A 57,671-nucleotide genomic window follows, 5' to 3' on the forward strand; every position below is an offset into this window, starting at 1 on the left:
CCGGGCTGATCCTTGGGCTTGAACCGGAAGGCTGGCCCCGAGACGCTGATGCTGGCGACGACCTTCCCCGCATGGTCGAACACCGGCACCGCCACGGCGCTGAGGCCGATCTCGTACTCCTCCTCGGTGAAGGCCAGCCCGTCGTGGGCCACCTCCAGCAGTTCCTCCTCCAGGCGCGGGCGCGAGGTGACGGTCCTGGACGTGAACGCCTCCAGACCCGTCTCCTTCAGGATCCGCTGCCGCTCCTCGGTGGGGAGGGCGGCCAGCAGGACCTTTCCGCTCGCGGTCGCATGCAGGGGCGTCAGGCCCCCCACCCAGTCCTGGGTGGCCAGCGTCGCCGGCCCCATCGCCTGGTCCACATTCACGGCGTAGTTCGAGCGCAGGACGGCGAGGTTGACGGTTTCCTTGAATTCCGCGGCCAGGTCCTGAAGGACGGGCCCGGCCTCCTGGACCAGGCTCAACCGCCCCGGAATCGACGCGGCCAGCCGCAGGATCCCGAACCCCAAACGGTACTTGCCCCGCTCCCGATCCTGCTGCACGATTTCCCGCGTCACCAGCGCCCCCAGGAGGCGCGACGCCGTCGACTTGTGGATCCCCATCTCGGAGGCGATGTCGCTCACGCCGGCGCTGCCCTCCCGCGAGAGGATCTCCAGCACGGTAATGGCACGATCCACCGACTGCACCCCACCGGGCTGGTTGTTCTCGGCGGAATCCTCGCCGAGAGCCTCCAGATTCGCACTTTCCGCACCAGCCACAGCACCCGCCCCCTCGTCGTCGCCCAATCCTGACCCCATCCTGCCCCATCCGGGCCGGACGCCTCACGGAATGTGACGGGGTTTCATCCCAGGACCCTCATTCCCGGCCCCCTTAAGCAATAGGGGAGCGGCGGGCGTTCGGTACCGAACACCCGCCGCTCCCCATTCGCTATGCCAGCGGGAAGGCCCAGGCTGCTACTTCGCCAGCTGCGGGTAATGGATCGCCGCGGTCTGCGGGTGGGCGCGCAGCCAGCCCTTCAGCACGTTGGCCCCGTAGGAGGAGAGCATCGGGTTGGTCGGGTCGTCGGAGACGCCGCGGGCGTCGGCGGCGAGGTGCTCCGGCAGCGGCACGACGTCGATCATCGCGTCCAGGCGCGGGGACCAGAAGAACGGCACGGAATAGCGGTCGACGCCGGCCGGCGGCGCGGTGACGCGGTGGATGGTCGCCTGCAGGTAGCCGTTGGTCGCGACCTCCAGCATCTCGCCGAGGTTGACCACCAGCGCGCCCGGGATCGGCGGCACGTCGATCCACTCGTCCTGGCCGTAGGGCTTGACCTCCAGGCCGCCCACCTGGTCCTGCAGCAGCAGGGTGACGAACCCGTAGTCGGCGTGGGAGCCCACGCCCTGGTCGCCGGCCTCCGGCACCAGGCCGCCGCCGACGTAGTGCACCAGCTTGCCCATCCAGGCCGGGGTGCCGGCGAACGGCTCGTCGAAGTAGTCGGCCGGCAGTTCCAGCGACACGGCGATCGCGGAGAGCAGCTCCGCGCCGATCCTGGACATCAGGGCGGCCCACTCCATGGCGGCCTGCTCCAGCTCCGGGAAGGACTCCGGCCACTGGTTGCGGCCCTGGAGGTTCAGGTAGGGGCGGTCGGCCGGGACGTTGGCCAGCGGCTCGCGGTCCGGTCCGTAGTCGATCTGCTCGCGGGAGTCGGCACGGCCCTGCGTCATCTCGGTACCCAGGCGGGTGTAGCCGCGGAACTGGGGCGAGTTGCGGTTGTCCAGCTTGAGGCGGTCCTCCAGCGGCAGCTTGAAGAAGCGGGCGAGCGTGTCCAGCAGCTCCTCCGGCTGGCTCGGCGTGGCGCCGTAGCCAGTGATCTGGAAGAAACCGACGTTGTGGGTGGCGTCCCGCAGCGCGTCGATGAACGCGGGGTTGAACGTACCGTCGGCCAAGCGGGCGCTGGACATGTCCAGAACAGGAACGGAGGTGCGGACTGTGCTCATGCAAGCAAGGTAGCAATCCTGTTACGCGTGGGGGTAGTGAATGTTACGGACGGTTCAGCGCTGTGTCGCAGTGTGACTTAACCCTTGACTTTGGGCTTTTGGAGGGAGGCGGCCTGCAGTCTACGGCGCCGGTTCCTCGGGGCGCGCGCCCGTGCCAAAGGGGACCTTCCCGGAGGCGGAAAAAGCCGGTCATTCCCAGTATTGGGGGGAGTACCTAAGCTGGTGCCGTGATCTTCAAAGCGGTTGGCGACTCGCGCCCGTATCCGGAGCACAGCTGCGTGTCCCCGCGCGACTGGGCCAAGGTCCCTCCGCGCCAGGTCCGGCTCGACGAGCTGGTGACCACGAAGCGAACGCTGGACCTCGAGGCGCTGCTCGCCGAGGACTCGACCTTCTTCGGGGACCTGTTCCCGCACGTGGTCGAGTGGCGCGGCACCAAGTACCTCGAGGACGGACTGCACCGGGCCGTCCGCACCGCACTGCACCAGCGCTCCGTGATGCATGCCCGGGTTCTGGTGTTGGACGACTAGCCAAGGAGCACTGGGTGGACGCAAAAGAAGCAGGCCGGCAGGATCCGCTCGAATGGCATGGCCACCGCATTGTCACGGAAGACGATCTGGCCTATAGCTTCCCCGGCCCCACGGACAAGTCCTCCCGGCGCCGGCGCAAGTGGCGGCACGCGATCCATGGGGTGGTGCTGGGGTTCCTGCTCCTGCTGGTGACCGCTTCGGTCGCGGGCGCCTACCTGCTCATGACCGGATACATGGTGATCCCGGCTTGGGAGCACAAGCCAGACCCGGCCGCCTCCGCGGAGATCTCCGGCTGCCCGCGGGACGTCCTGGACTACGCCAAGCCGGACAGCGCCACCGTCAACGTCTACAACGGCACCCGCATCCCCGGCCTGGCCAAGAAGGTCGCCGAGGACCTGCAGCGGCGCGGCTTCAAGATCGGCGAGGTCGGCAACCGGACACTCAGCAACACCAGCATCATCGCGGCCGTGGTGTCCGGAACCGAGGGACGAACGGCCGCGCTGACGGTCCAGCGCCACATCAAGGACACCGAGTACGTGTCCGACGGGCGGATCGAAGGCTCGGCCGTGGACCTGGTGGTGGGCCGCAAGTACGTGGGGCTGGTGGACAAGGAAAGGATCTCCACCGAGGAGGGCCGGCTCAGCTGCCCGCGCGACGACTAGCGGGGCAGCCCGGCGGGGCGGCCGCGGAGGCCGCCCGCCGCCAGGCGTTCAGTGGCTAGGGGTTCTGTGACCTTGCGTTCTGGGGGTTAGGCGCAGCCGTCGGGGCCGCAGGCCGCTCCGTCAGCGCCGTGTCCAGCGGTGCCGTGTCCTTCAACCCCGTGCGCGCCGATCAGCGTCAGGCCGGACCCGCCGATCTCCTCCCACACCTGCGTCAGCGCCTGCTCGAACAGCTCGGACGGCTGGGCGCCGGAAATCCCGTACTTGTTCTCCAGCACGAAGAACGGAACGCCGCTGATGCCCAGGGCGCGGGCCTGGGCGACGTCGGCGCGCACCGCGTCCGCGTAGGCGTCGGACTCCAGGACGCGCACGACGTCGGCGGCCGGCAGCCCGGCCTCCTCGCCGAGGGCGCGCAGCACCTCCCGGTCCCCGGTGTCCAGGCCCTTCTCGAAGTGCGCGGAGAGCAGCGCCTCCTTCACCTGGTTGCCCAGGCCGTGCTCCTTGGCCAGCGCCAGCAGGCGCAGGGCGGTGAAGGAGTTGGCCGGACGCAGCGCGGCGAAGTCGTAGGCCATGCCCTCTCCGGCGGCCTGCCCGGTGACGTGGGCGAGCATCTGGCGCACCTGCTCCGGAGCCAGGCCCTTGACCTGGGCCAGGTACTCCTCCTCGGTGCCGTCGTAGTGGTCCGGCAGCGAGGGATCCAGCTGGTAGGCATGCCAGGTGACGTCCACCTGCTCCCTGAAGGGGAGGGCGTCCAGCGCCTTCTCGAAGCGGCGCTTGCCGATGAAGCACCAGGGGCAGGCGATGTCGGACCAGATGTCGACGCTCAGGCGGGGATTGTTCACGCTTTGTCCAACCGGGCACCCGGCGGCGGTATTCCCGGGGCTAGCGGGCGGGGATGGGGTGCTGCCGGTGGGTGGCGTCCATGGCGGTGCGAAGGACGTGCGCCAGGCCGCCCTGCCGGTATGCCTCGCGCTGCCGGCGGGCGCCGGTGCCGTGGCGCAGGATGTCCCCGATCGCCGCCGCTACGGTTTGTTCTTCCCCGTACTCGCCCAGAACGGGCCGGACAAGGTCCAGGAGCCGGGCCACAACGTCCCCGGCGGGCGCGGGAACGCCGCGCCACGGGTCCACGAGGTGCCCGTCGACGCCGGACCGGCTGGCGCTCCAGGTCCAGGCCCGCAGCACGTTGACACCGACGGCCAGAGGCGGGGCGCCGCGGTGCCAGGCGCGGGCCGCGGCTTCGACCAGGGCGCGAACGAGGGTCGCGAGGACCGCCGCGTGCCTGGCGTCCAGGCAGACGTCGGCGACGCGAACCTCGACGGTGGACAGGTGGGGGCTGAGCCGGGCGTCGAAGTACAGCATGCGCGCGTCCACCGGCACCCCTGAGGACAGCAGTTGGCGGCAGTGCTCGTCGTACGCCGCGGCCGACCCGAAGACCTCGTTGGGCCCGGTGGTCGGCCACCGGCTCCAGAGCTGGTTCCGGTAGCTGTGGTAGCCGGTGTCGGTTCCGCTCCAGAAGGGGGAGTTGCTGCTCAGCGCGAGCAGGACAGGCATCCAGATGCGGATCCGGTCCAGGACCGCGACGCCTTCTTCCCGCGACCCGATCGCCACGTGCACGTGGAAACCGCAGGTCAATTGCTCTCTGGCGGTCAGGCCGAAACGCTCGCGGAGGAGCAGGGGACGGGGAGCGGGCACCGTGTGCGGCACCACCGGGAACGGGGAAACCGCAAGGGCGATGGGCCACGCGCCGGCACGGGAGGCGACCTCGCGGGCCAGCGCCCTACCCTCCTGGATGGCTTCGAGCTGGCCTGCCAGCGTCGTGCGCGGCGGGCACACGACCTCGATCTGCTCCTGCTGCAACTCCAAGGTGACCTCGTGGCCCGCGTCGGTTCTCCGGTGGCCCGCTTCCACCGTCGACTTCGCCACCGGGGACGGCTGGAGGGTATCGGCATCCACCAGCAGGAGTTCTTCCTCCACGCCGTAGCTCCTCACGTACATCCTTTCCGTTGCGCCGCACGGTGGCCGGGGAGGAGCATCAGCGCACCCTACGGGCCCAGCGCGAGGGCGAACTCGCCGAGGAGGAAAAAGGACACCAGGGCGGCCGGCAGCAGCGTCCCGGCAAGGACCAGGGCGGAGCGGTCGTGCCGGGCGGTGACCGAGAACAGCCCCGCGGCGATGGCCAAGAGCCCCAAGCCCAGCCCGACCACCGCGAAGCGGGTGCCCAGCAGGACGGCGGCGGCCACGAACAAGGCCAGGGTCAGGTATCCGGCGGGTGTGGACGGGGCGAACGTCAGGGCCTCGTGCCGGTCATGGTGGTCGGCCAGGATGCCTATGCCGGCACCCGCGACGAGCATCAACAGGGCGGCGTTGCAGGCCACCAGACGCAGGGGCTCCGTGGGGAGCAGGAAGGCCACCGGCAGGGCCGCGAGGCCTGCCGCAACCAGCGACAGCGACACCCTGCCTGCCGTGCCCGCCGCAAAAATCCTCATTGCCATCACCTTCGACGGACCGGACCCGATTGATCAAACCTGACCGCAAAATCTGACCGAACAACCCCACCGAAAAACCCAACCGGTCAGCCCCGCCGAAAACTCGACGGGGCAACCCTCATGGCCTTGGCACCGCGCCTGGCCGCGCCCCACGTTTGGACGGGCCGAAAGCGGGCTATATCTCGGGAGGGTCCGGGGCCTCGTCCTCTTCGGGTGCGTCCTCCGGGTCGTCCTCGGGAATCACGGGACGTTCGGCGTCGAGCCCGGGATCGTCGTCGTCCGGCGGACCGACCCGGCGGGCATCCTCCGCGTCGATCATCCCGTCGGCGAGCGCGTCGCTGTCGGCGGGGTCCGGGGGGTCCACATTCGTGCCCATGGCGGGTCTCCGTTCGTCGGGGCACCAACGCTAGGCGAGGCCCCGCCGCACCTCAAGGGTTCGCAGGTCCCGCCCGCCGGACCGCCGGCCCTTGATGGCGTCCGTGGGCCAAATGGTAGACGCCGATCGCCGCGACGGCCAGCACGGAACAGGCCGCATACATGCCCTGGAAGCCGGCGGCCGGGACCAGGGCGCCGAGCAACACCGGGCCCAGACCGGCGCCGACGTCGAGCACCAGGTAGAACGTGGAGACCGCGGTGCCGATGTGCGCTGGCGGCACCCGGGAGATGGCGATCGCCTGCAGCCCCGACATCAGCGTGCTGTAGCCGAAGCCGGCCAGCACGGCGGCCGCGGCAACCGTCGCGGGGGCCAGCTGGAACGCCAGCAGGCCAACGCCCACGGCGAAGGCGGCCAGTGCTGGGTAGATGACGATGTTGTCCCCGCGCCGGTCCTGGATCCGCCCCATGAACAGCCGGGCCACCGCCACGGCCACCGCGTAAATCAGGAAGAACCAGCTCGCCAGGTTCGCCATCCCCTGGGAGCTGGTGTAGGAGGCCAGGAACGCGACGACGCCGGAATACCCCACCCCGGCGAGCAGGATGACGGCGGTGACCGGCAGTACGGCGGGCTCCACCAGCGAGGCCAGGAAGCCGCGCTTTCGCGCCCCCGGCTGGCCGGCGTGGCGCGGCGGCTCCGGCAGGCGCAGCAGCAGCGCGATCGCGAACGCCGCCGCGGAGAAGGCGGAGCTGGCGTGGAAGATGGCCTCGTAGTTGCCGCTGCCGGAGAGGGAGACGGCCAGGAACGGGCCGATGGCGGTGGCCAGCGTGGCGGAAAGGCCGTAGTAGCCCGTGCCTTCGCTGCGCCGGGCCGGGGGAATGATGGCCTGGACCGAGGCTCCCAGCGCCGTGTTGCCGGCCCCGAAGGCCACGCCGTGCAGGAACCGCAGGCCGATCAGCACCGGGAGCGTGTCGGCGAGGACGTATAGGAGGGAGAACGCCACGAAGGCGGCCAGCGAGACCAGCAGCATGCGCTTGCGGCCCACCACGTCCAGCAGCCGCCCGGAGAACAGCCGGGCCAGGACCGAGCCGATGATGTATGCGCTTGAGGCCAGTCCCGCGGCGCTGTCCGAGGCCTGGAAGCGCTCGGCCGCGTAGAGGGCCATCGAGGTCAGCAGCAGGTAGAACACCATCATGGAGAAGGTGTTGGCGCTGAAGGCCAGGACGAAGTCCCGGCTCCACAGCCGTGCGGGCGGGCTGCTGTCCCCGGTCACCTGGTTCCTCGATTCCGTGCATCGCGCAGGCGTCGGCCGCCGGGCGCACGGATCCCATTATGGTCGGTGGGCCGCGCTGACCTGCGCCGCCCCGCTCGGTTCTAAGGCCCCGGCAGGAAACGCTGCTTGGGAAGTGCACCCCAAAAGCCGCGGATGGGGTGCACTTCCCAAACAGCGTTGCGGACGTTCCGCCCCGGGGGCCCGGGCGAGGAACAGTCACCCGGGTTGCCGCCGTCGTGCGCGGACCCCACGCACGCCAAACGGCGGGTTCCCTGGCGCCATTGCCGGGAAACCCGCCGTCGTTCTGGTGCGCCGCCGTGGCGGCCGGAGCGCTACGCGGCGCTCATGACCTTCAGCGGCGACTCCTCGCACAGGAAGCGCGAGTACGCCGGCAGGGTCAGGAAGGCCGGGAACTCCTCGGCGAGCGCGCACTCGGAGAAGATCTCGCGGGCGTCCTCGAAGCGGTCGTCCTCGAAGCGCGGCAGCTTCGCGAACTCCTCCTCCAGCAGCTCCTCGACCCAGTGGCGGGAGATGATCTCGCCCTCGTCGGTGACGGCGGACTGGTGGATCCACTGCCAGATCTGGGAGCGGGAGATCTCCGCGGTGGCGGCGTCCTCCATCAGGTTGTGGATGGCCACCGCGCCGTTGCCGCGCAGCCAGGACTCGATGTAGCGCAGGCCCACCTCGATGTTGTTGCGCAGCCCCGCCTCGGTGATGCGCCCCTCGGTGCCGGCGACGTTCAGCAGCTCGCGGTCATCCGGGATGACGTCCTCGCGCTGGCGGTCGCGCTGGTTGGGGCGCTCGCCCAGCACCGAGTCGAAGACCTCCCGGGCCACCGGGACCAGGTCCGGGTGCGCCACCCAGGAGCCGTCGAAGCCGTCATTGGCCTCGCGGGTCTTGTCCGCGCGGACCTTCTCGAACGCGATCGCGTTGGCCTCCGGGTCGCGGCGGTTGGGCACGAACGCCGCCATCCCGCCGATCGCCATGGCCCCGCGGCGGTGGCAGGCCCGCACCAGCTGCTCGGTGTAGGAGCGCATGAACGGGGCGGTCATGGTGACCTGGTTGCGGTCAGGGAGCACGAAGCGCGGCCCGCGGTTCCGGAAGTTTTTGATCACCGAGAAGATGTAGTCCCAGCGGCCGGCGTTCAGGCCCGCGGCGTGGTCGCGCAGTTCGTAGAGGATCTCCTCCATCTCGAACGCGGCGGTGATGGTCTCGATCAGCACTGTGGCGCGGATGGTGCCCTGCGGGATGTCCAGCAGGTCCTGGGCCAGCACGAAGACGTCGTTCCAGAGGCGGGCCTCCAGGTGGGTCTCGGTCTTGGGGAGGTAGAAGTACGGGCCGCGGCCCTGGGCGATCAGCCGCTGGGCGTTGTGGAAGAAGTACAGCCCGAAGTCCACCAGGGCCCCGGCCACCGGCTCGCCGCCGACCAGCAGGTTCTTCTCCGGCAGGTGCCAGCCGCGCGGGCGGACCACGATGGTCGGCAGGTCGGTCAGCGTCTCGCCGGTGAGCTTGTACTGCTTGCCCTCCGCGGAGGTGAAGTCGATCTTGCGGTCCAGCACGTCGCGCAGGTTCAGCTGCCCGTTGACCACGTTGGACCACGTGGGGGTGGAGGAATCCTCGAAGTCGGCGAGCCAGACCTTCGCGCCGGAGTTCAGCGCGTTGATGGTCATCTTCCGGTCCACCGGGCCGGTGATCTCCACGCGGCGGTCCTCCAGGCCCGGGGCGGGGGAGGCGACGCGCCAGGAGGAGTCCTCGCGGATCTGGCGGGTGCCGGGCAGGAAGCGCGGATCCGCGCCGCGGGCGATCTGGTTGCGGCGGGCCTTGCGCGCCTGGAGCAGCTCCCGGCGGCGGGCGTCGAAGGCGCGGTGCAGCGTGGCCAGGAAATCCAGCGCCTGGGGCGTGAGGACTTCCTCCTGCCGGCGAACCGGCGGCGCGATCAGGGTGATGCCGTTGAGGGTGATCGGATCGTTCATGGTTCTGGCTCCTGCCTGGAAAAATTCTGCGGGGTGTACGACGGCGGTGGTTGGGTCCGGTGCTGCGCGGGGGTCCGACGCGGGCAAAGATTTCCCGCGGCCGCGGGCGGCCTTGGAAATCCGCTGCCCGCTTTCCGGACCCCCGCTTCGCACCTTGTGCCTGGCCCGCCGGCTCCGGTGCTCGTGCTTTTCGCACCGGAGCCAGCACAGCCATCGAACGGGGTGGGGTTTTAGTGGAACTGGCCCTCTTCGGTGGATCCCACCAGGGCGAGGGTGGAGGCGTTCGGGTTGAGCGCCGTGGAGATGGCGTCGAAGTAGCCGGTGCCGACTTCGCGCTGGTGCTTGGTGGCGGTGTAGCCGCGGGACTCGGAGGCGAACTCGCGCTCCTGGAGCTCGACGTAGGCGCTCATCCCGGACTCTGCGTAGCCCTGGGCGAGGTCGAACATCGAGTGGTTCAGGGCGTGGAAGCCGGCCAGGGTGATGAACTGGAAGGTGAAGCCCATGGCGCCGAGCTCGCGCTGGAACTTGGCGATGGTGGAGTCGTCCAGGTGCTTCTTCCAGTTGAAGGACGGCGAGCAGTTGTAGGAGAGCATCTGGTCCGGGAACTCGGACTTGACGGCCTCGGCGAACTTGCGGGCCAGCTCCAGGTCCGGGGTGCCCGTCTCCATCCAGATCAGGTCCGAGTACGGGGCGTAGGCCTTGGCGCGGGCGATGCACGGCTCGATCCCGTTGCGGACCTTGTAGAAGCCCTCCGGGGTGCGCTCGCCGGTGATGAATTCCTGGTCCCGCTCGTCGACGTCGGAGGTGATGAGGGTGGCGGCCTCGGCGTCGGTGCGGGCGATGACCACGGACGGGACGTTGGCGACGTCCGCGGCCAGGCGAGCGGCGTTCAGCGTGCGGATGTGCTGCTGGGTCGGGATGAGGACCTTGCCACCGAGGTGGCCGCACTTCTTCTCCGAGGCGAGCTGGTCCTCCCAGTGCACGCCCGCGGCGCCGGCGCCGATCATGGACTTCATCAGCTCGTAGGCGTTCAGCGGGCCGCCGAAGCCGGCCTCGGCGTCGGCGACGATCGGGACCAGCCAGTCCTCGACGGACTGGATGCCCTCGGAGTGCTCGATCTGGTCGGCGCGCAGCAGGGCGTTGTTGATGCGGCGGACCACCTGCGGGACCGAGTTCGCCGGGTAGAGGGACTGGTCCGGGTAGGTGTGGCCGGAAAGGTTGGCGTCGGCGGCGACCTGCCAGCCGGAGAGGTAGATGGCGCGCAGGCCGGCCTTGACCTGCTGCACGGCCTGGTTGCCGGTGAGGGCGCCGAGGGCGTTGGTGTAGCCGCCGGTGGGGGCCTCGGTGGTGAGCTGGTTCCACAGCTTCTCCGCGCCGCGACGGGCGAGGGTGTGCTCCTCCTGGACACGTCCGCGGAGACGGACAACGTCAGCGGCCGAGTAGTCCCGAGTGATGCCGTCCCAGCGCGGGTTGGCCTTCCACTCGAGCTCCAGGGCCTCTTCGCTGGAAGCGTGGGTGTTCTGGTTCTCAGTCATTGCGGTCTCCTTGGCGGTGTTCCTGGTGTGCCGGCGTCGTTGCCGGTTCCCGTGTTCTTTCCTGTGACCACTACTTTTCCGCGGATCTTCCGAGTCATCTAGGGGTTTTATCTGGAAAGAAACGCACTTCTTTGCGTATCCTCAAGAAGTGACGCAATCGACCTGGAACCGCTCCCCGAAGTCCTCCGCGCGCGGCGCCGCCGGCGCCCCGGATGCCGCGAACGACGCCGGCACGGACGTGATCGCGCTCGGCCGCCGCGTGCGCCACCTGCGCAAGGCGAAGGGGCTCACCCTGGACGCGCTGGGGGAGCTGGTCGGGACCGCTCCGAGCCAGCTCTCGTTGATCGAAAACGGCAAGCGCGAGCCCCGGCTGGGGATGCTCACCGCACTCGCCTCGGCCCTCGGCGTGGGCGTGGACGAGCTGCTCGGGACCGAGCCGCCGAGCCGCCGCGCGGCCCTGGAGATCGCGCTCGAACGGGCCCAGCGCGGACCCCTCTACGGGTCGCTCGGACTGCCGAAAGTCCGCGTCAGCTCGCGGTTGCCGATGGACGTGCTGGAGGCCCTGGTGGGGCTGCAGCACGAGCTGGAGCGACGGCTGGACGAGCAGGCCGCCACCCCGGAGGAGGCCCGCCGGGCCAACACCGAGCTGCGCGTGGAGATGCGCGACAGGAACAACTACTACGGCGAGATCGAGAAGCAGGCCCAGGAGCTGCTGTCCGCCGTCGGGCACTCCTCGGGACCGCTGTCCCACAACGTGGCCGCGGACCTGGCCGAGCACCTCGGATTCGCGGTGCGGTTCGTGGGCGGCCTGCCGCATTCGACGCGGTCCCTGACGGACCTGAAGAACCGCAGGATTTACCTTTCGCAGGGCCGGTCCGTCGATTCGGACCCGCGCACGGTGCTGCTGCAGGCGCTGGGGCACTACGTGCTGGGGCACCAGACGCCGGTGGACTACTCGGACTTCCTGCGCCAGCGCGTCTACACCAACTACTTCGCCGGGGCGCTGCTGATGCCCGAGCAGGCGACCGTGGAGTTCCTGCGCCAAGGCAAGGCCGCCAAGGAACTCGCGGTGGACGACCTGCGCGATGCGTTCGCGGTCTCCTACGAGTCCGCCGCGCACCGCTTCACCAACCTGGCCACCGAGCACCTGGGGATCACCTGCCACTTCCAGAAGGTCCACGAGTCGGGCATCATCCACAAGGCCTACGAGAACGACGGGGTGAATTTCCCGGCCGACCACACCGGCGCCATCGAGGGGCAGAGCGTGTGCCGGTACTGGACGTCCCGTGCGGTGTTCGAGGTGCCGGACAAGTTCCGCTCCTACGAGCAATACACGGACACGGCGACCGGGACGTATTGGTGCACCGCGCGGACCGAGCGGCACTCGTCAGGGACGTACTCGCTCTCCATCGGGGTGCCGTTCCAGCACGTGAAGTGGTTCCGGGGACGGGACACGGTGGAGCGCTCGAAGTCGAAGTGCCCGGAGGAGTCGTGCTGCCGGCGCCCGCCGTCGGCGCTGTCCGAGTTGTGGGCCGGGCAGGCCTGGCCGGCGGCGCGCGCGAACACGCACCTGCTGGCGGCGATGCCGTCCGGGGCGTTCCCCGGAGTGGACGAGACTGAGGTGTATTCGTTCCTGCAGGCGCACGAGGGGCGATAGGGCGGCGCTCTAATGGCATGCAGCCTTAGGCTTACGCGGTTCTGCCTGTCATACACGCCCTTGCCGTTGCCAGCGGTCCAAAGAGTGCTGAAGCGAGAACGCAGCGCCGGGAAACGGGCGTCACCGGCCTCCTGACGGCGACATTGTCGGCGTGGATCGACAGGCTTCATGTCCCCTGTCTGCTGGCCAATGCACGTGTCCACGCAGCAGCAGCCTTCCCCGCTATGGCCCGTAACGGCCGGTTAGTCGTTCCCAGCTGTCGAGGTCGGAGTATCCGCTCTCGGAGACGGCAAGGGTTCTTCTGCCCCTTTGGTCGCCCCGATGGCGCCGAGCCTATGGCGCCTCCGTGGGCAATCCCTTACCGCCGGTAAGGGCATTTACCGGCGGTAGGGTGGGGGCAGCCCCTTTTAAGGTGCGGAATCCCCGAACCGCCCCCAACTGAGTGAACGGAGCTTGCGGGACCGTTTCCTCGGCCCCTGCTCAGGCCGCTGTTCCTGCCGCCGGGAGCCGCCGGCCGCGCCGGGGCCGAACAGGGGGGGGCCGGTCCCGGTCGGCCCGTTGCGATTCTTAAGGAGTGAGGGGCCATCCTTGGGGGCGGTTTCTAACGCGTTTGCGAAGGGTCCCGGATCCTTGAGAAATCAAGGATCCGGGACCCTTCTACTTTGGCAGCGCAGGTCCCTCGGTAACGCAGCGGTATCAGGAATCTTCGACGGGCTTCTCGCGGGAGGGCCAATGACCGAGCATCTAAGGGGTGCGCACTCGGCGACTCGCTGCGGCTTCAAGTAGGCTGCGGATGGCCGAAGCCCGGTTCTCAGCGCCCGACGTCCGCTTATAGCCGTAAAGATCTAACCCTATCGTGGCCAACTGTGCGGGCTGACCGTTAAATCCTTGGACGTCGTAGATCTTCGGTGGCTCGCTTCCTGGATAAACCAATACCGCGATCGGCGAGTGGAGTGCGGCGGCTGTTGCGAGAGCCTGGTAGCGATGCGAGTGGCTCGGATCCGTGCCGGGCAACGTGTACTTCGCCTCGAACGTCGCGGCCACGCCGCCGGTGCCGAAGCGTAGGATGCCGTCCGGCTCCACCTCGCCCGCGACAGAATCGCCCATCTTGAGTAGCGGGTACTTCTTCTTCTCACCAAAGACCATGCCGACAGAAGCGCGCTCGACGCCCCGGAGACTGCGCTCGAGCAAAGTTTCGAGCAGTGGCCACGGTTCGACGGCAACCTCGAGCCCGATCGAATGTCCAGGGTCATTGATGATGGAGCGGTTCCGGAGCACAGCGGCAGCGATGTCCCACGCAGGCCGATAATTCGCCCACTGCGCCGGCATCCGACGAGAAGCGGCCGACGGATTGATGTGCCCCGGCAGGGGGTGCCCCGGCATCACTTTGCTCTCGAGTCGAAGCAGCCTTGCGGACAGGGCGCTGTCCACCACAGACCGGCGGAACGCATGCGAGACCAGAGAGAGGCCACGAGCGAAGTCATTGGCAACCGTAAGTTCGTCTCGCTGGACAGGAAAGAGGATCGGATCGCGCCATGCGTTGCGTGTGTAGGCCCCGACATCGAGTCGACCGTTGAGTCGACGAGAGAGGTGCCGCTGTCGCTCGAAGACCTGCAGCGGACCATCCTTCGACAGCGCGCGTTCCAGACGGCGGGCATACTCGAAAGCGATAACCCCCGTCAGGTCGCGACGTGGGGTTCCCTGCCGTGACCGTTGGGCTCCGGTCACGGAAATGCGGGAGTTCTCACTGAGCAACTCGACGACAGCGTGCGGCCAGGTAGAGGCTGCGGGTACCTTCGGCTCGACTTCAAGCACGGACCCATCCGCCATCCGGACCGACCCGATCAAGTTCTTGACCTGGACCACGCCGTCGGCATAGGAAACCTGCGAGATGCGCGGTCGCAGATGGGGATCCAGGCCCCGGACTGCGGCGACCACCATCTTCGCCGTCTCTTGTGGCAGGTCGTCCCGTTTGTCGTGCTCGCGAAGCTCCAGCCTCGTCGTCACGTCAGACTCCTGCGAGGCGCTTGAGCTCGACGTGCAGGACGTCCGGGGACAACCCCGAGAGCAGATTGAAGCTCAGACGGGGGCTGGCGAACTGTTCGTGGGCCGCGTCAGATTTCTTCCACCACACCGCTTGCGGGGACGCCTCCGTCGCGTCGCTGGACTTGCCAGCGCCGAGGATGAACGCCAGTGTGTCGTCGTCGTCTTGCAGCGCAAGACGCATCGTTTGAACGATTCGCAGATCCCACGCCGCTGCCAGCGCTTGGAGCGCGGTTTCGTGCGTGTCGCTGTGGACGTGCCAAAGGTTCGAATGGCCGAGCAAGAAATCGCGGCCGAGCGATGCCTCGATGCGCATGTTGATTCCGCGCAGGAGCTTGACCGCGAGGCTCGCCACCAGACCGGGCGTCCATTCGTCCCACTGGACACTGAAATCCGCATCTCCCTCTGCGGCGAGGTGGTCGCCGAGGAGCTCGTAATCCGGGCCGATCTCAACGATCGAGAACCGCCGACGGAGCGCTGCGTCCAGAGGCGCGACACTGCGGTCACTCGAGTTCATAGCGGCAACGATCCACAGGCTACGAGGCAGACTAAACCTTGACGCAACCCGAGTATCCCCGTCGACAGCGAACTCCTTGGGAACATCCATTGGCAGCCCATACGCGGGAAGGTCGACATGTGCCACATCGCGCTTGTCCTTGTCGAGCAGAGCGAGGGTGTCGCCAAGGATAGCGGCGGCGTTGCCACGATTGAACTCATCCAGCACTAGGAGTGCTCGATCTCCGTTCGAGGCGAAGTGGGCGAGGTTGACTAGAGGCCCAGTCGTGACGCCGACTTGAACTTCCTTGCCCTTTACCTTGGGGAGTAGCCCAACGACCAAGTTGTCGTAGGAATAGCTCGGGTGCAGCACCACAGTCGATGCTTTAGCAAGACCTCGCTCCTCCTCGGGTTCGCTCCAGGCAGCGTAGATCTCTTCCGGATCGAAAGTGATCCCGAGGTCGGGTGTGGTCACGTGCTGGACAAGCTTGTCGAGCAATACCGACTTACCCGTGCCAGGCGGCCCGATAAGCAAAAGGTTTGGGTTCTCTTCCAACCTGGCGACTGCGTCGGCTACGTCCTTGTCTGCGTCCCGCCCTCCGAGGATCCGCGACGTGCATGACGGCCGTTCAGGATCGAGGGACTCTACGAGCGCCTGCACTGCTCGAGGCAGGAGAGCAGTACTGGCGAACTCAAGGTCAGCGTCAGGCTCCTTGAGGTATGCGCGCACATGCAGGTTGTCCGCATCGTCCTTGAGCTTTATCGCGACCAGGTATGCCCGGTTTCCTGCGTCATTGAAAGCCTCGATGGCTTTCAATGCGTCACCTTTGTTTTCTGCGTCCCCCTTGCCGCGGAGGGGACTCACCGACTGCTTGTCCGGATTGGTAACCATCCGCCACGGTTCTGGAGCGCTCCATGGGTTCTTTTCCTGATCAGCAGGCCGATCCCATCGAAGGACGAAACGCCCGGCCGAATACATGAATCTGCCGTTGCGGCTGCCTCCGTTCGGCCACCTCAACTGCAAGTCGTGCTTCTGGTTCGCTAAAGCAGCCAGCCCATAGATGGACTGAATCGGCTGTGCGGCATCGGCGTTGATCTGAAGGTGATCCTTGGTGAACACGCCCTGCGTCCCAAAGCGCCCGTAGGTCCATTTCTGATTCGTACCGCCGTAATACCAGACCCACACTGCTTCGACGGGAGACGCGACCACGTTGTTTTTACCTTCCGATGATGATGGCTTCCGGCGACTGGCCGGCTTCGACCTGTCGCCGGCTCTGTGCTGCGACAGCGCGACGTGTCGTGAAACCAATAATGTCAGCATTTGGAAAAAGCTCCCGAACGCCGGGAGTGTCGCGATTGGACATCACCCACTTGACACCACGATCGGTTAGGTCATCGCAAAGCGCGGCCAGGCTCATCAAGTCCGACTCTCCGAAAACCTTCGCCGTGTACTTGTTAAATTTCGAAGTGGGCTCTTTCTCCACATCCGATTTGGTAAACACGGGAAGGTACGGCGGGTCAAGGTAGACAAAGTCACCTTCTCGCGCGTCCGCGAGGACTTCCCGGAAGTCAGCCGCGCGAACATCGGCAACCTGCAGTGATGCCTTAATGCTCTCGAGGGTGGCTTCGTCAAAGCTCTTGAAGGACCTATCTCCCCAGGGCGCATTCATTGCTCCCGTCTTGGAGTTCTCACGCCAGAGGTGATTCCACGAGACACCGTTCAGGTAGAGGAAACGCGCCGCCCGAGGGACGAGTCCTTGCGGGGCAGCCGCTCGCACCTCGTAGTAGAACTCCTTGCTGTCCCGCTCGCGGTGCCACTCAAGCAGAGGCTTCAGCTCTTCCTGGTGGTCACGCATCGCGACCCACGCGGCAACAAGATGATGGTTTAGGTCAGCGAGCTGTGCTCGATTTTCAATGCGATCCTGTACTGCGAAAAACATCGCCCCACCACCCAGAAACGGCTCGAAGTAGTTCTCAAAGCGATCCGGAATGTGAGGGAGGATGTGCGGGAGAAGGCGCGTCTTGCCACCTGCCCATCGGACGAAGGGCTTCGTGGCTCGAGGTCCCGCCAGTACCTTCGCTGATGCCGTGAAGGCGCTGGGATTCATGAAGGTCCTCGTGTCGGCTAGGCGCTGTTGTACAGTCATGAGATCCTACTAGAGCGGAGACCTCTGACAGTTGGTGGTCACCGTGCTATTGGAACTGAGGCGGAGATGACGGACGTACAGCTTGTGTGGCCCAACAAGGAACTGATGCTCCGCGCATCGGGCCTGACCGGTTACGAGTGGGTGGACCCCACGGATCGACGTCTCGAGAACCCCCCGAAGTTCACGCAGTTGAGCGATGGGCAGATCACCAGCGCGTCAAACATTGTCGCCGTTGGCGACGGTCTGGACGTGCTCGAGGCCCTGAGCACGAACACCCCTGCATTGTCGGGCGGCATCAGGCTGGTCTACATCGACCCACCCTTCAACACCCAGATAAACTTCCGGCAATATAACGACTCGATGGTCCGGTCGATGTGGCTCAGCATGATGCGCGATCGCCTCGCCGCACTCAAGCCGCTGCTGTCGGCCGACGCCAGCATCTGGGTCCACTTGGATGACGCAGAGGTCCACCGAGCTCGAGCCATCATGGACGAAGTGTTCGGTGAGCAGGCCTTCGTGGCTTCTGTCATCTGGCAGAAGAAGATGACGCGCGACTCACGGGCAGCATTCTCCTCGAATCACGACACAATCCTCGTGTATGCCCCCAGCGGCCCAAAGCGCTGGAAGACTTCGCGGAACCTTCTCGTCAAAGATGAGGCGAACCTGCGGAACCGGGACGACGACCCCCGAGGACCGTGGGCGGACGCGCCGTTCACAGCTCCCGGGTACCGCAAAGCGCAGCAGTACGACATCGTGACTCCGACTGGGGTAGTACTTCGCCCCCCGCGTGGCCGCTCCTGGTACGCAACCGAGCAGACGTATCGCGACTTGCTGGCAGAAGACCGGATTTGGTTCCCCAAAGGCGGAGGCGGATCACCGCGGCTCAAGCTCTTCGCGCACCAGCTTCGCGGTCTCGTTCCGTTCACTGTGTGGGGCTCCGCCGATACCGGCACTAACGACGAGGCTAAGCGCCATCTTCTGGCATTGTTCCCAGACCAGGAAGTCTTTGACACCCCCAAGCCGGAAACTCTGCTCGAGCGAATCATCCACATCGCAACTAACCCCGACGAACTCGTCGTCGACATCTTCGGCGGCAGCGGGACGACTGCCGCGGCCGCGCACAAGATGCGCCGACGCTGGATCCTGGCGGAGCGCAACACGCAGACCGTGTTGGACTTCATCGCGCCGCGCCTTGATCGCGTGATTGCGGGCACCGATGAGGGAGGTATCACCTCCACGGTTTCGTGGAGGGGTGGCGGAAACTACGAGATGGTCCATGTCTCACCGCGTTTCGGCACTCTCACTGCACCACACCGCGCTGATGCGGTGCAGAAGAAGCTCGCCGCTCGCCGCGGAGCTTCCCAATCTCGGATCATCGCGTAACCATGAATCGCCCGGGTCATGGGGCCAACCCTTCACTGTTGTGAAGATCGGAATCAGACCCAGGGCGATTCACAAAGAAGCTTCACGTGGCTGGCAAAGCAGGCTAATGGACATGCTGCCCGGCAAGGCCGGGCCTGGAGCGGCCTCGACGAGCGAAACAGGCTCGGAGAGGAGCACCCGAATGTCCACAATTACAACCACTGGCTCAGCGGCAACGCCGCGCGTCTAGGTTGGTTGTCTCGCTTGCTACAACGACGGTCGACTTGTTGGTGACTGGTTCGACGCAGCCACCGCCGACGAGGTCGGAACATACGGCGTCCACGGCGCTCATGCCCGCACTGACCTACACGATGAATTGTGGTGCTTCGACACCGATTTATTGCCTGGTCTTTCCGGCGAGATGAGCCCGCATGAGGCAGCCAGCCGGGCGCAGCGTCTCTGGAGGCCCCTGAGCACCGCCGCGCTGCTTTTAGGCCTGGTGGGCCTCTGGCGACCACGTCGAGGACATTGAGGGGCTACCGACCTACAAGGACTTCGAGGAGCGATACTGCGGCACCTGGGATTCGTTCCGCGAGTATGCCGAGCAATGAAGTCCTGAGACCATACACATCAAGCCCCGCGATCCGCGCATCCTGACGCACAACGTGAGCATTCAACCGGGCAATCTTCTGAGCCTGCTAGACCACCAGCTCGGTGAGCTGCCTATAGGTTGGCCGGAACATAAAAGCTACCCTCCTGCAACCCCGATGATGTCGAAGAGCGACACGCCGTCAAAGAAACTGACCGGTTACATTGCTTGCGTGACGGAGGGAAATGAGAGTATGGATGACAAAAGTATCATCGCTTCGAAAAGGGTTACCCAAAAACAACCCCTAGAAGCGGGCCAAGACCAGCTAGGAACTTCGCATGAAAGCAAGCCCCACGTATTTGCTCGATTCACTCTCAAACAATGATGTTACGTTTTTCATCCCGCCGTATCAAAGGAATTACGAGTGGTCGACAGACAACTGCAAGGTCTTATTCTCCGATGTTAGCAAGGTGAGCGAAGCGAACCTGTCTGACGTAAAGACAGAACACTTCTTTGGTAGCATTGTCTATGTTGCAGAGGAAGCAGGTTTTGGGGTTCCAGCTAAGTATGTTCTTACCGATGGACAGCAGCGCATAACAACGACGATGCTCTTGCTAATGGCTTTACGGGACAGTATCGATGACCGCAACTACAAGAAGGAAATTCAGAGACGTTATCTCGAGAATGATCGAGCTGACGAAAGCGTCGAGTACAAGATCAAACTCAAGCAGGTAGAAACCGACTGGGAAGCCTATAAGCTCCTAGTTCTCGGACATGACGTGCCCGAGAGTTTGAAGAACTCCTCTGTATATCAGAATTACCTTTTCTTCCTTAAGCTGCTTGAGCCTTTAGTCGATGAAGATAAGAAGAATCTTCTCGAAAAGGGCTTGATGAAGTTCAGTATCATCTCGATACAACTCGAACCAGACCGGAACCCTTGGGAGAACCCTCAGGAAATATTCGAGTCAATGAACTCTTTAGGTAAGCCACTCTCACTTGCTGACCTGGTTCGCAATTACCTGTTGATGGGGAAGAATACGCGGCAGCAATCTGAGCTTTACAACGACTTTTGGCTCACTTTAGAGAAGCGACTACCCGGAAAGCTATCTGAATTCATCCGCGACTGGATGCAAGCAGACCAGCATAGGAGCTTCAAGGTTGCCCGCGAGAGCAACTACAAAGAGCTATACGGTGCCTTTAAGGAGATCGCTCGCGGGCGAAGCGTAGAAGAACTGTTTGAGAGCTTTGTAAGATTCTCCCACCCGTACTCAATCGTTTGTGGACTTGTACAGACAGAGCTTCGGGCTCTTGACCAGGTGATTTTTGACCTCAACGTAATTGGAGTCGCGCCTGCCTACTCCTACTTGGCGGAAGTGCTAGCCGCTTGGGAGGCGCGAACTCTGTCAGAGGGAGATGTTATCGAGGTATTGACCGGCTTCAGAACATATTTGTTGCGACGACGCGTTCTTGGCGTCGCTGTAGCTGAGAACAAATTCTATCCAATTCTGGGTAAGCGTCTGAACGAGCTTTCTAGCTCTGAAAACAAAATGGAAAGTTTGTTCCGCCAGCTTTCTTCTCAAGAGTATGCGCTGCGACTACCCAACGATGATGAAATGACATCACGGCTTCGGGGGCTGAACTTCTACAACCTGGGGCGCTCTCGGAGCTACCCTAGGCTGCTTCTCTCTATGGCCGAGGAGCAACTTACGAAGTCTCGGCCGGCCTGGGATGATTCTCGTCTACAGCTGGAGCACATCATGCCTCGGAAATTGAACGCGGATTGGCGTCAGATGCTGGGGGAAGATTCTGAGTCAGTGCATCAGGAGTTTGTGAACAACATTGGAAATATTACGCTGATTCGCCATAACCAGGAGCTTGGTAACAAGTCTTTTAGTGACAAGAAAGAGACTTACTCCGGGCAGTCGGGTCTGCAAGTCACTCAAAATCGTATCCTAGACCGAGAGATTTGGGACGCCGAGTCCATAAGGAGACGACAAGACTATTTAATCGAATTGATCACCCAGAAGATCCTAGGCGTCCCCGCCAGCTTTAAACACGCGAGCAATTGGAATCAGAGCGATCGCGATTCTACTTCATTCGATCAACGAGCGAAGTTGAATCCGCTGATTGGAGAGACAATCGAGTTCGTCTCAAATCCGGCTATGGTTGCACAAGTGGTCAGCGATTCCAGAGTCTTGTTTGAAGGCGAGGAGTGGGCTCTCGGGCCGCTAACGAAGGTTTTGAAGGAACGGAGTGGAGCGAAGATTAGCAAGACTAGCGCTTTTCACGGTGCTTCAAACTGGAGTTGGGATGGCGTCAAGTTGGTTGACCTCGATATCTAACGCTCACGCGGCGAGGTCGAGGCTTTCGCAGAAGTGCGTCACTCAGCTCAGCGTGCTGGACTCGGGGCTGGGGGCCAAGTCCTGATTGCGGCCTGCATCTCGCTCGTAACAACTTGTGCAGCCCAGGCCTGACTTTCCAGCCCGCAAAATCGAGCCGCCATGACAGTCACCGGTTGGGGTTAAATGGCTCTTCACAATCCGGGGTGTAGCCGGCGGCTTCAGGCCCCTGCTACACCCCGGATTGCGAAGAGCCCCTATACAAGTTGGAGCTTGGGCCGTTGGTCCGTGTAGCCAAGGAGCGCTCTTACCCGGGCGGGTTTCCAAGCGAGTTCATCCGCCAGCTCGCTCAAGGTCAGACCATGGTCTTGTGCGAGTCGATAGGCGCTTTGGAGCATGGCCGGCACCTCGCCGGGGTGCTGTTCGACGGGGCTGCGGACGAAAAGCTCGACTTTTCGGAGCTGATTCAGCCGTTGGAAGGCGCGCCGGTAGACAGCTTCAGAAATTATGCCGAGTTCCCGGCAGCGGTAGATCAGGCTTTCAATGGAGACGCCCCATTCTTTGCTCAGCTTGTCCAAGGCCTGGAGGTTGAGCCGCGCCGGGAGTCGGGGTGTGATCTCGATGGCCGGGGTGAGGAATTCGGCAGCAAACTCGTCCGCTTCTTTCTCGAGCTTCACATCGCCGTGGGACGCTTCCCCGTGCAGGACCAGATGTCCTAGTTCATGGGCGGCTGTGAATCGATGGCGGAAGACGTCGCACGCGCGTTCAGGGGTGAGGATGGCAACCGGACGTGGCAGACGGGATGTGGAAAAGGCATCAATCGTGGCGGTGGCATCGCCAGCGAACGGTATCAACGTGACGACGATCCCGTGCTTTTCCATGGTTCGGACAACGCGGGGTATCGGTCCGGGACCGATACCCCACGCACGGCGAACCATTCGAGCGGCCCCGGCTGGATCAAGGTCGACAGGAGTGGCTTCCCCGTCGATGAATCCGGGCATATCCACTTCGGGAAGCTGAACGCGTTTTTCCAGGGCATGGGTCAACTCCCACATCTGTTCGACAAAGGTGGTTGCCTTTTTCCGCTCGCGCGCTGGGGTCCGCCGCAGGCTGCGGAAATGTGCATCCGCTTCGGAAACATGGGTGTAGGGCCGGCCGGTGGCAAAGAAGGCAACCGGCATATCCAAGATCGACGCCAGTGCGGCGACATGGTCGGCCTTAGGCAGGTTGGATCCTGTCTCCCAGTGGCCCACGGCCATCGGGGAAACGTTCAGCTCCTTGGCCAAGGCCGTCTTGTTTAGTCCGCTCAGGCGACGCGCCTGAATGAGCCTGCGGGGATCAAATGCCCGAGAAACGTCCGCAGGCGATGGGGATATGCGCGCACCGGACGAGTTGCCGATCAATTTCACGAGTTGGAGGCTTCGCTTTCCGATGCGGCGGTGTCCGATTCTTCGCCTGAACCAGCGATCGTGCGGCGGGGAAAGATATTGAGCTCGTCGGCCTCATCCGTCTGATCAAAGTAGGTCAGTTCGGGTTCCTCGGACACGGTTCGGAGAGCCGGGCGATGCGTAATCCCTTCATGAGTGGACGCATTCTCCGGCAGGGCTTCCCAGGTTTCCCAAACCGCCTTGCCGTTCTCCTCGTCCACACGGAGGTCGCCCCATCCGAGCCCCCACAGGCCGGACGCCGGATTGCTGCCAAAGCCAATGGTTACGACCTGTCCGAAAGCAGCCAGTTGTTCATCCAGCTCACGCAGCTGTTCGTAATGGGCCTCGACGTCGAGGTCTTCTTCCAGAGCATCTTCAATCGTCCATTGGTGAGCCTTCGCAGGGTTTGGGCTCACCAGCGCGAGAAGGGAACGCCGCAACTCAGATAGGTCGATCTTGGCGTCCTCACGGGTTACGCGCCGGTCGGTGCTGTAGCGAAGGGGCAGGAGGGCAATCGAGGTTTCCTCCACCACGGGGAGCTCGAACCTGCCGCCGGCAGGCTTTCGCAGTACCACGCCCGGTACTTCGCCCAACAGCTCCACCAGAACCTCGTGCATCTTCACCTTCAGCGTGTGGCCGTAGGTGTCCCGTTGAACCATCTCGGCAGAAAGGTGCGCCTTGAGCGCAAGGTCATGCGCCGTGTGCATGGCTCGACTCGCTGCAACCGCGAGTTCGGCGGCGAGGCCGCCAAAACGGGATTCCGCCCATCCACTTACCGGAATGTTGTCCAATACTCCCCCTTGATTCTTCAGCACCTCCATGGCGCCATAACTTTAGATTAGTTCACCAAATGAGATGTTGAGGGTAAGGGGTCGTCCGTGTTGAAGATCTCTGGGGCACGGGCAGCTCTGGCCCAGGAGTCGTTACCGGCGGTGATGCCCAGCAACTAACAGTCACGGGCTGCAGGTCAAAAAATTAACCGTGAAGACGCTTGTCGGACGTCGATTGGCAGGTCCCTAAACGGTCTGGGGACTGTGTCGTCTACATTGTGTGGGTACCCGTCGAGTTGAGATTCCGGCCGTGAGCAGTGAGCTCATTGGGTCCGTGGAAGGAAAGGTCCGCGATGACTACTGAGCTACCTGATCTTGGTGCGCTGTACCTGAGGCACCGTGCAGCCATGTATCGGATGGCAGCTGTGATGTTGCGCGGGACCGGGCACGAGGATTCCGCAGAGGACGTCGTGCAGGCAGTGGTCACGAAACTGGTTGGTGCGATGCCCGCCGAACCTCCGCAGAACTGGGAAGCCTGGCTGATTCAGTGTGTGAAGAACCAGGTCAAAGACCTGCTGAAACTGGCCTCTACCCGCAGAGAGGTGAGCAAAGAACCCGAAGTCACTCCGGAATGGGGAATGGAAGATGATTTTGCGGAACAGGTTGCGGAGCGGGTCGTCGCCGAAGATGCCGGGGTCAAGGTCCGAGAAGCACTGGGATGTCTAACAGCCAAGGAACGCGAAGTGGTGTGGTCCGTCTGCGGCAAAGAGCAAAGCCAGACGGACGTTGCGCGGCGGCTGGGGATCAGCCCGGGGCGTGTATCCCAATTGAAGAAATCGGGGCTGAACAAGCTGCATCAGCAGATGCAGCAGCAGGGAGTGCATGATGTCGTTTGATTCGGACAGGGAAGAACTGATGTGGGACATCCTTTCCCAGCCACCTCAAGAACGAGCTCGGAGTCTTGAGCATTCGATTCTGACACCCGCCGAACGCGAGGAAGTCCGGCGACTCGGCGACGTGGCGGATGCTGTCTGGCTGGAGGCGCAGGAAGCTCCGCCGTTGGAGCAGGACCCTGCAGCCCGCCTCTTGGGACTAGTCCCTTCTACTGAAGAATCACTTGACCATAGGCAGCTGACCAAGCTTCGCAGGAGCGCCGGAGTGAATGTCGAGGACTTGGCTAGCCGACTGCGCAGTAGAGGATGGGACGTCGAATATCGGAACGTCATTGCATGGGAGAGCGCACGAGGAGCAGCTGAAGTTCCCCCCGCCATCATCGAAGCCATCGCACAGATCTTGAGGATACCGATTGAACGACTTGTTCGACCCCTTCCTGCTCCACAAGATTCTCCTCTGCAGCAACTCCGCCAGCATGCGGCCTTCGGGGAACTGGCGCGTCGCTGGTCTGACCTGAAACAGATTTCCATAGACGCCGCAGAGCGGGCGCTAGCCGTTCGGACCCTCACAACGGTGCACCGCGGTGAGACACCGGATCTTGATCAAAGCGTGGCATCTTTGGAGACGTTGGTTGCCGCTATGGAAGATCGGGCGGAGGAGGATCGACAGTGAACATGGAGGAATGCGTCTCGTTGGTGCTCGGCCAGATCTCCAGCGACGATCGGCAGGCACTTTCCCGCGACCCAGCGAACAGCGTAAGGGATATTTTCGGGCTGACGGTCCGGCCGGCCGAACATCTAGGAGAAGGACGGGGGATCGACGGAGCCTGCGATGGGATGTCCTTCCTGGACGATGACGTTCTTCTTTACTCGCCCACGCCCAACAGCCGGCGGGAGAACTTCACCATCCTGCACGAATTGGCGCACTGGCTTATCGATAAAGAACAAGACGTCATGGTCTGGTGGGCAGACCAAGACGGGCGCGACCAACTCTTGGAAACCATGTGCGACCACGTCGCTCAGCAACTCCTGCTGAGCGATGAGTCCGTCAGCGCCATTGTTGGGGACGGGCCGGTTAGGGCCTCGCACTTCTTGCAGCTTCTGGAAGATTCTGAGGCGAGCCGGCAGGTCTGTGCGATTGCCCTGACTAAGAAGCTCGGGGGAGCAGGCGCCGTCGTGGTGATCGACAAGATCGATAAGCGGGTCGAATTTGCCAGCGTCCGTCCGCACCCACGAAATGGTTGGCCGAAGGTCTACCCATGGCGTTCTCAACAGATTGCCGACGGGCACCCCCTGGTCCAGTTGTCCAACCAAGCGAACAGAACCGATCGTACGGAGTGGTCCACCCCATGGGGAGAACGGGGCCACTACTACGTCGACGCGCTGGCGGACGACCGGAGAGTCTACGCCGTGTTCTCCGAAACCGACCTTTGGGAGGCCCTGAGCTATCACTCGAGGCAAGCCTTCGAGTACGACCGACGACTCGAACTTCAGGGCTATTGCTGCGGAGAGTCCTTCACCAGGCCTGGGTACCCGTGTCCGGATTGCAGCCGCCCTTACTGCCCGCGATGCAACCAATGTAAGTGTCAGCGCGACCAAGAACGGGAAGAGGTGTGCAGCGAGTGCTTCCTCCGTCGGCCCGCGCACCGCGTGGTCAACGGCGTCTGTGTCGATTGCCGGTGACAAGGACCGGGCACCCCGGCACCGCGCTCTAAACATTCCACGGGCTATCTCGTCTTCTTTCTGAGGGCGCCTGAAGGTCAGGCCCCTCAGAAAGTCTGAGATGCCAACAAAGAGTGCATTCGCCCCGTCAACTGTCCACGTCCACAACACCGCTTGCGAGGAGGCCGCTCACGCCAACTGCCAGTGTTTCTGCCACGGCGCGGGACACCAGTTCAACCTGATACAACGCGCCGCCTCCTGCGAGACGGACGCTGAACTGCGCAACCTCGAGGACCTTCTCCACGCCATCTACGGCGGTTTCCACACCGGCTTCCGTGATGGAACGACGCCAATACGGCGGGGGAGGACGCAGCTTACCCCCTTCCGACTCGCGCGCGAGAAGTTCCGAGTCCGCGGAGGGGCAACCTGGGCAGAAACCCTGGTTCTCGATGAGGCCGTTCACACCTACTTCGTCCAAGTCGCATGCGCGAGCCGAGCAACAACTGACGCGGCCAGGAAAGCGCGGAAGGACTTCGTCACCCGTATCACGACCAAGGCGATCAACATCGTCGGCTCATCTGAGGCAGCCGTCGGAACTGCCGGATCCCACGTTTGGTGCAGCATCGTCGCTGAATTCCTGGCAGGGAAGGATCCTCTGATCGGGACACCGCCGCGGCGCTTCGACAGAATCTGCTACCCGCGAGAACGGCAGGCGCAAATCCCCGCACACCTCGCGTCCGTCCGGGAAGGCGGCCTGCAGCACCTGGAGGCGGAATTCAACGCGCCAAGCGGCCTTTCCAATGAGGAGAAGATCGAACTCCTGCGTTTGGCTGGCATGGCCTCGTGCGCCGATCCTTGGCACCACCCAGCCGTGGTCCGCAGTTGCATTGAACCCACCATGGCAGCCAAGACGTGGCCCCTCGCCAACACCACGAAAATCGCCACCCGCAACAACTTGAAGGCCATCGTCAAGCGCCGCTGGATCAAGAACGGCAACTGGTGAGGGCCCTCCGTCAAGGGCGGTGAGTGGGTTCAGGATCCAATGCATCGAGCGTCAGTCGGTTTCCGAGTCTAGGACGTCAGTTTGGGGTATACCCCAACCTGACGTCAGGCGTACGGCCTCAGAGCGTCAGATTAGAGTCCTCATCCGCCTTTATGAACGCATGCTCCGCGAAGTCTCAGAGCTGTCCTGACACTCTCGGATCACATCTGCGGTTGGCCGTGTGGGAGATCGCGCTAGTGGGTCAGGGTCGGCGCTCTCTCCGGGCGCGTTTCCTGATGCCCCAGAAGTGGAGGACCACCGCGCTGGCCATGAGCACCACGTAAAGACGCGAGACCTCCTTCAACGCGGTTCCGAAGGTCGGCGTTAGGCCAAGGAGGGGACCCAGCACGAAAGCGGTTAATAGGGCTGCCACGATGAAGGTCAGCACGATGGCGCCGGCGGCAATGGCCTTGTCCTTCATCCTGATGCCGTCCACGAAAGCCGCCCCATGCGCTAATCCTAAGCGGATAGATCATGGGTGGAAGTCTCGAGGGGATGCGCGGGACGGTGCGGGGGCGAGGGCCTGGTGGACCCTGTGCGACGTCGGAGGCCGCCCGCCGGGTCATGGACTGCCTGCCTGTAAGACTGGGGACATGGAAAATGCGGAGGGTGGGGGACGCCTGGGGAATGACCCCGAAGGGGCGGACTGGATGGAAGAGTTCGGGTTCACCGTGGAGCCCGGCAGCTACTTTGAAGGCCCCGAGGAGGGCGTCGACGTTGACGAGTGGCTTGCCGCCTACGGGGAACGCTTGGGCATGCCCAATCCGTTGTGGGTCAGGGACGGTGTGTTGCCTCCGGATGCGCGGGAGCACCTGCTGTCCAACGAGGATGGACGGGTGATCATCGATTACCCGCCGGATGACCAGCCGGGGCTGGAAGTCCTGGAGCCGGTGTTCGACGTTGTTCGCAGCGTCCAAGCCACCTATGGCGTCACCGACTTCTCCCTGTTGGACCGGATTCCGCACCTGGAGGAGCTGTGCATCCACGACAAGATCAAGGTCGCTGCTACCCGGCATGAATGGTCCGAGCTGCGCTCCTACGACGGGCCGTGGCAGCGTGGGGCCGTGCCCTTCGTGTCGGCGCCGCGCCTGGACTCCCTACTGCTCAGGGGCGCCACCCAGGAAGCGCTGGACCTGATCCAGGGACCGCTTTCCTCGCTCCACCTCCCACGGCTGAAGCTCGCTGACGGCTCGCCCGGCTGGGCCCATCCGGCCGGCTACGTCTCCATCCACACCACGCGGCGGGTCGACGTGAGCAACCTGCGCCAGTTGGCCTCGGCCGAGAAGGTCGCCTTCGACGGCATCGGCGAAGTCACCGGTCTGGATACTCTCACCGCCGACTACCCCCTGCAGGAACTGGTCCTGGAAAACGTGCGCAGCCTCGGTGCCATCAGCCCGTGGAAGATCCGGGCCGAGAAGATCTACGTCATGGGCCGGCCGAACGTGATGAAGTGGGTCAACGAGGCCCTGCTGCACCGGCCCGATGACTGGGAGGAGCGCTGGGTGTTCGACCACGGCTGGGTCCCCGGGAACCCGGCCACGTAGATTGAACACGCGGGAACTAACCTCAGCCGGCTCAGCGTCGAAGCCGCTACCTCGTACTACACCGAATATCCCCCGAAACGAGAGCTCCCGGTGCAGTTCCTCGACTTCCTGGTGGATGGCCGGCCGTTGCGGGACCTGCTGGAGGTCCCGGACGATACGAAACAGCCGACCCAGGAAACCACGGCCCTGCGCGATGACCATAACTGGCCAAGCGCTGCGGTGGAGCAGTTGGACCGCCTGCTGGGAGTTCTGCCCGGCGACTTCGACGACGGGCGCATCGCGCTTCTGATGTGCACAGCCTGCGGCGACCTGGCCTGCGGCGCGGTGAGCATGGAGCTGGTGCAGACGCCCCAGACGATCACCTGGCAGCGGTTCGGCTGGCAGGACGGCGTCACGGACGAGCCGCAACCCTGGTTGTTCCCCGAGCAGTCCTTCACCTTTGACCAGACCGACTACGAGCATCTCCTGCGCAGCCTGCAGGACCGCTACCGGAGTCTCCCGCCGCAAGAACCTTCCGCCCCCAACCGTCGGTCTTTGGAAGATTGCTCCGCCTTTTCGGACGCTGAGCCAGCCGGGAGTAGTGGGGGGAGCCCGCCACCAGTCGGCTCCCCTTCCCGCCCGTGGTCAGCTTCCGGGATCCCGCACGGGTAATCACACCGCCAGTGGCCGGGGAGCACGCCGTGGCCATTGCTGAGACGAGATCACTCACGCGGTTTCGACTGGACGTTTTGCCCTTGCCGCTCCCGTCCCGCCGCCACGCCGAGGGGCAGCGTAACGAGCAATGAGACAAGCGCGAGACCGCCCATGGTGATCCAAGGGCTGAGTCCCAAGAGCTCAGCGATAAGGCCACCGATAAACACGGATACGATCAGGGCAGCCCTGCTGATCCAGTTGTATCGCTTAGATGCTGGCCCAATCGACCCCGGCTTCCCCATGCGCTAAGCATATTGCTCCTTGTCAACCGTCCCATCGGACACAGGGGCACCCCGCCGCGTGTAGGCCTCCACGGCACCGTGACGAGTACGCCGGAGCACATCGCATCAAATGAGCGTCTTGTGAGATTCTCCCGGTAGCGGAAAGGTGGATTCGTGAGATCCCTGCCGCTCGCCTGGAATTCAACAAACCGAGCGCCCATGATTCTCCGTGTGCCGCGCTATTCTGCAGGTGACGCCTATCCGAGGAACCCATGCTCGAATTCTTCATCGACTACTCTGACGATTACCCCCGCTGGAAGCGGATCGTCTCGTATGTACTAGTCAGTCTTTGGGCATGCTCTCTCGTCACCGTGCTCGTCATGGGTTTCGTCTTGGACATCACCTCGCCGAGCACCCTCGAAACGTGGGCCTACGTCGGTACGGCCGTCTTCTTCGCCTGCATCCCTCTCTGGTCCTTCATTTCACACATTGAAATCGTGCGGGATGAAGAAAGCCACTGAAGCCGCTTCTGTCCTTCAGCTATGAATGCCGGGTGCCACTGGAGTGGCTCACTCTGTCGGCCCGGCGATGAGTGGAGCAGGCCGATAACTGCGTCCCATTTAACGTTTGATTAGTGAGACGCCCGGCCGCACATCCCTACCTGAGCAGGCGCCCCCTTACTGTCGTTCTGCATTCGAGGCATTTCCCTGGTCGCTTCATGTATGGAGTCTTGCCAAGGCAGCAAATCGTCACGACGGCGGCAGCGCCACCCCGTGACCCATCTGGAATGGGCTGGCTCCCGGGCGTTCCGGTTCGAGCAGGTCAGTAGCGGGACATTCGAGAGGCGGTGAATCTGCGCGAGGTGTGCCAGGAAGACCGGCGCCGTTTGTCGGGTGCCAGCGGCAGTTCATCCACCTTGGCCCCGGGAACTACGCTTGCCGATGAGCTGCTCGATTAGTACCTCAAGCAACTTTGCCGATATCAGGCTGCAGGGAATGTTTGGCCTACGCTGGGGACTACCAGGCTTGAGCGTGACGACCCTGATGTAAAGCGCCAAGTACAAGAACTGAAACGTTACTGCGAAAGACCCTAATTGCTAGTCGGACAAACGCCAACTGTGACACAGATCCTAAACTAAATGAGGCATTGGCGGTAAACCTTCGCGCTCAAGGATTTCATTAAAACGTCGACACCAGCTCAGCGCAACTACTTTATCGACTCCAAGTGCGAAGGCAAGCCAGCCGGCAAGATGGTCGACAAATGCAAAAACTGAGTCAAACTTTCGATGGGCGGCGTGATTAGCAAGCCCGAATTTCTCGCATCCACGAAGATGCACTTCGATACGTCTGCGATGCTCCGGCATCAAACGCACAGAATCATCAACCAAAAGCCCAAGAACAACTTTTCGTGAACCAGGCGGAACAATGCGCGTCTTAGTCCGGTGTGTAACGAAACCAGCTTTCCGAACCAAACCCGATACTTCCTGGACGACCGCTTCTGCGGTAGGGCGATCGAAGGCGTCAAGGCTCGAGAATGTCAAATCGTCAGAATAGCGAGTGTAATTCAGACTGCGTTGAAGTGAGAATTTCTGCAGGAGTTGGTCGAGGCGAGTTGCGGCAGCATTTGCAAGAGAGCCGCTCGTCGGTCCGCCTTGCGGAAGGACTCCCATCCCGGCTACAGCATAGCTACCGATCACAGTGTTCGCAGCGAGCCAAGGGGCGCGTTCGAGATCTTCTGTCCGCGTCGTGATCCGTGCAAGTTCGAAGGACACAAGTTTGTTGTAACCCAATTTTCGAAAAACCCGATACACCGATTGTTCACCTACCGTGCCGAAGAAATCGTGTAGATCCATCTTCACCAACCAACGAGCACCCATATGTTGCGATGCACATTGCACAATGGAGGTCTTCGAACGATAAGCGTAGCTTGCTGGGTGCATGGGCAATTTGTCGAGGATATTGCGCAAGATCCATCGTTGTACGTCCATGAGGATTGGCTCGGGCGCCGAGATGGGCCGTGTGCCCCCGGTTGCTTTAGGTATCGCGATCGAACGATATGGGTCCCGGGATCTGCTGACGATTTCCCGTAGGTAGCTGTACGAAGCACCTGTCTCGCTGGCGAGGTGCCCTAGCGAGAGAATCGGATACGCACCTTGAGCCCGTAATCGAGCTCTTTCCGCCGATGCGCGCTTAAGTGCAGATGGCTCAACCCCAAGATCGACCCCCTGCTGATGATAGAGGTGAGGAGAAATCACGTCGGCTTACCTTTCGACCCGTAGGGTTCCGTAGGACTGGATGGAGAATCCCCGAGTCGCCGATGGAAGGATGTCTCCATCCAGCCCCACGCGCAGACTCAGATCGTCCTATGATCACAGTTAGCCACGATCCTTGAGTGTGGCTTAACGCCACACTCCAGCGAGCTGCAACGATGCTGCAGCTTCATCACTAAGCAAGTGATCCCTCCTCACCTCTTGTAGCGAGGATAGTACGGAGAAGGGTCGGGGGTGAGCAACGCCGGAGCCCGGCGAGGCTTCCGGCGGTGGGATGCTAGCGCTTCGTATCCAGCCGACGTGAGCCTACCTTTGGTATCAATCAACTGCAGACGTTCGAGAGAAACCAAAATTGCTCTTACGGCTGGTAGGTGTAAGCCGAGAGCCAGGGCTAGTTGCTCCTCAGCGCGAGGCAGAAGGCCGAGCATAATCATATGCATTTGCCATGGACGATCGATGTGCCCGTCTCGATGACGTGCTGCAAGCCGAACTTGTCCCGCATCGAGAAGTTGCTGCGAAATATTGACGCCCGGAACATGGCTCCCAATTTCGTCTGAGAGACTCGTTGATACTGAACGACCATCGAAGAAGGGTTCCCATCTTTTAGATCTTTTAATAAGAATGGCCGGAAGGTTGTTGGGTACTGAGAATGAACTTGCAAATAATCCCGCGCTACCACGGTATCCAAGTGCGGGCCATACCTTTCCGTGCTTCGCATAGATGCGGCACACTTCCTTGACCTTTGCTCCAAGATAGGAGTTTTCTATTTCTCTAATGCCCGGGGCGATCTCCGTAACTTTAAGAAAATCTATATGCGGGCTAGTCTCGACTGCACTTTTCCCAGCGGATGTTGCAGCGTATGCGATGACGCCGATTTGAAGCCACTTAAACGATCGCCAACTCCTAATGGTTCGGTTGCGGCACCACGTTTCGACGTAATCTAAAACTTGTTGACCCGATCCGATATAGTCAGTTACGCATAAAAGGGTGTGGACCTTAGATGTCCTCATTTCCTCAAGGGTTAATGGCGCGGAGAAAATAGACGTGGACGGAGATGCCTTGCGGACTTCGCGTATGAGCTGCGCCATCAAGGCTTCACTGCCAGGGTTATTTGCGATTGGCTGCGCGGGGTTGAACCCACAGAAGGTAGTTAGTTCTGCATCATCGTCAATATCGTCTTCGCGGATCATGTCTTCTGAAGAGATAATTGGAACGAGAGCTACGGGAAAGCGTTCTTGACGGTCCGCGAGTAATTCTTCGATCGAACGTCGAATGCCGGTGATTACTTCGCCACCTTGTAAAAATCGCACGCTATCTAATAGCGTCATGGCTGCTGCTTGATCATCTACCTCGAATTGCTTCAACCATTCTGCAGCACGGCGGGTTTTAGATAATTCCATAGGTGCTCCTACTTCGGCAAAAGATAATTACCTTGGTATCCTTCCATAGGCTAGCTGAAACTGACTATCGCAGTTTGATTCAGGACCGGTGCGACGGCATGAATCAGGACCACTTCAGTGTTGTTTTCATCTGTTGAAAGCAATCATTTTGGAGGTCCCGGATGAGGGTGCGCATGGAGCTGTATGCCAAGATCCGCCGAGATGCCCGCGTGGAGGGCGTGTCGATCCGCGGACCGGCCAAGCGGTATCAGATCGGCAGGGACACTGTCCGGCAGGCCTTGTCGGATCCTGTCCCGCTGGCTCCGGGGGAAACAACCAATGCTTTCGAAAGCCCAAGAGGCCCACCTCGTTACCCTCCACCAGGGCGGGTGCACACCACGAGCGAGATTGCGGAGCTATTCGGCGTCGCTCGATCCATTGCCTACCGCGCGATCAAGCGAGGAACAACAGCGTCGCCCAAGTGACAAATAGCGCCGCCAGAACGCCGCCATTTATCGTCGCGAGTCACACGTGTGGAACGAACCGCCCGGCTGCGGTGGTCCAGGATGATGGCGGTTAATCGAGTTCCAGGACGCATGAGGAACGCCTGAATGAGGTCAGGATTCGGGGCAGCCCGGATGCGTGCAACGACCTCAGGGTTCACGCTTTGCGAAGCCCGCAGCGCATGTTTGTGCTGGCTTTGGGACAGGTGGAAGAAACGGTCCCACACCGTCCTTGTCAGTGCAGTCACATCACCGGGCCCGGATCTGTGCAGTGCCATGTCCCGGGCGTCGCCGTACTCGTATTCGTACCTCTCACCGGCCAGGTCCATGACCAGGTCGATTTCCCCATGGACGAACAGTTCCTCTACCTCGGCAAGGGCCGGGGGGTCAGCGAGAAAATGGACACGCCCATCCTCTTCGATGGCCACTAGCGGAAAATTCACGACGTGATCCATGGTCACCTTTCCTGACAAGAACCTTTTCATCCCTACGCTCGATCGTCTTCCCGGCAGGGGGTCACTTCTGCTGGGTTCCGAGCCATTGTTTGGCGTCGAGGTCGGCGATGCGGCGGTAGAGGGTGGCACGGGACATGCCGAGGTCTCGGGCGACGTGGGTGGCGGGTTGGCCGGCGTCGATGAGGCGGCGGGCGTTTTCGATCTGGCTGTGGGAGAAGGCCGGGCGCCTGCCTCCGAGGTCGCCTCCGGCGGCCCTTCTTTTGGCGACGGAGTCGGTGACGCGTTCGCGCTTGATGTCCAGTTCCATTTGGGCCAGGGCTGCCATGACGGTGAAGACCATGGACCCCATGAGGGTTCCGGTGTCCACATTCCCGCCTCCCAGGTTGAGCACGCGCAGGTTGACGCCCCTGCTCCTGAGCTGTTCGGCGAGGCCGAGCAGGTTCACGGTAGAGCGTCCCAGGCGGTCCAGGGTGGTGATGACCAGGGTGTCGCCCTCCTGCAAAGCATCCAGGGCCCGGTCGAAGGCCGGCCGGGTAGCGCGGGCTCCGCTGACGCCGTGGTCGACATGGAGGTCATCGCGCCGGACCCCGGCCCCTAGCAGGTCCTTGATCTGCCGGTCCGCGTCCTGCGCCCTCGTCGAAACGCGCGCGTAGCCGATCACCTTGCCCACTGGGCCCCCGAGAGTGTCTTGCAGCCGATGTTCATGACAAGAATCCTACGCTTGGGTTGCGAGGCATGGTGGCAAGACATTCGACCCTGCGGACTTCCTTGAACTTCCGCGGACTTTTCAGACCGGGCTTGTGTCTCGACCGATTGTCTTGCATCCCGTCCGTTGCAAGACGGCAGGCCCAGGTTGAGGCCGGAGCTTGGGACGGGGTAAGTAGACCCGGGGTGTCGATCACCCGCTTTGTCTCCGCGCCGGTAGAGTGCCGAATGGTGCGCCTCGGTCTCAAGCGGGCGAACGGTTTCATGGGGGAAATATGGAAGCACTCATCCACGCGTTCGAGCGCGACGTCAGGCTGATCCCGGAGGACCGGTTTGCGGTCTATCAGAAGGGCTGGGAGGGCCGGATCGGGATGGCCCTGATTGACGCGGTCTACTCCAAGCAGACGCGCTACAAGACGAAGCGGGGCAAAGGCCTGCTGGCGCGGCTGCTGGCCTTCCAAGACGAGCACGCCGAGGCCGGCCGCGACCTGCGCAATCTGCTCGAACTGCCCGAGTCAGCGCTGCGCCGTATCCTCGGCAACGGGGTAACGAACCGCCGTTCCAAGGCCTCGGCGGTTCTCGAGGCGGCACGGAACCTTGGCCAGTTGGGCGTCTACACGCACCAGGAGTACGACCACTGCAACCAGGCCCACCGGGATGCTTACCTTGGCGTTCACGGGCTGGGGCCGGTCACACACAACTACTTCGGGATGCTGCTTGGCTACCCGGACACGAAACCGGACACCTGGATCATCCGTGCCGTGCAACGCGTGGCCGATGCCGAGGGCATCCGGGTCAAGGTGGATTCCAAGCTCGCCCGGACGGTCCTGACCGCCGCGCACGAGCGCACCGGGCTGGGTAAGACGGTCACCCATATGGACCACGCCGTCTGGCTGACAGAGCGCGAGCGGACCGCATGAGCGCGAACCCTAAACTCGGCGCGGTACTGGTGCTGGCTGCGCTTTGCATGGTGCTGGGCGCCTGCGGCGGGCAGCCTCCGGCAGGGGCCGCCGGTCCAAGCCCGGGGGAAACTGCCGTTGCTTCCCCAGCGGCCGTCGAAGACGACCCGGAATTGCAGGCCATGGAGGATGCGCAGTTCTGGGACATCATCGACCGCTCCCTGGAAGCCTCGGACGGAAGCACCGCGCGGCAAGCGGACGAGCTGGAGGGGCTTCTGGCGGCGCTGCCTCCGGAGCAGGTCGCGTCCTTCAACGCCGCGTTCGTCTCGAAAAATCTTGCCCTCTACACATGGGAGCTGTGGGGTGCGGCCTACGTGCTCACCGAAGGATGTGCGGACGACTGCTTCGAATACTTCCGCAACTGGGTGGTCGGTCAGGGTCGCGCCTACTACGAAGCCGTGCAGCGGGATCCACAGGCATTGGCCGACGGACGGCTCGAAAGCGGGGACGCGGTCTATGACGCGGAGCTGCTGGCCTATGTCGGCGCAGAAGCGTACCTGGCGGCCAGCGGCGGCCGTGACATGTACGAGGACTATCCGGAAAGTCCGTCTACCATCGCCGATGGGGAACCCTCAGGCACGCCATGGGACGAGGAAGAAGTCGAGAGCCTTTATCCTGGCCTTGCGCCTCTTCCGTACGACCTGGGCAGGGAGCAAAGCCAGGCTTAAGCGCGGAAGTGCCTCGACAAGGGAGTCTTGCTATCCATCGGATACAGGACGTGAGGACCTTTGCAGTTGGGGCGCCTTCGTTGGGCATCAGCAAGCTAGCCGGTCTCGCCGGGCCAGCGAGCAACAGAGTCATTCAGCTACTAATAACGGTCTCCTACGCACCATTTCACGTCCCTGAGCGACGTTAGTCGTCAGAGTTCTCCCGCGACGTGATGCTGAAGCTCGGGGACTGCAGGTCCGTGAAGTTTCCGACGCTGGCGCGCAGGGTGCATTGGGGGGTGATCTGGAGGGCCGTTACCGTCAGCCCGGAACTGTCCACCGCCAGGGCGCCGCCGCAGCCGTCGGAGAAGCGCAGGCCCTCCTCGCCGCCGGTCACCGCGGTGAGCATCTGCGAGGGCTTTCCCGACGCGGGGCTGACGTAGAGCGGGTTCAGCTCGTCCGCGCCGCCGGCCCACACCGGGACCAGGGTGATCTTCAGCGGGCTGGGCGTTACCACCCGCGCCGGCGTGCGCACCTCAACGCCCTGGAGGCGCTGGACCGGATAGGCGGTGCCCTTCGTGGCCGGGTCCTGCAGCGCCGCCGCGGTGGCCTGGGATCCGGCGCGCAGCCACGCATCGAGCGCCTGCTGGTCCGCGGGCTGCACCGACACCTTGGCCGTCACCTGCACGGACCCTCCCGCCGGGACCTGCACCCCGGAGAGCTTCCAGCCGCACTCGACGTCAAGGCCGGTGATCGAGGCCTGGTTCCGGCTCGCCGACGCGTCCTCCCACGTGGCCGCCGGGCACGCGTCCCCCTCCGCCAGGCCGGGAATCACTTCCAGGAAGTCACCGGACAACGGCGCCTTCTGCGCCGCGTAGGTCACCGACAGGCGCGTCTGGCCCGAGGACGGCTCGTAGGAGGCGGTGCGGGAGACCGTCAGGCCGGTGGGAAGGGCCGGATCCTGCAGCTGCGCGGACACCTGCCCGCCGGCACCCGCCGTCGGGCCCGTCCGCCGGTCCGCAGGGGCGAGGACCACGAAGCCAACCACCATCGCGACCAGCAGGGCGGCCGCGGCGCCGGCCAGGAGCAGCGCCTTGCGGGTGCGCCAAAACGGGGTGGCGTCCTTCTCCTCGGACCGGGCCTCCGCCCGGGCCGGCACGTCGCGGCGGGGGAGCGGACGGACGATGGTGGCGCTGCCGGCCTCCCCGAGTTCGGGAACCGCGCCACCGTCGGCCGGCGAGAGGACGGTGAGGGCTGAAAGCTCCTCCTCCGTCAGGCCGCCGCGGACCACGGTGGCGGGGCGTTCGACGGCGTCGAAATCCGCGGGCGCCTCGGCTCGCGCCAGTGGGGCACTGCCTGCCAGGCCGGGCGCGAGGCGCCGGAGTGTGGACGCGGCCTCGCGGGCGGTTGGCCGCAGGGCGGGATCCTTGGAAAGCAGCGCCTCAAGGACGTCCCAGACGGCGTCCTCCACCGGAATCCTGGGTGGGCGCGAGGAGACATGGCGGTAGGCGACAGTGAAGTCGGTCCCCGGCCCGGCGAAGGGAGTCCGTCCGGCGAGGAGCTCGTAGAGCAGGACGCCCGCGGAGTACACGTCGCCTTCCGGGCCGGACCGGCCCTGGCTGATGAGCTCGGGCGGCATGTACTGCGGGGTGCCGACCAGGCCGGTGGTCTGGCGGACCTTCTCGCCCACCACGTCGGAGATCCCGAAATCGGAAACCAGCACGTCGCCCGGGCCGCACTCGGAGAAGGGGCGGGCCAGGAGCACGTTGTCCGGCTTGACGTCGCGGTGCGTCACCCCGCGTGAATGGGCGAAGGCCAGGGCGTCGAAGACTTCGGCGGCGGCGGTGAGCGCTGCCGCGGGAGGCAGGGGACCGAGGTCCTTCACCGCGTCCCGCAGCGAGCCCCCCGCGACGTAGTCCATAACGATCGCCAGCCGCGCGCCCTCCACCACCATGTCCCGCACCGGGACAATACGGGGATCCTGCAGCCCCAACAGTACGGAGCGTTCGCGAACGAACCGTTCCACGAGCGAGGGGTCCTCGGCGTGCTCCGGGCGCAGGACCTTGGCGGCAAGCAGCCGGCCATCGGCCGAGGTGACGGTCCAGACCTCGCCGACGGCGCCGGAACCCACCCGCTCGCCGAAGCGGTAGGACGCTCCCAGCGCCTCACCCGTCTGTGCCAAGTGCATGCCGTGTTCTCCAACGATGTCGATCTGGTTGTTCGATCTGTTTGTTCAGGACCGGCTCATTTTAGGCCGGGCGCGCCGGCCCCTCCGTGCGCCGCGGGCGCCCGCCGTCAGGCGCCGCCTTCGGGACTCATCGACTGGATCAGCCCCACCTGGCCGCCCACGCCGAGGTATCCGCGCCCGGCGGTCAGCGCCACGGGCGCCTTGCGCGGGAGCGTGACGCCCAGCAGTTCGCCGTCGTAATTGATGTCGGGCTGCAGGAGCACGCCCAGGCGGGACTTGCGGACCGTCTTGGTCCAGTGGCTGTACAGCCCGCGCAGGTCCGCGGCCCGCCCCGCGGCGATGATGCACAACCCCGGCTGCCCGGAGGCCACCACGCCCGCGATGGACTGGTCGGTGTCCTCGAAGCGCTCGGCGTCATCGATGAGCAGGAACACCGTACCGCGCTCCAGGCGCAGGGAGGCCAGCAGGGCCGGCACGTCGTCCGTGCCCACCGCCACGCGATCCAGGACGGTATTGGCCAGGTCGGCATTGGCCAGCGGCGAGCGGCGGTCGCAGATGCCCCACACCTGGGCCGGTCCGCGGGAGGTGGGGGCGCCGCGCAGCGCGGCGGCCAGGGCCAGCAGCAGGGTGGACTTGCCCGAACGGGAGGGCCCGGAAATCAGCGCGTGCTCGCCCTCGTACACCTCCAGGAACGCCGGGGCCAGATCGGCCTCCCGCAGTCCCACCGGGATCAGCCACGGCTCCTCCGTCAGCCGCGGCTGAACGCCCAGTTCCGGCAGCGTGACCGTCGAGGGCAGGCGCCTGATGGCGGGGGTCTTCGCGGGGGCGTGCGCCCAGTCCTGGCGCACCCGGTCGACGGCGGCTTCCAGGCCGATGTGGGGTGTGGCCACGTGCATCTGGAGCGAGGTGCGCGGATCCACGCAGCGGCCGGGAAGCGGAGCGGGAACCGCCTTGCCCTTCACGCCGAGGGAGGAGTAGTCGTAGGTGTCCGCCAGCCGGAAGATCCACCGTTGCAGGGTGACCTCGTTCATGGCCGAGGGCACCGCCTTGGCGCGGGTGGTGGAGACCGCGAAGGACAGTCCCAGCGCCGGGCCGTCAGCGTAGGCCCGGTACAGCAGGGCCAGCAGTTCCTGCCCCTCGAAATCCTGGAACTCGTCCCGCAGCGAGGCCAGCCCGTCCAGCAGCACCACGGTGTGGCGGCGTCCCCGCGGCTCGGCGCGGCGGCTCTCCAGCTCGGTGTTCAGGTGCCGCAGGAAGCGGGCCTGCTGCTCCTTGGCGCCGGCGCCGGTTCCCACGTAGGCCACGGTGTGCGGCAGGGCCTTGAGCGGCTCGAGCTCACCGGATCCCAGGTCCAGGACCATCAGGTCCAGCTCGGCCGGATCGGCGTCCTTGGCCAGGGCCAGCGCGATCGAGGCCAGCGTGGTGCTGGTGCCGGAGCCGGCCACGCCCATAAGCAGCAGGTTCCCCGTTGACATGTCCCACCCGTCCGCCGACTGGCGTTGCAGATCGGGCTCGTCCACCAGGGTCACCAGGACGGTCGAACCGCGGAGGCCGCCCACCGTCGGCAGGAGCGGGGGTGCCGGGGTGGTGGGGGAGGGGTCGGCCAGGGCGCCGCCGTCGCCGTCGCCATCGTAGGAGGGGATAGAGCCGGGAAGGAAGCCCTCCAACTCCACCCGCTCGCCGAGGGCCTCCGGCCAGACCTGGCGCGGCGGCGCGTACCCGGCCTCGGCGTTGGCGGCCACCACCGCGTCGATGAGCAGGTCCAGGTCGTTCTCGTCCGGCAGCGCGGACCGGGGCGGCGCCGCCGGGGGCACGGGGATGCCGAACTGGCGGACTTCGCGGACGTCGACGGCGGGGCCGCCGCCAAGCTGCGCCTGTCCGGTCACCAGCGCTGTCTGCACGGGAGTGATGTCGTCCTGGCCCAGCTTCACGAAGGCGCGGCCCATCTGGGCCCGGCCGATCGCCGAGGCGGCGGGCACGCCGATGACGTTGGTGGAGTCCTCGCGGCTCTGCACGCGCAGCGCCACCCGGAGGTTCGTGTTCGCGAGGATGTCGTCACTGACCACGCCCGCCGGGCGCTGCGTGGCCAGGATCATGTGCACGCCCAGGGTCCGGCCCACCGCGCCGACGCTGACCAGCGCCTTGAGCACGTCCGGGAAGTCCTTGGCCAGCATGGCGAACTCGTCGATCACCAGCAGCAGCCGGGGCATGGGCTCGGCCGGGTTGGTGGCCAGGTAGGCGTTCAGGTTGTCGATGCCCTCGCCGGCTTCCGCGAAGACCCGCTGCCGGCGCTCCATCTCCGCCTCCAGGGCGCGCAGGGCACGGTCGGCCAGCTGCTCGTCCAGGTTGGAGATGGTGCCGATGGTGTGCGGGAGGCGTTCGCACGCCTTGAACGCGGCCCCGCCCTTGAAGTCCACCAGGATGAAGTTCAGGCGGGTCGGATCGTTGCGCGCGGCGAGGCCGGCAACCAGCGAGCGGAGGAACTCGGACTTGCCCGAGCCCGTGGTCCCGCCCACCAGGCCGTGCGGGCCGTCCTTGACCAGGTCCAGGGTCAGCTGACCGTTTTCCCCCGTGCCGATCGGTGTGGAGATTCCCGTGGGGGCCTGCCACAGACGCCGGATCGTGCTGGCGTCCGGGCGTTCGTAGCCGAGGAGCCCCGGCAGCCGCACCAGGGAGGGCAGCGAGGCCCCGGCCACGTTCAGCTCCGGATCGTCGAAGCGCGCCAGGCGCATGGCGCAACGCAGGGCCTCGTCCCGGTCAAGGCCCGCCAGGATGACGTCCTCCACGCGCGTCAGGTCCTCCGGCTGGTCCACGGTGGCCGCGGCGTCCGCGCCCACCCTGATGATCGTGGTGCAGGAGGCCGGCAGCTGCTCCTCCGAGGCGGCGATGACGATGCCCGCCACGCGGGGAGGGCGCTGCTGCGGGTTGACGTGGACCCCGGGCAGGGAGCGGCCCATGCCGAGCAGCGCGCGCGCCGGGGCGTCCCGGCCCTCCGTGAGGACCTCGGAGTCCAGGACCACCAGGAGCGCCTGAGTCGGGAGTTCCTGGACGGAGTCCTTGAGCGTGCGCAGCATGGCCAGGCTCGTCTCGCGGTGCGCGGACATCCACTGCTGGCCCGTGCTGCTGCCGGCCTGGCGGGTGTGCGGCAGCCACGACGCCCACTCCCACTCGTCCGCGCGTCCGGCGTCGCAGAACACGCCGACGGTCAGGTCCGCGGGGCCCACGTGCACGGCGGCCTGGGCCAGGAGGGAGCGCGCGAGCGCCAGGGCTCCCTCCCGGGATCCCACCAAACCCACCACTCCGGCGTCGGTCAGGTCCACGAGCACGGGTGCGGCCTGCAGGCGTGCGGCCGCGAGGGAGTCCTTCACCTGTTCGTCCGGCCGTGAGCCCGCGGTTCGGTCCACGTCCGGCGTCCACGGGACGTCCCCCGTGCCGGCATGCAGGGCCAGGAAGTCGTCAGCGTCCGCCCGGCGCTGCCACAGGGACGTGGCGGGCAGGGCCGGGCGGCGCACCACCGTCGCGGGGTCGGGAATGGTCAGGTGGCGGCGGGCGGTTTCCGCCTCGGCGGCCGTGCGGATCTCCTGCTCGAAGTCCTCGAGCGCCCCGCTGAACCGCTCGTCCTCTTCCTTGAGGCCCTTGGCGTGGCGGCGCTTCTGTTCGAACCACATGCCCACCGCCATCACCGGACTGAGCATGGCGAACATCGCGAAGCGCAGATCCCGCAGGATCAGCACCATCGCCACGGCCATGACCAGGGGCGCCAGCACGGTGATGTAGCTGAACTTGTTGGCCGGCGGCACGTCCTTGCGGGACGGCGGGACCAGGGAGTCGCCCGCCGGGGCCCGCCCGGGACGGGGCGGCCGGTTGAAGGGCGCCGTTGCCGCCGGGGTGAGGTTGTGGAGGCTGCCGGGGGCCGGGGCGGGCGTCTCCTCCAGCGACGGGCGCACCAGGAGCACCGTGCCGCCGGCCGTGACCGTGGCCGTTTCGGTGACCAGGACGCCGTCGTCCCCGATCCTGTAGCCGTTGACCAGGGTGCCGTTCGTGGACCCGGCATCGACCACCCGCAGTCCGTCGTCCTCGCGGCGCAGGCGGAAATGGTTCCAGGACGCGCTTTCGGTGGGAAGGCTGAGGTCCGCGTGCGGAGACCGGCCGATGAGCATCTCGCGCCCCTGCGGGACCTCAATGACGACGCCGACGCGCTCGCCGCCGGCGAGCGTCACGCTCCAGCCGTGGACGCGCTGCGGAGTCCGCCAGGGCGCCCGCGAGATGCGGCTGCCCTCCAAAAGGACCAGCTCGGAGACCGGGGTGGAACCGCGCACCTCGGCCTCGTCCACGAACACGGCCTCGTCGGGCGCAAGGCGGGGCCCGCCGGCGGCCTCCACCAGGTCCGCCAGCGTGGTGGCCGGTGCGGCGTGGGCCACCTCGCACTCAAGGCGATGCCCGTCCAGGTCGATCAGCACGCGCACCGTGGCGCTCCTTCCGGGGTGGGATGTTGCGGGGTGGGGTGGTCAGGGACTGGCCGGCGCGGGCACCCAGACCAGCCGCGGAGCGTCCTCGTCCGCCGGGCGCAGGCCCAGGTCCTGGGGGGAAGCGTAGACCGGGCGGACTTGAGCGGTCAGCGCGGCGGGGCGTGAAAAGTCCAGCGCGGGACCAGCGGCGCCCTCGCCCGGCCCGATGGCCAGGGTGCGCAGGGTCGCGCCGACCTCGGACGGATCCCCGCTTCCGGCCACCGCGGCGGCCCGCACCAGGGCGACGACGGCGTCGTGGCTGCGCGAGTCCGCGGCCCACGCGTCTGCGGCAAACGGGGCATCGCCCGTCAGGTTGGTGATGTCCGGGTCGCCGGCAGCCAGCCGAACGGCCGAGAGGTAGGCGGACATGCCGCGCCCCTGGGCGTCCTGCTGGAGGGCGGTGGCATCGCCTTCAGCCGGGGCAACGCTGACCAACTGCCCGGAAGCGGTCCCGTCCAGGTCGGCGAGGGTGGAGGCGAAGGCCGGGGAGCCGGCACCGTCCGGAAGGACCAGGGGAACGGAGACGTCGCGGGCCTGCAGGGCCTGGACCAGCCGGGCCAGCCGCTGCGGGGTGGCGGCCGAGACGATCACGGCGTCCGCGGGTTTCGCAACGCGCGTGGGCTTGGCGCCCGCGGGAGCGTCCTCGGCCGGCTGGCGCAGCTGGTCGCCGGTTTGGACGGCGGCCTCCTGGGCCAGGGCCGTCAGATCCTCAAAGCCGTTGAGATTCAGGGTCTTCGCAATCTGGACTGAGGCGGGGACCTGGCCACCGTCGTTGACGAGGAGCACCCGGCCCTTCCCGTCCAACGCGGTTTCAAGGGCGGCCTCGACGGACGCGCCCGAGGGTCCCGTGGTCCAGGTGGTGTCCGCCGGCTCAGACGGCTCGGCGTACGGCAGGATCGCCGGGAGGCCGAGCTCCTGCGCGGTTTGCGCCGCGGCCCGGGCCTGCGCTCCCGTGGTCGTGACCACGATGCCGGACGCGCCCTGCTCGGCAAGCTTGCGGACGGCCGCGCGCGCGCCGTCCGCCGTGCCGCCGTCGTTCTCGGCCGAAAGGGCGACGGCGGCGCCACCCTGGGTGAAGCGCTGCGCGGCGACGCGCGCGCCCTGCGCCGCGCGGTTGTACTCGGAGCCGGGCTCGCCGGTCTGGCCCAGGGTGAGGACGATGCCCACCGTGAAGTCCTGGGGCAGGCCCTGGGCGTTCAGCGCCACGGGAACCGTCGCGGCCACCGGATCGGGCCGGGGGGCCGTCTGGGGTCGGGTCAGCGTCACCGACACGGTGGTAACCGCCGCGACGACGATGGCAATCCCCGCGCCGATCAGGGCGATGAGCCGATTGCGCGAGCTCATACGGCACCGCCGATCTTCAGCGTGTACAGGGTCTGTGACGTCGCACCGGCCGGCACCTGCAGCTGGAACGGCGGCAGTTCGTCCGCCGCGGTGAGGGAGGCCTTGAACTGGGCCTGGCGCAGCAGCAGCCCGGCCACGTCCCGGGAGCGGATGTTGGCGTACCCCTCGGCGTTCTGGGACGCCAGGGCCAGCTGGTAATCGGCGGTGCCGGCCTTGGCGGCGCTGGTGGCCATGGAGCCGAGCAGTCCGGATCCGTCCACCGACCGGTCGCCCAGGTCAAGCATCACCTTGCTGAGGCTCGAGGACAGGAGGGCGTTGGCGCCCTCCACGTCACGGGTGGAGCCGGAGGTGCTGGTGGCGATGGTCGCGAGCGAGGACTGGGTGCTCTTGTCCAGGGACGCGGCCAGGGCATCGCTCTGTCCGAGCAGTTCGTCCCGCTGCTTGTCCACGGTGCCGGTGGCGTCCTTCACCACTTCGTCCGAGGTGGACGTCAGGCCGGAGATGGAGCGGTTGAAGGCCGTGATCACGGCGTCGGACCCGGCGTCGCCGATTTCGGCGACCTGGCGCACCTGCCCGTCCACGGTCTCGTAGACCTCCGCCGCGGTCTCCGCCGAGACGTCGCCGAGGGCCTGCTTGATCTTCTCGCCCAGCCCGTCCTGCTGCACCTTCAGCTTCGCGAGCGTCGTGCCGACCCGGCCCGAGGAGTCGCTCGCGTCGCGGAGGACGGCGTCGAGGGCCACGATCTCGCCCTTGGTGGTTGTGGCCTTGCCGGTTGCGGCGCGGTCGAGTTCCTTCGTGGCGTCCTTGATGGCATCCAGCTTGGCGTCGATGTCATCGATGGCCTGATCCAGGGTGGCCAAGGCCTGGCTGATCGCCTGGTCCGGGGCGGTGGTGTCGGTGGCCGCGAGGACCTCGTCCCAGGCGGCCGCCTGGGCCTGCAGCCGCGCGTCCAGGGGGTCCTTGAACCCGAACGGCGGGTTCAGCTCCGGAGCCGGGTTGCCGTCATCGTCCGTGGCCGCGCAGGGAGTGGACGTCAGGTAGGACCGCAGCTCCTCCGCGTCCTGGTCGGACAGCCGGCCGTCGCGGGGATCGTCGCCGTCGGCCAACTCGCACAGCTCGTCGGCAAGGCGCTGGGTTTGCTGCGTCATCGAGCGGTTCAGCAGTTGGCCGTCACCCAACTCGCCCTTGGCACCCTGGGCCGTCTCTTCGATGTCGGTCAGCTGCTGCCGCAGGCCGCCGATGCTGCCGCGGACCGCATCGGCCGCGTCGCGGGTCGCGGTGACGGAGGCCCGGGCGGATTTCATCGCCGCGTCCAGGGTGGCGAGGGCCGTTTTGTAATCCTCGGCGTTGTCCGCGCCTTCGAGGATTGCGGCGACGTCGGTGCGCGCCTGCTCCAGCGTGGCGGCCGCGGCGTCGTGGTCCTTGATGGCACCCTCGACCACCTGCGGCTGGAGGCCGGTCACGATCTCGTCGCCCTTCTCCACCAGGCCCAGGAGCGCCCCGGTGATCGTCACCGCGGAGCCGTAGAGGGAGCAGGTCATGGAGCCCTGTTCCGCGCACTCCTCCGCGGTGGGGTTCTCGGGTCCCATGGTGGCTTGGATCGCGCCCGCCACGGTGTCCCGGCAGCTTGCGCTGACCTTCGCGTAGGCATCAAGCTGCGAAGCCATGGTCAGGACGCTGGAGTAGACGGTGGCCGACGTTCCCGATTTGGGAACCTCGGCGGTGCAGCCCTCACCCTTGATCGGAGCCGTGGCGGGCTTGGTGGTGGTGTCGCCGAGCATGGAGTCGACGGCGGCGACGGTCTGCTTGAGCTGGGAGGCGGTGGTGGACTGCGTCGTCGTCGTTGCCGCCTCGAGGTCGGCGCCGAGGGTCCCCAGCTGGTCCTTCAGGCCGGCCATGGTGGCGGCCAGGGCCTGGGAGTTGTCGCGCAACTCCCCGGCGGTCTTCACGCCCAGGGTCTGGGAGGTCTCCTGCAGGTTCTGCCGAACTTCGGTGATGGTGGATCCGGCCTTGGCCAGCACTGTATTGACGTCGGTCACCAGCGAAATGGTCCGGCGCTGCAGTTCCATTTCGGAGTCCGGGCCGGAGGAGAACGCTCCGGCAAGCACGCCGTCCGCACTGAGGTCGGTGTTGAGGCCGGGCTGTACCGCGACGTCGATGGTGGGGACCTGGAAATCCTTGACGTCGGCCACGAGGCGCAGCGTGGTGCTCGCGCCGGAACGCGGCGGAGCCAGCACGGTGGCCCACTGCACGATCGCGGCGCCGTCCTCGGTGCTGCTCAGGACGCCGTTGGTGCCGGTTGCGCCGTCCGCGGAGCCCGCGGTGATGTCGTCAGCGCTGACGCCGGTGAGCTTCGTGGACGCGGCGATGGTCAGTGGAGCGCCGACGAGGGCGGTGTCGGTACGGGCCTGCCCGGCGGCGTCGTAGTCGATGGCTTGGGGCCTGACCGTGAGGTTCTCCAGCGTCAGGTTGATCTCGACGGGCCCGGTGTGGCCCTGCAGTTCGGCCAGGTCAGAACCCGACTTCTCCCCGGCCCGGTACTGCAGGCTCAGCCGGACCGGCAGTTCGCCCACGACCTGGGCGGGATCGTACGTCGTGTCCTGTGCGGCGGAGTCCCCGGCCGCGGACACGGAGACGGTGGTGCCTTCGATCGTCTCCACCGCGGCGGCGGGGGACAGCCCCACGCGAACGCTTTGAAGGAGCTTGACTGGGCCGGACACCGCTTCCGGCTTGGCAGCCGGGGCGCAGGAGGTCGTTGCAACCAACCCCAGGGTGACCAAGAGGGCGCCCAGCACCCGGCCCGGCGCGCTGCGGAGCCCGGAGATGTGCTGTTGGGGGGTGGTCAATCTGGGCATGGTTGTCCCTCTTCCGTTCACGGTGCCCTCAGCATGCTACTGGGTTGTACTGTCGACTGGACTAATCAGGCATTAACAGGTAACGCGGTGTGACAGGTATTGTGGAATTGCTCATAATCGTATTTCTTTTTGTTGGAAGTACTAGCGGGCGTTGGTAGCCTCGGCACCGTGTGATCGCCGGGGGCGATGTGCCCGGCGGTAAATTGGTTGTTTTTCGGGGAAGGAATTTCTATGTCTCGCGTTTTGTCCACCGAGCAAGCAAAGGCTGCGATCTCGCAGGTCCAGTCGATCATCAACGGCGGGTTCACCGACCAGATCTCCGCGCTGGATGCCCAGGGCCGGGTTCTGTCCGATCCGAACGTGTGGGACGGCCCGCTGGCGGCGCAGTTCCGCGGCTCCACCTGGCCGGAGACCAAGGCCGCGCTGGACAAGGCCAAGAACGAGCTGGAGGAGCTGCGCGGACAGCTTCAGAAGATCTCGCAGGACATCTTCTCCGCCGGTGGCGGCGCCTGAGCCTGCCTTTTGCGTGAGGGCCGGGTGGGCGTGACGCTCTGACGAGCGCGCCTTGCCCGGCCGCTGCGCGTTGTTCTTTAGCTGCGCGTTGTTCTTTGTTGTTCCTGTTTTTTCATGGGGGGCTTTGGCCGTGACCGAGTTCGTTGAGATGCCGTTGTTGCCGCATTCGGATGCCTCCGATGGCGGCCGGTTCGACTACGCCGTGGCCGGGCAGGTGAAGTCCGCGTTCGAGTCGGCGGCCTCACGGCTTGAGGAGCACGCGGGCTCGCGAACCTCCCATGTTTCCTCGGCGAAGGAGGACTTCAAAGGGCACTTCTCCGAGGTCTTCCAGGCCAACGCCGCCACGGCCAGGAACGACGCGGACGCTCTGGCGTCCGCGCTGCGGACGGTGGCCGGTTACGTCGGGCAAATGATTAGTGAGGGGCACGAAGAGGACACCCGGCGGGAGCGGAACAACGAGTGGGTCCGCGAGCACAACGACCGGAACTTTTTTGAGCAGGCCGGCGATTGGTTGTTCGGCGAGGAAGCACGGCCGAACGCCCAGCCGGGGAAGGCCCCCGCTTTTGCCCCGGCCCATGCCCACACGGGCTCCCGGGAGACCCCGCCGCCCGGCGGAGGATACGGGGGAGGGACCTCCTCGGCCCGGCCGGCCAACCTGCGCTCCTTCGCGGCGAACTCCCGCGGCCTGGATGACGGGTTGGCCTCGGCCCCGGGCACGCTGGAGGGGCACCTGTCCTCGTTCGAGTCCCGCTGCTACTGGGGATCGATCGACGCTTCGGGAGTGATCGCCGCCTACCGGGCGTACCTGCGGGCCAACGAGAACGACGCCAAGTGGGCCGTGACCGTCGCTGACGCGTTTGCCGCAGCCGGCGGCGAGGGAAACGTCTCCACCCTCTCCGACGCGGCCGTGAATGAGGCCTTGGCGGCGGCAGGGGTCAGCGCCAGCCGCTCCTCCCTGGTCATCGACCCGCCAACGGCGGCGGGCGCGATGCCCACCAGCGGGTACGCCAATGACCCGGTGAACACGGCCACCGGCAACTTCATCGAGCCGGAAACGGATCTGGGGTTCGCCGGGGCCTGTTCGAACCTGGTGCTGTCGCGGATGTACAACTCGCTGGCGTCGGGCCTGGAGGTGCCGGGGGTGTTTGGCCCGGGGTGGGCCTCGGTCCTGGACCAGTGCCTGACGGTCTCGGACGAGGGCGTCCGCTGGATCATGGCCGACGGCCGCGCGGTCGACTTCCCCCGCGAGGGGGACCGTTGGGCCCGCGGCGTGGGAGAGAACTACTGGCTCACCCGCGAGCCCGCAACCGCGGCAGGCCTTGCGGAGTTGGGCTCCCTGCCGGACGGCACGGCCGAGGTTTTGGTGGTTCGGGACAACCAGGGCGCCTGGTGGGCCTACAGCCTTGCCGGGACGTGGCTCGGTGCGGGGGCGGGACCCGGCCGGACGGTGTCCGTCCTGCGGGAGAACGGGGCCAACGGGGACAACGGGGCCGACGGCGGCAGCGCGGTTCCGGTGGCGCGGCTGGCCCACGTGCGGGGCCGGTTCCTCGACGTCGAGTACGTGGACGGCCGGGTCGCGGTGGTCAGGGCCTCCGACGGGCGCCGGGTGGAGTACGGGTACGACGACGCCGGCAGGCTCACCAGCGTGGCGACCGAACTGGGGGCGCGAACCTACCGGTGGAACGAGCAGGGGCTGATCGAAGCCGTAGTTTCGGCCGCGGGAGTCCTCGAGGCGGAGAACACCTACGACGAACACGGCAGGGTTGTCCTGCAGGTGACCCAACACGGGCGCAGGACCCGGTTCGCGTATCTGCCCGGCCGCGTCACCGTCGTCTCCGACGAGGACGGCACCCGCTCCAACTCCTGGATCGCCGATGCCAAGGGGCGCCTGGTCGGCGTCCTGGACAGCCATGACCTGCGCCAGTCGATGGCCTACGACGCGCACGGCAACCTGGTCTCCTTCACCGAGCGCGACGGGGCGGTCACGGTGCACGCCTACGACGGGCGGGGCCGGAAGACCCGGACCGTGACCCCGGAAGGTGCTGACCTGACCTACGGCTGGGACGGGCAGGACCGCATCACCACTCTGGTGACGGAGTCCGGCTCGGTGGTCTCCTACGAGTACGCCGATGACGTCTCGAGGGACCCCTCGGCCATCCGGGATCCGCTGGGCGGGCTCACCGAACTGCAATGGCGGAACGGCCTGCTGACCCGGGTCGTGGACCCCGCCGGCGTGGCCGTCGACTTCACCTATGACGGGTTCGGCGACCTGGTCGCCACCCGGAACGCCGCAGGCGATGCCACACGGATCGTCCGGGACAACGCGGGCCGCCCCGTCGCGGCGATCAGCCCGTCCGGGGCCGAGACCCGCTTCAGCTACGATGCCGCCGGGCTGCTGGTGCGGCGTGAGGACCCGGACGGCGCCGTCTGGGCCTTCGAGCACGATTCCGCGGGGCGGACCACGGCGTTCATCGCCCCGGACGGCGGCCGGACCGAAGTGGAATACGCCGCCAACGGCGAACTCGTCCGAACCGTCGACCCGCTGGGCCGCAGCGTCGAGCGATCCTTCGACGAACTCGGCAACGTCACCGCCGCGGTGCTGCCGGACGGTGCCCGGTGGTGCTTCGCCCACGACACGCTCTCCCGGCTGGTCGGCATCACGGACCCCGCGGGCCACGACTGGGTGCGGGAGTATGACAAGGTCGGGACCCTGACCGCGGTCATCGACCCCACCGGGGTCCGCACGGAGGCCGCTTCGGACCGCCGGTCCGGCACGTCCACCCTGACGGAGGCGTTCGCGTCCTCGACGTACAGCTTCGATGAGTACGGGCGCCCCACCCGGGTGCAGGGGGCGGACGGTTCCGCCGAACTTGTGTCCTACGACGCGGCGGGAAACCCGGTGGAGCTCGTCGACGCCGAGGGCGGCCTGACGGTCCTGGGCCGGGACGTGGCCGGCAGGATCACCTCGGTCACCTCGCCCACGGGTGCGCTCACCCGGTACGAGTACGACGCGTGCGGGAGGCCCTGGCGGACCACGGACCCGCTCGGCGCCGTCGTCGAACTGGCCTACGACGCCGACCAGCGCGTCATCGCGCGGACGCTGCCCACCGGTGAGGTCGAGACGTTTGGCTACGACGCGTGCGGGCGGCTCGTGCTGCACCGCGCCCCCGGCAAAGGCGTGTCCCGGTACGGCTACGACAAGGCAGGGCGGCTGACCTTCTCCCAGGATTCCTGGTACGGCACCCGCCGGTTCAAATACAACCTCGCCGGGGAACTGACAGAGACCGTCAACGGCGTGGGAGGGCGCACCCGGTTCGAGTACGACGTCCGCGGGCGCCTGGTCCGCATCACCGACCCCATGGGCGGGGTGACCACACGCACCTACACCGAAACGGACCAGGTGGAGTCGGTGACCGACCCGCTCGGACGGGTGAGCACCGCCACCTACGATCCGGCCGGACGCCTGCTGTCCCGGACCGACCCGGACGGGCACACCACCACCTGGACCTACGACCAGGCCGGCCGGCAATCCTCCACGTCGTTCGACGGGCAGCTGCTCGCCGCCGTCGAACGTGACGTGGCCCGCCGCCGCGTGATCATCACCGATCACACCGGCCCGGACGGGCTGGCGGTGGAGCACGAGCTGGGCTTCGACCGGCGCGGGCTGCTGACCTCCCGCACCCGCGCAGGCCTTGGCCTGTCCTGGGAGTACGACGCCGACGGACACCGCACCGCCTTCACCGACGCCAACGGAACCACCACCGCGTACACCCGCGACGCCGCGGGCCGGGTCACCGGGGTCGGCAATCCCCTGCTGGGTGAGGCCGTGTTCACCCACGATGCCTCGGGGCGGATCACCTCGGCCACCGCCGGGGACCTGGTCCAGGAATGGACCTACCGCAACGGGCACCTGTCCGAACACAGCCGCGTTAACCGCGCTGTTCCGGGCGGGGCCGAGGTCACCATGATTGGCCGGGACGACGATGGCCGGATCACGGGCCTGACCCGCTCCGGTGCCGTGACCCGGTACGGGTATGACGGGGCCGGGCAAATGGTCTCGGCCGCCACCACGGCCCGGAGCGAAGGGCCGGAAGTTGCCGGACCCCCTGCCGGATCGGAATGGGAGTACGACGCCGGCGGACGCCTGGTGCGCGAAAGCACCCCGGCCGGTTCGCGGGAGTACGAGTACGACGCTGCCGGGCAGCTTCTCGCGGTCACCGACGCCGACGGGTCCCGGACGGAGTACGTCCATGACGCGTTGGGCCGCCGTGTCCGGCTCATCGGCCCCGACGGGTCCTGGACCGAGTACGCCTGGGGCCCGACCGGACACCTCAGCGGCACCACCGAACGCACCGCCGACGGCGCCGGCACCTCCCGGCACGGACTGTGGGTGGACGCCCTGGGCGAGCTCGCCGGCATCGACGGCGCGGAGGTGTGGTGGGACACCGCCAACCCCATCCCCGCCCTGGCCGGCATCAGCGGCGGGCAGGTCCTTTCCCTGCCCGGCGGTGTCACCGGTGTTGGAGACGTGTGGACGGCGCCGGGCTGGCGCGCCGCCCGGCCCACCGACCAAACCGACCCCTGGGCCGTCATCGGCACCCCCGCCCTTCCCGCTCCCGGCGGAACGGCAGGTGCCGTTTCGGGGTCGGTCGGAGTGCTGCCCGCCGGGATCCGTTTGACGGGCAGCGGCGGCGTCGACATCGCGGGCCTGGAATGGCTCGGGGCGCGCGCCTATGATCCCGCCGCCCGCGGCTTCCTCTCCACCGACCCACTCGCCCCGGTCCTGGGCGCGGGCTGGGACGGCAATCCCTATTCCTACGCCGGCAACAACCCGCTGAACGCCACGGACCCCACGGGCCTGCGTCCCCTCACCGACGGCGAACTGAAGGCCTACGACGGTTCCGCCGGGGGCGCCCTCGCGGCCGCCGGGAACTGGGTCGGAGACAACTGGGAATACCTCGTCGCTGGGGCTGCGATCGTCGCCGGCATCGCGCTCATGTGCACCGGCGTGGGCGGCCCTGCGGGGCTGGCCTTGATGATGGGCGCTGGTGCCTTGGTTTCCGGTGGTGTCTCTGTCGCGACCCAAAAGGCCGGGAACGGCTCAGTCGATTGGGGCCAAGTCGGAGTTGACACCGCCGTCGGCGCCCTCGCCGGCGGTCTGGGTGCCGGTACGGGTGCGATGATCGCGGCGAGGTCCGGATCCGGTCTGGCGGCTCGTGCAGCTACCGCAGCAGCTGGAGGTGCCGTTGAGGGTGGGGCCAGCGGCGGTGCGAGCTACGCGATGTCGCCGGGGCCGCATACACCCGGTGGATTCATCCAAGCGACGGGTACGGGAGCCGTCATCGGTGGAGCCACCGGGGGAATCACTGGATACAAACCCCAATGGCTCGGAATTGCTGACATGAAGACGTTCAAGTATGGACTCTACCGCTCCGGGTATTCGCACGAGGATAGCATTCTGTCGCGCGCGGGGGATTCCGGATTCCAAAAGGATTTTGGCAGTTTCTGGTCGGCCGATGCTCCAACGTCCGTTCTCCAGGCGCGGAATGACAAGGCGATTCTCCCTGAGTGGTACAACAAGAACGGTGAGATCACTGGATACAGCCCGCTGAGCATGGGGTATACGGCAAGTTTCCCCGAGGGGACAACAATGTACAGCGGTACCGTACGGCGCCAGATCGGGCTTGATGGGACTGTATACCCCGGCGGGACGCCGCAGGTTCTCATCCCTGAGTCTTATAAGCACGGCGTCATAATCGATAAATGGGAACTAAATTGAGAAGCATTAGTCTGGATGAGGGTGTCGCACTGCTGCTGAAGTTGTCCGGGTATCTGGACGAGCTTGAAAAAGACGTGTCTGCAGCATGGTTCCGTAAATGCGCGGGTGAATTGCAGGAAGGGTTGAACCGGAAGCAACAACTTGAGGTCTGCCGCAATATCCTTCATTCGCTCGACAATGGGCCAGGCCGAATCCCGGACCTTTATTTCGCCCATCCTGACGGGTCTCCGGATATTGAGCGAACCGACGCATATCTTGAAACCATCCGGGCTGTTCGACGATTTGCAAGGAATGGTGTGCCGCCCTGGTCGTACTTCATTGTCTGACGGAAAATTTCAGGAACGATGAACACGAAAAATAGGCGGTCCCGCAAGCGCGAGTCCGGGATGAGCTACTTTGTTTTTGGCGTCGTCCTCTTATGCGCGACGCTTGCCTTCGTCCTCTTCGGACGGCTCGAGGCGCCATGGCAGGCGTTCGCGGCCCTGGCCGCCGGTACCGCGCTGGGGATTTGGCTCTTCCGCTTCGGATCGCGTCACGCGTGGGTGTCGCTGCTGTGTCTATTCGGGGCGCTGGCAGTTTGCGTGGTCCTCTTTATGAATGCGGACACGGTCGGTTCTGCGGGTATCGCCTGGATCGGAGCCTTCGTCGCCGGAACCAACCTGGGCGCGGCATGGAGGCTCGCCGCGACGAAACCGACGGCAAGCGCTGCACGCGCTGCAAAAGGCGCAGAAGCTGCATGGGAAGTGGACGGTCAGGAATTCGCGTCCGTGGCGGAGGCCCGGAAGGTGGCCAGTGCCGCGCTGCGGGCCCTGGACGGGAACGCAAGTGCGCACGTGTACGTCGAGCATGGATCAGCGCGTTTCGAGGTGGCCGGCAGTGCGGGAACGGGGCTGGTGTGCCACCGCAATCCCGACGTTTCCAAGGAGGCGTCGTGGGCGGCGTTGGTGCGAACCGACCAGGCCGCGGACAACTCCGTGGAGGTTCCGATGGGGGACCTGAAGGGTTCGATGCCTTCGCGCGTGGTTCACGATCTCCCCTCTGCCGAGGCTGCGCTTTCCGACTTTTTCAAGACCCCGGAATCTACGCCGTCTGGCCCTGAGTGGCTGACGGGCAATGAGGCTCTGGGCACGCGCCTCACAATCTTCTAGTCGAATGCTTCCTGGACGAGCCGGGCGGCACGCGATGTCCGCGCATGAGGATGTTCGCCGACGTCGTGCACCCGGCCACCGCTACAGGCAGGATCCGCAACCTTCTTGGAATTTGAAGTAATTCGCGTGGCATATCAGAAGACGTTCTTCCGAGCGGTCGAGTACAAGCGGTCAGGGCTCTTCGGACTGGCGCACCGGTGGTCATTCGTGCTTGTTGATGCCTCGGGACAGGAACGCAGGGTGGACTTGAAAGAATTGCTGGATGCGCTCCTTCCGGAGAAGGATTCCGCGCGTTCGGATGCCTACATGTGCATCGATCGGGCCACGGAACTCTTCAGCAACGGCCAATCGGAGTGGGTTGGGTATCCTTCCGGAGCTGTCGTCGCTGATTTGAACAACATTTAGGGCGACGGCCACGGACCGGTTCCACGTCCGGCAGCTATTGGTGCTTCGGTTCGGGCGAATTTGATTGCGCAAAAATTCTAGTTACAGGTGATTGAAGATATGAGAGATACGCAGGATTCGTCGCAATTTATTCGCTTTCTGCGAGGGACTTGGACTCTCCTAGCCATGGCACTGGTTTTCGCGACAGGAATTTTCTTCTCTGCTTTGTCACTGCGTAACGGTTCGAATGGTGTGGAGATCGTCGCCTTGCTTCTTCTCGGTCTTGCGGGGGGCGGTTTAGTCCGGGGTCTGGTTCGTGAAAATTTGGTGGCGGTCGTTTTCATCGTCCTTGTCGTGGGGGAGTGCGCTCTTCTTTCTCAGCTCTCTGGCCCCTGGTCCAAGCTATGGCCGGTATTGATACCGGCCAACGCCATTGGGGTGATGGTGGGTAATGTTGTTCGCCAGGGACTACTCGAGAGCAGGCCACGTATTTCGCGTGACGTGTGGGTAATCAACGGTGCTGAGGAACCACGGACAGAGAGTGCAAGGGCAGTGTCGCTGGCTGAACTCTCATCTTGGGACAGCGCCAAGTCGGGGCGCTTCCGTGTTGAGCGCAACGGAGGATTGTTTGAAGCGATAGGAAATCCGGTGATGGGTTTCATCGTGCACTGCGCCGCAAAACTCCAGGAGGAGAGCGACTGGCGGATACTTGGTTCAGTCGAAGGAGGGGACGAAACCGAGATCCGCATACCCTCAGGCCCTGCTTATGCCCCCAGCGGGGTTGTGGTCGACCTTGAAACTGCACAGGCGGCCTTGCAGGGCTTTTTCCACTACAGGGGCCCTGATCCAGGGCTGAAATGGACATCTGGCGAACAGGTGTTGGATCTGAAGTTCGGCTAGCTCCTCTGGACCTGCCTCGGCCCTTGCCTATTGCACCGTGCTGGACGTGTCGCGGGAGCACCGCCACTGCCACGCGGAGGTTTTCCAGGAGTCAGCGCCGAGCCTTGGCACTACCCGCTGGCCAGTTCAACTGAGGCAGGTCAACGAGGTCGCCTCCGAGAACCCGGTGTCCGCTATTGCGGGAACACCGCAGGGTGTTTGTACTTGGTATCAACGGCAACCTCGGCGTCGACAGTCGCACGGCGGAGCCCGATCAGTACCAGAGCGTGGGATCGACGTGGAGGCGGTGCCGGGTAACCTCGCCGCTTCCCCTACCGGATGGAGCAGGCCATGGTCGTCCTTCACACCGTGATAGCCATCGTCCTCATCATCCTGCTCATCATCAGGTTCAAGGTCGACCCGGTGATCTCGCTGATCATCGGCTCGCTCTACCTCGGCCTGGCAACCGGTGTGGGTTTCACGGCGACGATCGTGGCGATCGCCGCCGGTTTCGGCGAGATCATGGGCGAGGTCGGCCTGCTCATCGGCTTCGGAGTGCTCATCGGGGCAATGCTCCATGCGATGGGCGCCTTCCGGAAGATGGTGACGGCACTCGTCAAGGGCGTCGGCGCGCGCCGGCTCCCGTACGCGTTGGCGGCTGCGATGTCGACGATCTTCCCTTCGATCTACGTGGACGTTCAGGTGGTGTTGGGTTCTCCGGTGGTGCGTGCCACCGGGCCCTTGATCGGCAGGACCGGCTTGCCGCATATGGCCGGGGCGCTCGGGACCGGGATCTTCGCCGGCTACGTCTTCGTGATCCCGGGACTGGCCGCGGTCTCCATCGCGGGCCTGCTGCACATCCCGCTGGGCATGTGGCTGATCTACGGCTTCCTGATCGGGCCGGTGACCGCGCTCGTGACGACGTTGATCTTCCGGCTGCTCCTGCGCGGCAACTACTGGAAGCCAGACAGGGACGAAGTGACGGATCCGGCGCTGATCGAACTGGAGACCACCGAGCTGGTCACGGAGGACACCCGGACGCCCCCGCTGTTCGTCTGCCTGCTGCCCATCCTCGTGCCGCTGGTGATGATCGCGTTCGGTGCCTTCGCCGAGCTGTTCCAGTTCTCCAACGACTTCATCGCCTTCCTCGGCGACGCCAACTTCGCGCTCTTCGTCGGCCTGCTCGGTGCCTACCTGCTGTGCCGGGGCACCCTGGGCCTGAAGGGAACGAACACGGCCATGGGCGAGGGCTTCCACACCACCGGCGAGATCCTGCTCATCACCGGCATCGGCGGTTCCCTGGGCGCCGTCATTGGCGAGACCGGGCTCGACGAGATCCTGGCCGGCCTTTTCTCCGCCGACGCGGCGGCGCCGGTCATCCTCAGCATCCTGCTCGCCTGGTTCATCGCCGCGGTGCTGCACCTGGCGATCGGGTCGGTGTCGGTGGCAGCCATCACGGCCGCCGGGATC

44 protein-coding genes and 1 pseudogene (1 of these 45 running past the window's edge) are annotated in these 57,671 nt (G+C 65.3%); 22 read left to right on the forward strand and 23 right to left on the reverse strand.

Going from position 1 to position 57,671, the window contains the following annotated elements; translation table 11 throughout:
- On the reverse strand, positions 1–755 hold a 755-nt coding region (locus ABD912_RS00005), incomplete at its 3' end, for an IclR family transcriptional regulator (protein WP_425547993.1).
- A 195-nt stretch (positions 756–950) separates the two neighbouring features.
- On the reverse strand, positions 951–1,976 hold the full coding sequence (locus tag ABD912_RS00010) for an isopenicillin N synthase family dioxygenase (protein WP_345147523.1): 1,026 nt from the start codon (positions 1,974–1,976) through the stop codon (positions 951–953).
- A gap of 227 nt (positions 1,977–2,203) precedes the next feature.
- On the opposite strand from ABD912_RS00010, the gene ABD912_RS00015 reads away from it, so the two are divergent.
- Together ABD912_RS00015 and ABD912_RS00020 are read left to right on the forward strand one after the other, a co-directional pair.
- The gene (locus tag ABD912_RS00015) at positions 2,204–2,503 is read left to right on the forward strand and encodes a type II toxin-antitoxin system VapB family antitoxin (RefSeq protein WP_345147525.1); all 300 of its coding nucleotides are present in this window, start codon (positions 2,204–2,206) and stop codon (positions 2,501–2,503) included.
- 14 nt (positions 2,504–2,517) lie between these two features.
- On the forward strand, positions 2,518–3,165 hold the full coding sequence (locus tag ABD912_RS00020) for a LytR C-terminal domain-containing protein (RefSeq protein WP_345147526.1): 648 nt from the start codon (positions 2,518–2,520) through the stop codon (positions 3,163–3,165).
- A gap of 86 nt (positions 3,166–3,251) precedes the next feature.
- Here ABD912_RS00020 and ABD912_RS00025 read toward each other — a convergent pair whose 3' ends face one another.
- The 7 genes from ABD912_RS00025 to aceA form a co-directional block, all read right to left on the reverse strand.
- Positions 3,252–3,989: a DsbA family oxidoreductase gene (locus tag ABD912_RS00025; protein WP_425548002.1), complete on the reverse strand. Its 738-nt coding sequence runs from the start codon at positions 3,987–3,989 to the stop codon at positions 3,252–3,254.
- Positions 3,990–4,044: 55 nt separating this feature from the next.
- On the reverse strand, positions 4,045–5,157 hold the full coding sequence (locus tag ABD912_RS00030) for a carboxylate-amine ligase (protein WP_425547994.1): 1,113 nt from the start codon (positions 5,155–5,157) through the stop codon (positions 4,045–4,047).
- Between the two features lie 47 nt (positions 5,158–5,204).
- Positions 5,205–5,648, reverse strand: a complete 444-nt coding sequence (locus ABD912_RS00035) for a hypothetical protein (RefSeq protein WP_345147529.1) — start codon at positions 5,646–5,648, stop codon at positions 5,205–5,207.
- Between the two features lie 175 nt (positions 5,649–5,823).
- The gene (locus tag ABD912_RS00040) at positions 5,824–6,024 is read right to left on the reverse strand and encodes a hypothetical protein (RefSeq protein ID WP_345147530.1); all 201 of its coding nucleotides are present in this window, start codon (positions 6,022–6,024) and stop codon (positions 5,824–5,826) included.
- A gap of 52 nt (positions 6,025–6,076) precedes the next feature.
- Positions 6,077–7,294, reverse strand: a complete 1,218-nt coding sequence (locus ABD912_RS00045) for an MFS transporter (protein WP_345147532.1) — start codon at positions 7,292–7,294, stop codon at positions 6,077–6,079.
- 332 nt (positions 7,295–7,626) lie between these two features.
- Positions 7,627–9,267 carry a malate synthase A gene (gene aceB / locus ABD912_RS00050; protein WP_345147533.1) on the reverse strand — a complete coding sequence of 547 codons (1,641 nt, stop codon included), beginning with the start codon at positions 9,265–9,267 and terminating at the stop codon, positions 7,627–7,629.
- Positions 9,268–9,497: 230 nt separating this feature from the next.
- Complete coding sequence (gene aceA, locus ABD912_RS00055; RefSeq protein ID WP_345147534.1) at positions 9,498–10,802, reverse strand: isocitrate lyase; 1,305 nt, start codon at positions 10,800–10,802, stop codon at positions 9,498–9,500.
- Between the two features lie 148 nt (positions 10,803–10,950).
- Between aceA and ABD912_RS00060 the strand changes: the two genes are divergently transcribed.
- The gene (locus tag ABD912_RS00060) at positions 10,951–12,459 is read left to right on the forward strand and encodes a helix-turn-helix domain-containing protein (protein WP_345147535.1); all 1,509 of its coding nucleotides are present in this window, start codon (positions 10,951–10,953) and stop codon (positions 12,457–12,459) included.
- Between the two features lie 744 nt (positions 12,460–13,203).
- Here ABD912_RS00060 and ABD912_RS00065 read toward each other — a convergent pair.
- The 3 genes from ABD912_RS00065 to ABD912_RS00075 are packed head-to-tail and all read right to left on the reverse strand — an operon-like array spanning position 13,204 to position 17,144.
- Positions 13,204–14,466 carry a 5-methylcytosine restriction system specificity protein McrC gene (locus ABD912_RS00065; RefSeq protein ID WP_345147536.1) on the reverse strand — a complete coding sequence of 421 codons (1,263 nt, stop codon included), beginning with the start codon at positions 14,464–14,466 and terminating at the stop codon, positions 13,204–13,206.
- 1 nt (position 14,467) lies between these two features.
- The gene (locus ABD912_RS00070; RefSeq protein WP_345147537.1) at positions 14,468–16,207 is read right to left on the reverse strand and encodes an AAA family ATPase; all 1,740 of its coding nucleotides are present in this window, start codon (positions 16,205–16,207) and stop codon (positions 14,468–14,470) included.
- A gap of 7 nt (positions 16,208–16,214) precedes the next feature.
- Positions 16,215–17,144, reverse strand: a complete 930-nt coding sequence (locus ABD912_RS00075) for a DNA adenine methylase (RefSeq protein WP_345147539.1) — start codon at positions 17,142–17,144, stop codon at positions 16,215–16,217.
- A 66-nt stretch (positions 17,145–17,210) separates the two neighbouring features.
- On the opposite strand from ABD912_RS00075, the gene ABD912_RS00080 reads away from it, so the two are divergent.
- The 3 genes and pseudogenes from ABD912_RS00080 (at position 17,211) to ABD912_RS00085 (ending at position 21,437) form a co-directional block, all read left to right on the forward strand.
- The gene (locus ABD912_RS00080) at positions 17,211–18,527 is read left to right on the forward strand and encodes a site-specific DNA-methyltransferase (RefSeq protein WP_345147540.1); all 1,317 of its coding nucleotides are present in this window, start codon (positions 17,211–17,213) and stop codon (positions 18,525–18,527) included.
- Between the two features lie 241 nt (positions 18,528–18,768).
- A pseudogene (locus ABD912_RS23520) lies at positions 18,769–19,038 on the forward strand (hypothetical protein); the annotation flags it as partial.
- A gap of 395 nt (positions 19,039–19,433) precedes the next feature.
- Entirely contained in the window at positions 19,434–21,437 is a 2,004-nt protein-coding gene (locus tag ABD912_RS00085; protein WP_345147542.1) for a DUF262 domain-containing protein, read from the forward strand.
- A gap of 254 nt (positions 21,438–21,691) precedes the next feature.
- On the opposite strand, the gene ABD912_RS00090 is transcribed toward ABD912_RS00085, so the two are convergent.
- Both ABD912_RS00090 and ABD912_RS00095 read right to left on the reverse strand, forming a co-directional pair.
- The gene (locus tag ABD912_RS00090) at positions 21,692–22,843 is read right to left on the reverse strand and encodes an XRE family transcriptional regulator (protein ID WP_345147544.1); all 1,152 of its coding nucleotides are present in this window, start codon (positions 22,841–22,843) and stop codon (positions 21,692–21,694) included.
- Complete coding sequence (locus tag ABD912_RS00095; protein ID WP_345147546.1) at positions 22,840–23,682, reverse strand: hypothetical protein; 843 nt, start codon at positions 23,680–23,682, stop codon at positions 22,840–22,842. The genes ABD912_RS00090 and ABD912_RS00095 overlap by 4 nt, the downstream gene beginning before the upstream one ends.
- A gap of 302 nt (positions 23,683–23,984) precedes the next feature.
- Between ABD912_RS00095 and ABD912_RS00100 the strand changes: the two genes are divergently transcribed.
- The 4 genes from ABD912_RS00100 to ABD912_RS00115 all read left to right on the forward strand — a co-directional run bounded on the left by ABD912_RS00100 (position 23,985) and on the right by ABD912_RS00115 (position 27,189).
- Positions 23,985–24,527: an RNA polymerase sigma factor gene (locus ABD912_RS00100; RefSeq protein WP_345147548.1), complete on the forward strand. Its 543-nt coding sequence runs from the start codon at positions 23,985–23,987 to the stop codon at positions 24,525–24,527.
- Complete coding sequence (locus ABD912_RS00105; protein ID WP_345147550.1) at positions 24,517–25,197, forward strand: hypothetical protein; 681 nt, start codon at positions 24,517–24,519, stop codon at positions 25,195–25,197. The genes ABD912_RS00100 and ABD912_RS00105 overlap by 11 nt, the downstream gene beginning before the upstream one ends.
- Entirely contained in the window at positions 25,194–26,207 is a 1,014-nt protein-coding gene (locus ABD912_RS00110) for an ImmA/IrrE family metallo-endopeptidase (RefSeq protein ID WP_345147552.1), read from the forward strand. The genes ABD912_RS00105 and ABD912_RS00110 overlap by 4 nt, the downstream gene beginning before the upstream one ends.
- Positions 26,208–26,307: 100 nt before the next feature.
- A complete protein-coding gene (locus tag ABD912_RS00115; RefSeq protein WP_345147554.1) occupies positions 26,308–27,189 on the forward strand; it encodes a hypothetical protein in 882 nt (293 codons plus the stop codon).
- A 241-nt stretch (positions 27,190–27,430) separates the two neighbouring features.
- Here the strand turns inward: ABD912_RS00115 and ABD912_RS00120 are convergent, their stop codons facing one another.
- The gene (locus ABD912_RS00120; RefSeq protein ID WP_345147556.1) at positions 27,431–27,664 is read right to left on the reverse strand and encodes a hypothetical protein; all 234 of its coding nucleotides are present in this window, start codon (positions 27,662–27,664) and stop codon (positions 27,431–27,433) included.
- 157 nt (positions 27,665–27,821) lie between these two features.
- Here ABD912_RS00120 and ABD912_RS00125 point away from each other — a divergent pair, with 157 nt between their 5' ends.
- The 3 genes from ABD912_RS00125 (at position 27,822) to ABD912_RS00135 (ending at position 30,207) form a co-directional block, all read left to right on the forward strand.
- A complete protein-coding gene (locus ABD912_RS00125) occupies positions 27,822–28,772 on the forward strand; it encodes a hypothetical protein (protein ID WP_345147558.1) in 951 nt (316 codons plus the stop codon).
- 90 nt (positions 28,773–28,862) lie between these two features.
- The gene (locus ABD912_RS00130; RefSeq protein ID WP_345147560.1) at positions 28,863–29,423 is read left to right on the forward strand and encodes a hypothetical protein; all 561 of its coding nucleotides are present in this window, start codon (positions 28,863–28,865) and stop codon (positions 29,421–29,423) included.
- 535 nt (positions 29,424–29,958) lie between these two features.
- Complete coding sequence (locus ABD912_RS00135; protein ID WP_345147562.1) at positions 29,959–30,207, forward strand: hypothetical protein; 249 nt, start codon at positions 29,959–29,961, stop codon at positions 30,205–30,207.
- 608 nt (positions 30,208–30,815) lie between these two features.
- Here the strand turns inward: ABD912_RS00135 and ABD912_RS00140 are convergent.
- The 4 genes from ABD912_RS00140 to ABD912_RS00155 form a co-directional block, all read right to left on the reverse strand.
- Positions 30,816–31,940, reverse strand: a complete 1,125-nt coding sequence (locus ABD912_RS00140) for a reverse transcriptase family protein (protein ID WP_345147564.1) — start codon at positions 31,938–31,940, stop codon at positions 30,816–30,818.
- 209 nt (positions 31,941–32,149) lie between these two features.
- Positions 32,150–33,355, reverse strand: a complete 1,206-nt coding sequence (locus tag ABD912_RS00145) for a phosphoribosyltransferase-like protein (RefSeq protein ID WP_345147565.1) — start codon at positions 33,353–33,355, stop codon at positions 32,150–32,152.
- Between the two features lie 421 nt (positions 33,356–33,776).
- Positions 33,777–34,292 carry a hypothetical protein gene (locus ABD912_RS00150; RefSeq protein WP_345147566.1) on the reverse strand — a complete coding sequence of 172 codons (516 nt, stop codon included), beginning with the start codon at positions 34,290–34,292 and terminating at the stop codon, positions 33,777–33,779.
- A 61-nt stretch (positions 34,293–34,353) separates the two neighbouring features.
- Positions 34,354–34,962, reverse strand: coding sequence for a recombinase family protein (locus ABD912_RS00155; RefSeq protein ID WP_345147567.1), 609 nt, complete (start codon positions 34,960–34,962; stop codon positions 34,354–34,356).
- Positions 34,963–35,272: 310 nt separating this feature from the next.
- Between ABD912_RS00155 and ABD912_RS00160 the strand changes: the two genes are divergently transcribed.
- Together ABD912_RS00160 and ABD912_RS00165 are read left to right on the forward strand one after the other, a co-directional pair.
- Positions 35,273–35,917: a hypothetical protein gene (locus tag ABD912_RS00160; RefSeq protein WP_345147568.1), complete on the forward strand. Its 645-nt coding sequence runs from the start codon at positions 35,273–35,275 to the stop codon at positions 35,915–35,917.
- Positions 35,914–36,624 carry a DUF4240 domain-containing protein gene (locus ABD912_RS00165; RefSeq protein ID WP_345147569.1) on the forward strand — a complete coding sequence of 237 codons (711 nt, stop codon included), beginning with the start codon at positions 35,914–35,916 and terminating at the stop codon, positions 36,622–36,624. The genes ABD912_RS00160 and ABD912_RS00165 overlap by 4 nt, the downstream gene beginning before the upstream one ends.
- A 184-nt stretch (positions 36,625–36,808) precedes the next feature.
- Here the strand turns inward: ABD912_RS00165 and ABD912_RS00170 are convergent, their stop codons facing one another.
- From ABD912_RS00170 to ABD912_RS00185, 4 genes are all read right to left on the reverse strand, one after another.
- Complete coding sequence (locus tag ABD912_RS00170) at positions 36,809–38,791, reverse strand: serine/threonine-protein kinase (protein WP_345147570.1); 1,983 nt, start codon at positions 38,789–38,791, stop codon at positions 36,809–36,811.
- 107 nt (positions 38,792–38,898) lie between these two features.
- Positions 38,899–43,257: an FtsK/SpoIIIE domain-containing protein gene (locus ABD912_RS00175; protein ID WP_345147571.1), complete on the reverse strand. Its 4,359-nt coding sequence runs from the start codon at positions 43,255–43,257 to the stop codon at positions 38,899–38,901.
- A 42-nt stretch (positions 43,258–43,299) separates the two neighbouring features.
- Positions 43,300–44,643, reverse strand: a complete 1,344-nt coding sequence (locus ABD912_RS00180; protein WP_345147572.1) for a type 1 periplasmic-binding domain-containing protein — start codon at positions 44,641–44,643, stop codon at positions 43,300–43,302.
- The gene (locus tag ABD912_RS00185; protein WP_345147573.1) at positions 44,640–47,498 is read right to left on the reverse strand and encodes a hypothetical protein; all 2,859 of its coding nucleotides are present in this window, start codon (positions 47,496–47,498) and stop codon (positions 44,640–44,642) included. The genes ABD912_RS00180 and ABD912_RS00185 overlap by 4 nt, the downstream gene beginning before the upstream one ends.
- Positions 47,499–47,729: 231 nt before the next feature.
- Here ABD912_RS00185 and ABD912_RS00190 point away from each other — a divergent pair, with 231 nt between their 5' ends.
- The 7 genes from ABD912_RS00190 to ABD912_RS00220 form a co-directional block, all read left to right on the forward strand.
- The gene (locus tag ABD912_RS00190) at positions 47,730–48,011 is read left to right on the forward strand and encodes a pyrophosphorylase (protein WP_345147574.1); all 282 of its coding nucleotides are present in this window, start codon (positions 47,730–47,732) and stop codon (positions 48,009–48,011) included.
- Between the two features lie 130 nt (positions 48,012–48,141).
- A complete protein-coding gene (locus ABD912_RS00195) occupies positions 48,142–53,790 on the forward strand; it encodes a DUF6531 domain-containing protein (RefSeq protein WP_345147576.1) in 5,649 nt (1,882 codons plus the stop codon).
- Entirely contained in the window at positions 53,775–54,116 is a 342-nt protein-coding gene (locus ABD912_RS00200) for a hypothetical protein (RefSeq protein ID WP_345147577.1), read from the forward strand. Before ABD912_RS00195 ends, ABD912_RS00200 begins: the two co-directional genes overlap by 16 nt.
- 18 nt (positions 54,117–54,134) lie before the next feature.
- Positions 54,135–54,938, forward strand: a complete 804-nt coding sequence (locus tag ABD912_RS00205; RefSeq protein WP_345147579.1) for a hypothetical protein — start codon at positions 54,135–54,137, stop codon at positions 54,936–54,938.
- A 126-nt stretch (positions 54,939–55,064) separates the two neighbouring features.
- Complete coding sequence (locus ABD912_RS00210) at positions 55,065–55,343, forward strand: hypothetical protein (protein WP_345147580.1); 279 nt, start codon at positions 55,065–55,067, stop codon at positions 55,341–55,343.
- A gap of 165 nt (positions 55,344–55,508) precedes the next feature.
- The gene (locus tag ABD912_RS00215) at positions 55,509–56,222 is read left to right on the forward strand and encodes a hypothetical protein (protein WP_345147582.1); all 714 of its coding nucleotides are present in this window, start codon (positions 55,509–55,511) and stop codon (positions 56,220–56,222) included.
- A gap of 330 nt (positions 56,223–56,552) precedes the next feature.
- Positions 56,553–57,671: the 5' portion of a GntP family permease gene (locus ABD912_RS00220; RefSeq protein ID WP_345147584.1), read on the forward strand. The gene runs 225 nt beyond the window's last position; only the first 1,119 of its 1,344 coding nucleotides appear in the window; the start codon lies at positions 56,553–56,555; the stop codon falls past the right edge of the window.

It is taken from the genome of Arthrobacter ginkgonis (assembly GCF_039540195.1).
Taxonomy (GTDB): domain Bacteria; phylum Actinomycetota; class Actinomycetes; order Actinomycetales; family Micrococcaceae; genus Zafaria; species Zafaria ginkgonis.

Coding starts and splice junctions, on each gene's coding strand:
- ABD912_RS00030 (WP_425547994.1), bottom strand. CDS start 5,157: ATGTACGTGAGGAGCTACGGCGTGGAGGAAGAACTCCTGCTGGTGGAT.
- ABD912_RS00180 (WP_345147572.1), bottom strand. CDS start 44,643: ATGAGCTCGCGCAATCGGCTCATCGCCCTGATCGGCGCGGGGATTGCC.
- ABD912_RS00080 (WP_345147540.1), top strand. CDS start 17,211: ATGACGGACGTACAGCTTGTGTGGCCCAACAAGGAACTGATGCTCCGC.
- ABD912_RS00150 (WP_345147566.1), bottom strand. CDS start 34,292: ATGGATCACGTCGTGAATTTTCCGCTAGTGGCCATCGAAGAGGATGGG.
- ABD912_RS00100 (WP_345147548.1), top strand. CDS start 23,985: ATGACTACTGAGCTACCTGATCTTGGTGCGCTGTACCTGAGGCACCGT.
- ABD912_RS00040 (WP_345147530.1), bottom strand. CDS start 6,024: ATGGGCACGAATGTGGACCCCCCGGACCCCGCCGACAGCGACGCGCTC.
- ABD912_RS00125 (WP_345147558.1), top strand. CDS start 27,822: ATGGAAAATGCGGAGGGTGGGGGACGCCTGGGGAATGACCCCGAAGGG.
- ABD912_RS00215 (WP_345147582.1), top strand. CDS start 55,509: ATGGCACTGGTTTTCGCGACAGGAATTTTCTTCTCTGCTTTGTCACTG.
- ABD912_RS00115 (WP_345147554.1), top strand. CDS start 26,308: ATGCCAACAAAGAGTGCATTCGCCCCGTCAACTGTCCACGTCCACAAC.
- ABD912_RS00145 (WP_345147565.1), bottom strand. CDS start 33,355: ATGGAATTATCTAAAACCCGCCGTGCTGCAGAATGGTTGAAGCAATTC.
- ABD912_RS00170 (WP_345147570.1), bottom strand. CDS start 38,791: ATGCACTTGGCACAGACGGGTGAGGCGCTGGGAGCGTCCTACCGCTTC.
- ABD912_RS00135 (WP_345147562.1), top strand. CDS start 29,959: ATGCTCGAATTCTTCATCGACTACTCTGACGATTACCCCCGCTGGAAG.
- ABD912_RS00075 (WP_345147539.1), bottom strand. CDS start 17,144: ATGACTGTACAACAGCGCCTAGCCGACACGAGGACCTTCATGAATCCC.
- ABD912_RS00035 (WP_345147529.1), bottom strand. CDS start 5,648: ATGAGGATTTTTGCGGCGGGCACGGCAGGCAGGGTGTCGCTGTCGCTG.
- ABD912_RS00085 (WP_345147542.1), top strand. CDS start 19,434: ATGAAAGCAAGCCCCACGTATTTGCTCGATTCACTCTCAAACAATGAT.
- ABD912_RS00190 (WP_345147574.1), top strand. CDS start 47,730: ATGTCTCGCGTTTTGTCCACCGAGCAAGCAAAGGCTGCGATCTCGCAG.
- ABD912_RS00010 (WP_345147523.1), bottom strand. CDS start 1,976: ATGAGCACAGTCCGCACCTCCGTTCCTGTTCTGGACATGTCCAGCGCC.
- ABD912_RS00105 (WP_345147550.1), top strand. CDS start 24,517: ATGTCGTTTGATTCGGACAGGGAAGAACTGATGTGGGACATCCTTTCC.
- ABD912_RS00165 (WP_345147569.1), top strand. CDS start 35,914: ATGAGCGCGAACCCTAAACTCGGCGCGGTACTGGTGCTGGCTGCGCTT.
- ABD912_RS00185 (WP_345147573.1), bottom strand. CDS start 47,498: ATGCCCAGATTGACCACCCCCCAACAGCACATCTCCGGGCTCCGCAGC.
- ABD912_RS00160 (WP_345147568.1), top strand. CDS start 35,273: ATGGAAGCACTCATCCACGCGTTCGAGCGCGACGTCAGGCTGATCCCG.
- aceB (WP_345147533.1), bottom strand. CDS start 9,267: ATGAACGATCCGATCACCCTCAACGGCATCACCCTGATCGCGCCGCCG.
- aceA (WP_345147534.1), bottom strand. CDS start 10,802: ATGACTGAGAACCAGAACACCCACGCTTCCAGCGAAGAGGCCCTGGAG.
- ABD912_RS00200 (WP_345147577.1), top strand. CDS start 53,775: ATGGGAACTAAATTGAGAAGCATTAGTCTGGATGAGGGTGTCGCACTG.
- ABD912_RS00205 (WP_345147579.1), top strand. CDS start 54,135: ATGAACACGAAAAATAGGCGGTCCCGCAAGCGCGAGTCCGGGATGAGC.
- ABD912_RS00095 (WP_345147546.1), bottom strand. CDS start 23,682: ATGGAGGTGCTGAAGAATCAAGGGGGAGTATTGGACAACATTCCGGTA.